Annotated in this window: 51 protein-coding genes, 4 tRNA genes, 1 rRNA gene and 1 pseudogene (1 of these 57 only partly in view); 34 read left to right on the top strand and 23 right to left on the bottom strand. The window is 59.2% G+C overall.

What is annotated here, in order from left to right; genetic code table 11:
- On the bottom strand, positions 1 to 175 hold the 5' end (the start) of the coding sequence (gene folB, locus G5195_RS08875; protein WP_270905374.1) for a dihydroneopterin aldolase. 197 nt of this gene lie to the left of the window's left edge; 175 of the gene's 372 nt are visible here — the first part of the coding sequence; it begins with the start codon at positions 173 to 175; the stop codon falls past the left edge of the window.
- A 157-nt stretch (positions 176 to 332) separates the two neighbouring features.
- Between folB and plsY the strand changes: the two genes are divergently transcribed.
- The 6 genes from plsY to G5195_RS08845 all read left to right on the top strand — a co-directional run bounded on the left by plsY (position 333) and on the right by G5195_RS08845 (position 2,688).
- The gene (gene plsY, locus G5195_RS08870) at positions 333 to 995 is read left to right on the top strand and encodes a glycerol-3-phosphate 1-O-acyltransferase PlsY (RefSeq protein WP_421223143.1); all 663 of its coding nucleotides are present in this window, start codon (positions 333 to 335) and stop codon (positions 993 to 995) included.
- A 47-nt stretch (positions 996 to 1,042) separates the two neighbouring features.
- A tRNA-Phe gene (locus G5195_RS08865) sits at positions 1,043 to 1,118 on the top strand.
- A gap of 52 nt (positions 1,119 to 1,170) precedes the next feature.
- A tRNA-Thr gene (locus tag G5195_RS08860) sits at positions 1,171 to 1,246 on the top strand.
- Between the two features lie 3 nt (positions 1,247 to 1,249).
- Positions 1,250 to 1,325, top strand: a tRNA-Phe gene (locus G5195_RS08855).
- A gap of 8 nt (positions 1,326 to 1,333) precedes the next feature.
- Positions 1,334 to 1,409, top strand: a tRNA-Asn gene (locus G5195_RS08850).
- Between the two features lie 106 nt (positions 1,410 to 1,515).
- Positions 1,516 to 2,688: a nucleoside recognition domain-containing protein gene (locus G5195_RS08845; protein ID WP_421223145.1), complete on the top strand. Its 1,173-nt coding sequence runs from the start codon at positions 1,516 to 1,518 to the stop codon at positions 2,686 to 2,688.
- Between the two features lie 76 nt (positions 2,689 to 2,764).
- Here the strand turns inward: G5195_RS08845 and G5195_RS08840 are convergent, their stop codons facing one another.
- Positions 2,765 to 3,457, bottom strand: a complete 693-nt coding sequence (locus tag G5195_RS08840; protein WP_158113363.1) for a B3/4 domain-containing protein — start codon at positions 3,455 to 3,457, stop codon at positions 2,765 to 2,767.
- A 442-nt stretch (positions 3,458 to 3,899) separates the two neighbouring features.
- Here G5195_RS08840 and G5195_RS08835 point away from each other — a divergent pair, with 442 nt between their 5' ends.
- On the top strand, positions 3,900 to 4,355 hold the full coding sequence (locus G5195_RS08835; RefSeq protein ID WP_103252344.1) for a hypothetical protein: 456 nt from the start codon (positions 3,900 to 3,902) through the stop codon (positions 4,353 to 4,355).
- Between the two features lie 434 nt (positions 4,356 to 4,789).
- Here the strand turns inward: G5195_RS08835 and argH are convergent, their stop codons facing one another.
- The 5 genes from argH to argC all read right to left on the bottom strand — a co-directional run bounded on the left by argH (position 4,790) and on the right by argC (position 10,437).
- Positions 4,790 to 6,175, bottom strand: coding sequence for an argininosuccinate lyase (gene argH, locus G5195_RS08830; RefSeq protein WP_103252246.1), 1,386 nt, complete (start codon positions 6,173 to 6,175; stop codon positions 4,790 to 4,792).
- A gap of 210 nt (positions 6,176 to 6,385) precedes the next feature.
- Positions 6,386 to 7,621 carry an argininosuccinate synthase gene (locus G5195_RS08825; RefSeq protein WP_042053571.1) on the bottom strand — a complete coding sequence of 412 codons (1,236 nt, stop codon included), beginning with the start codon at positions 7,619 to 7,621 and terminating at the stop codon, positions 6,386 to 6,388.
- Between the two features lie 68 nt (positions 7,622 to 7,689).
- Positions 7,690 to 8,601 (bottom strand): ornithine carbamoyltransferase, encoded by a 912-nt coding sequence (locus tag G5195_RS08820; protein ID WP_421236036.1) that lies wholly within the window; start codon positions 8,599 to 8,601, stop codon positions 7,690 to 7,692.
- Positions 8,602 to 8,626: 25 nt separating this feature from the next.
- The gene (argB, locus tag G5195_RS08815) at positions 8,627 to 9,406 is read right to left on the bottom strand and encodes an acetylglutamate kinase (RefSeq protein WP_421223148.1); all 780 of its coding nucleotides are present in this window, start codon (positions 9,404 to 9,406) and stop codon (positions 8,627 to 8,629) included.
- Between the two features lie 23 nt (positions 9,407 to 9,429).
- The gene (gene argC / locus G5195_RS08810) at positions 9,430 to 10,437 is read right to left on the bottom strand and encodes an N-acetyl-gamma-glutamyl-phosphate reductase (protein WP_421223149.1); all 1,008 of its coding nucleotides are present in this window, start codon (positions 10,435 to 10,437) and stop codon (positions 9,430 to 9,432) included.
- Between the two features lie 271 nt (positions 10,438 to 10,708).
- Between argC and argE the strand changes: the two genes are divergently transcribed.
- From argE to G5195_RS08780, 6 genes are all read left to right on the top strand, one after another.
- Positions 10,709 to 11,854 (top strand): acetylornithine deacetylase, encoded by a 1,146-nt coding sequence (gene argE, locus G5195_RS08805; protein ID WP_421223151.1) that lies wholly within the window; start codon positions 10,709 to 10,711, stop codon positions 11,852 to 11,854.
- Positions 11,855 to 12,085: 231 nt separating this feature from the next.
- Positions 12,086 to 14,719, top strand: a complete 2,634-nt coding sequence (gene ppc, locus G5195_RS08800; protein WP_115522987.1) for a phosphoenolpyruvate carboxylase — start codon at positions 12,086 to 12,088, stop codon at positions 14,717 to 14,719.
- A 351-nt stretch (positions 14,720 to 15,070) separates the two neighbouring features.
- Positions 15,071 to 15,535 (top strand): Cys-tRNA(Pro) deacylase, encoded by a 465-nt coding sequence (ybaK, locus tag G5195_RS08795; protein WP_139463594.1) that lies wholly within the window; start codon positions 15,071 to 15,073, stop codon positions 15,533 to 15,535.
- Positions 15,536 to 15,671: 136 nt separating this feature from the next.
- A complete protein-coding gene (locus G5195_RS08790; protein WP_421209416.1) occupies positions 15,672 to 16,565 on the top strand; it encodes a hypothetical protein in 894 nt (297 codons plus the stop codon).
- A 67-nt stretch (positions 16,566 to 16,632) separates the two neighbouring features.
- Positions 16,633 to 17,424 carry a substrate-binding periplasmic protein gene (locus G5195_RS08785; RefSeq protein ID WP_421172485.1) on the top strand — a complete coding sequence of 264 codons (792 nt, stop codon included), beginning with the start codon at positions 16,633 to 16,635 and terminating at the stop codon, positions 17,422 to 17,424.
- Between the two features lie 112 nt (positions 17,425 to 17,536).
- Entirely contained in the window at positions 17,537 to 18,421 is an 885-nt protein-coding gene (locus G5195_RS08780) for a hypothetical protein (RefSeq protein ID WP_421209414.1), read from the top strand.
- Here the strand turns inward: G5195_RS08780 and G5195_RS08775 are convergent.
- The gene (locus G5195_RS08775) at positions 18,415 to 19,299 is read right to left on the bottom strand and encodes a LysR family transcriptional regulator (protein ID WP_216952181.1); all 885 of its coding nucleotides are present in this window, start codon (positions 19,297 to 19,299) and stop codon (positions 18,415 to 18,417) included. The genes G5195_RS08780 and G5195_RS08775 overlap by 7 nt on opposite strands.
- A gap of 134 nt (positions 19,300 to 19,433) precedes the next feature.
- Here G5195_RS08775 and G5195_RS08770 point away from each other — a divergent pair, with 134 nt between their 5' ends.
- From G5195_RS08770 to dhaR, 5 genes and pseudogenes are all read left to right on the top strand, one after another.
- A complete protein-coding gene (locus G5195_RS08770; RefSeq protein ID WP_113740422.1) occupies positions 19,434 to 19,835 on the top strand; it encodes a CidA/LrgA family protein in 402 nt (133 codons plus the stop codon).
- On the top strand, positions 19,828 to 20,517 hold the full coding sequence (locus G5195_RS08765; protein WP_042081343.1) for an LrgB family protein: 690 nt from the start codon (positions 19,828 to 19,830) through the stop codon (positions 20,515 to 20,517). Before G5195_RS08770 ends, G5195_RS08765 begins: the two co-directional genes overlap by 8 nt.
- Positions 20,518 to 20,591: 74 nt before the next feature.
- Positions 20,592 to 21,491 (top strand): annotated as a pseudogene (locus G5195_RS08760) (hypothetical protein).
- 277 nt (positions 21,492 to 21,768) lie between these two features.
- Positions 21,769 to 22,629 carry a patatin-like phospholipase family protein gene (locus G5195_RS08755; RefSeq protein ID WP_421223156.1) on the top strand — a complete coding sequence of 287 codons (861 nt, stop codon included), beginning with the start codon at positions 21,769 to 21,771 and terminating at the stop codon, positions 22,627 to 22,629.
- A gap of 110 nt (positions 22,630 to 22,739) precedes the next feature.
- A complete protein-coding gene (dhaR, locus tag G5195_RS08750) occupies positions 22,740 to 24,641 on the top strand; it encodes a dihydroxyacetone kinase operon transcriptional regulator DhaR (RefSeq protein WP_421236035.1) in 1,902 nt (633 codons plus the stop codon).
- A 93-nt stretch (positions 24,642 to 24,734) separates the two neighbouring features.
- Here the strand turns inward: dhaR and G5195_RS08745 are convergent, their stop codons facing one another.
- The 8 genes from G5195_RS08745 to G5195_RS08710 form a co-directional block, all read right to left on the bottom strand.
- Positions 24,735 to 25,817: a glycerol dehydrogenase gene (locus G5195_RS08745; RefSeq protein ID WP_421236034.1), complete on the bottom strand. Its 1,083-nt coding sequence runs from the start codon at positions 25,815 to 25,817 to the stop codon at positions 24,735 to 24,737.
- 131 nt (positions 25,818 to 25,948) lie between these two features.
- Complete coding sequence (dhaM, locus tag G5195_RS08740) at positions 25,949 to 26,665, bottom strand: dihydroxyacetone kinase phosphoryl donor subunit DhaM (RefSeq protein WP_421209404.1); 717 nt, start codon at positions 26,663 to 26,665, stop codon at positions 25,949 to 25,951.
- A 1-nt stretch (position 26,666) separates the two neighbouring features.
- Positions 26,667 to 27,296 carry a dihydroxyacetone kinase subunit DhaL gene (gene dhaL / locus G5195_RS08735; RefSeq protein WP_021231630.1) on the bottom strand — a complete coding sequence of 210 codons (630 nt, stop codon included), beginning with the start codon at positions 27,294 to 27,296 and terminating at the stop codon, positions 26,667 to 26,669.
- 15 nt (positions 27,297 to 27,311) lie between these two features.
- A complete protein-coding gene (gene dhaK / locus G5195_RS08730; protein ID WP_043851621.1) occupies positions 27,312 to 28,382 on the bottom strand; it encodes a dihydroxyacetone kinase subunit DhaK in 1,071 nt (356 codons plus the stop codon).
- Between the two features lie 238 nt (positions 28,383 to 28,620).
- Complete coding sequence (locus tag G5195_RS08725) at positions 28,621 to 29,979, bottom strand: NCS2 family permease (RefSeq protein ID WP_005340164.1); 1,359 nt, start codon at positions 29,977 to 29,979, stop codon at positions 28,621 to 28,623.
- 305 nt (positions 29,980 to 30,284) lie between these two features.
- Positions 30,285 to 30,497, bottom strand: coding sequence for a transcription antiterminator/RNA stability regulator CspE (gene cspE, locus G5195_RS08720; RefSeq protein WP_005316548.1), 213 nt, complete (start codon positions 30,495 to 30,497; stop codon positions 30,285 to 30,287).
- 595 nt (positions 30,498 to 31,092) lie between these two features.
- The gene (gene yjbD, locus G5195_RS08715) at positions 31,093 to 31,377 is read right to left on the bottom strand and encodes a DUF3811 domain-containing protein (RefSeq protein WP_005340165.1); all 285 of its coding nucleotides are present in this window, start codon (positions 31,375 to 31,377) and stop codon (positions 31,093 to 31,095) included.
- A gap of 146 nt (positions 31,378 to 31,523) precedes the next feature.
- Entirely contained in the window at positions 31,524 to 32,426 is a 903-nt protein-coding gene (locus G5195_RS08710) for a cation diffusion facilitator family transporter (RefSeq protein WP_421236033.1), read from the bottom strand.
- Positions 32,427 to 32,889: 463 nt separating this feature from the next.
- Here G5195_RS08710 and G5195_RS08705 point away from each other — a divergent pair, with 463 nt between their 5' ends.
- The gene (locus G5195_RS08705) at positions 32,890 to 33,012 is read left to right on the top strand and encodes a hypothetical protein (RefSeq protein WP_005306071.1); all 123 of its coding nucleotides are present in this window, start codon (positions 32,890 to 32,892) and stop codon (positions 33,010 to 33,012) included.
- A gap of 72 nt (positions 33,013 to 33,084) precedes the next feature.
- On the opposite strand, the gene G5195_RS08700 is transcribed toward G5195_RS08705, so the two are convergent.
- On the bottom strand, positions 33,085 to 33,801 hold the full coding sequence (locus tag G5195_RS08700; RefSeq protein ID WP_421223182.1) for a substrate-binding periplasmic protein: 717 nt from the start codon (positions 33,799 to 33,801) through the stop codon (positions 33,085 to 33,087).
- A gap of 176 nt (positions 33,802 to 33,977) precedes the next feature.
- Positions 33,978 to 34,565 (bottom strand): single-stranded DNA-binding protein, encoded by a 588-nt coding sequence (locus G5195_RS08695; RefSeq protein ID WP_005340181.1) that lies wholly within the window; start codon positions 34,563 to 34,565, stop codon positions 33,978 to 33,980.
- 426 nt (positions 34,566 to 34,991) lie between these two features.
- Between G5195_RS08695 and G5195_RS08690 the strand changes: the two genes are divergently transcribed.
- From G5195_RS08690 to G5195_RS08650, 9 genes are all read left to right on the top strand, one after another.
- On the top strand, positions 34,992 to 35,639 hold the full coding sequence (locus G5195_RS08690) for a LuxR C-terminal-related transcriptional regulator (protein ID WP_158113813.1): 648 nt from the start codon (positions 34,992 to 34,994) through the stop codon (positions 35,637 to 35,639).
- The gene (locus G5195_RS08685; protein WP_201952785.1) at positions 35,639 to 36,082 is read left to right on the top strand and encodes a curli production assembly/transport protein CsgE; all 444 of its coding nucleotides are present in this window, start codon (positions 35,639 to 35,641) and stop codon (positions 36,080 to 36,082) included. Before G5195_RS08690 ends, G5195_RS08685 begins: the two co-directional genes overlap by 1 nt.
- A gap of 11 nt (positions 36,083 to 36,093) precedes the next feature.
- A complete protein-coding gene (locus tag G5195_RS08680; RefSeq protein WP_270905357.1) occupies positions 36,094 to 36,495 on the top strand; it encodes a curli assembly protein CsgF in 402 nt (133 codons plus the stop codon).
- Between the two features lie 7 nt (positions 36,496 to 36,502).
- Complete coding sequence (locus G5195_RS08675) at positions 36,503 to 37,342, top strand: CsgG/HfaB family protein (protein WP_005355003.1); 840 nt, start codon at positions 36,503 to 36,505, stop codon at positions 37,340 to 37,342.
- A 186-nt stretch (positions 37,343 to 37,528) separates the two neighbouring features.
- On the top strand, positions 37,529 to 38,050 hold the full coding sequence (locus tag G5195_RS08670) for a curlin (protein WP_201952781.1): 522 nt from the start codon (positions 37,529 to 37,531) through the stop codon (positions 38,048 to 38,050).
- 34 nt (positions 38,051 to 38,084) lie between these two features.
- A complete protein-coding gene (locus G5195_RS08665; RefSeq protein ID WP_421223168.1) occupies positions 38,085 to 39,536 on the top strand; it encodes a curlin in 1,452 nt (483 codons plus the stop codon).
- 110 nt (positions 39,537 to 39,646) lie between these two features.
- A complete protein-coding gene (gene csgH / locus G5195_RS08660; RefSeq protein WP_254204223.1) occupies positions 39,647 to 39,961 on the top strand; it encodes a curli-like amyloid fiber formation chaperone CsgH in 315 nt (104 codons plus the stop codon).
- Positions 39,962 to 40,050: 89 nt separating this feature from the next.
- Entirely contained in the window at positions 40,051 to 42,879 is a 2,829-nt protein-coding gene (gene uvrA, locus G5195_RS08655; RefSeq protein WP_270905354.1) for an excinuclease ABC subunit UvrA, read from the top strand.
- A gap of 121 nt (positions 42,880 to 43,000) precedes the next feature.
- On the top strand, positions 43,001 to 44,674 hold the full coding sequence (locus G5195_RS08650) for a diguanylate cyclase (RefSeq protein WP_421223171.1): 1,674 nt from the start codon (positions 43,001 to 43,003) through the stop codon (positions 44,672 to 44,674).
- Here G5195_RS08650 and G5195_RS08645 read toward each other — a convergent pair.
- A complete protein-coding gene (locus G5195_RS08645; RefSeq protein ID WP_421236032.1) occupies positions 44,671 to 44,802 on the bottom strand; it encodes a hypothetical protein in 132 nt (43 codons plus the stop codon). The two genes, G5195_RS08650 and G5195_RS08645, sit on opposite strands and share 4 nt — an antisense overlap.
- Positions 44,803 to 45,132: 330 nt before the next feature.
- Between G5195_RS08645 and G5195_RS08640 the strand changes: the two genes are divergently transcribed.
- The 3 genes from G5195_RS08640 to G5195_RS08630 all read left to right on the top strand — a co-directional run bounded on the left by G5195_RS08640 (position 45,133) and on the right by G5195_RS08630 (position 49,409).
- Entirely contained in the window at positions 45,133 to 45,729 is a 597-nt protein-coding gene (locus G5195_RS08640) for an OmpW family outer membrane protein (RefSeq protein WP_005340187.1), read from the top strand.
- A gap of 222 nt (positions 45,730 to 45,951) precedes the next feature.
- Positions 45,952 to 47,931 (top strand): HAMP domain-containing methyl-accepting chemotaxis protein, encoded by a 1,980-nt coding sequence (locus tag G5195_RS08635; RefSeq protein WP_421223173.1) that lies wholly within the window; start codon positions 45,952 to 45,954, stop codon positions 47,929 to 47,931.
- Positions 47,932 to 47,939: 8 nt separating this feature from the next.
- A complete protein-coding gene (locus tag G5195_RS08630) occupies positions 47,940 to 49,409 on the top strand; it encodes an ABC transporter substrate-binding protein (RefSeq protein ID WP_257688022.1) in 1,470 nt (489 codons plus the stop codon).
- A 72-nt stretch (positions 49,410 to 49,481) separates the two neighbouring features.
- Here the strand turns inward: G5195_RS08630 and G5195_RS08625 are convergent, their stop codons facing one another.
- The gene (locus G5195_RS08625) at positions 49,482 to 50,282 is read right to left on the bottom strand and encodes a GNAT family N-acetyltransferase (RefSeq protein ID WP_421223176.1); all 801 of its coding nucleotides are present in this window, start codon (positions 50,280 to 50,282) and stop codon (positions 49,482 to 49,484) included.
- 329 nt (positions 50,283 to 50,611) lie between these two features.
- On the opposite strand from G5195_RS08625, the gene metF reads away from it, so the two are divergent.
- Positions 50,612 to 51,502, top strand: a complete 891-nt coding sequence (gene metF / locus G5195_RS08620; protein WP_005340191.1) for a methylenetetrahydrofolate reductase — start codon at positions 50,612 to 50,614, stop codon at positions 51,500 to 51,502.
- Positions 51,503 to 51,571: 69 nt separating this feature from the next.
- Here the strand turns inward: metF and G5195_RS08615 are convergent, their stop codons facing one another.
- Both G5195_RS08615 and G5195_RS08610 read right to left on the bottom strand, forming a co-directional pair.
- The gene (locus tag G5195_RS08615) at positions 51,572 to 52,636 is read right to left on the bottom strand and encodes a DUF3103 family protein (protein WP_219295629.1); all 1,065 of its coding nucleotides are present in this window, start codon (positions 52,634 to 52,636) and stop codon (positions 51,572 to 51,574) included.
- Positions 52,637 to 52,758: 122 nt separating this feature from the next.
- Positions 52,759 to 53,934 (bottom strand): benzoate/H(+) symporter BenE family transporter, encoded by a 1,176-nt coding sequence (locus G5195_RS08610; protein WP_421223178.1) that lies wholly within the window; start codon positions 53,932 to 53,934, stop codon positions 52,759 to 52,761.
- Positions 53,935 to 54,053: 119 nt separating this feature from the next.
- Here G5195_RS08610 and G5195_RS08605 point away from each other — a divergent pair, with 119 nt between their 5' ends.
- On the top strand, positions 54,054 to 54,623 hold the full coding sequence (locus tag G5195_RS08605) for a helix-turn-helix domain-containing protein (RefSeq protein ID WP_043822550.1): 570 nt from the start codon (positions 54,054 to 54,056) through the stop codon (positions 54,621 to 54,623).
- A gap of 16 nt (positions 54,624 to 54,639) precedes the next feature.
- Here G5195_RS08605 and G5195_RS08600 read toward each other — a convergent pair whose 3' ends face one another.
- Complete coding sequence (locus G5195_RS08600) at positions 54,640 to 55,836, bottom strand: NnrS family protein (protein ID WP_219295632.1); 1,197 nt, start codon at positions 55,834 to 55,836, stop codon at positions 54,640 to 54,642.
- Between the two features lie 503 nt (positions 55,837 to 56,339).
- Between G5195_RS08600 and G5195_RS08595 the strand changes: the two genes are divergently transcribed.
- Positions 56,340 to 56,406 (top strand): 16S ribosomal RNA (locus G5195_RS08595); the annotation flags it as partial.

Here is a 56,406-nt window from a genome sequence, read left to right as displayed (position 1 = left end):
TGTTGGAGAGGTCGGCATAATCCAGTGCCAGATTAATGTCGTCGGTTGCTGCCGCGGGGCGGTTGTCGAACCCCATCTCGAGGTCAAAACGGAGCTTTTGGCGAATGCCCTTCTCCCACTCATATACACCTATGGTGGTCAAAACTTCGAGTCCGCGAATAAACACCTTGTCCATGACTGTACTTCTTCTTTACTCTTGATGGGCTGTGATGACAGCGCAGGGATGCTGGCCGGGCAACAGGCTTGCCGAGGCGCTCTGGGTGGGCATGGGCCCATGCCAGCGTATGTGGCCCGCATCATACCCCATTCATATCGTGGTAAAAACGACCAAGATGACGGCCCTGACGATTTTGATGATTATTCTGGCCTACCTGGGTGGTTCTCTATCCAGTGCAGTGCTGGTTTCCCGCATCACGGGTCTGCCGGATCCCCGTGACCACGGCTCCCACAATCCGGGAGCTACCAATGTGCTGCGCCTCGGCGGCCGGATGGCGGCACTGGTGGTGTTGCTGCTCGATGTGCTCAAAGGGACGGCTCCCGTCTATCTCGCCTGGTATCTGCAGATCAAACCCGTCTACCTCGGCTTTATCGGGGTCGCCGCCTGTCTCGGCCACATGTACCCCCTCTTCTTTCATTTTCGTGGCGGCAAGGGGGTGGCGACGGCGCTCGGTACCATGCTGCCCATCGGCTTTACCATGGGGGGCGCCGTGATTGGCACCTGGCTGCTGGTGCTGCTGGTGAGCGGCTACTCCTCGCTGGCCTCCATCATTACCGTTTTGCTGACGCCGCTCTTTACCTACCTGCTCAAACCCGAATATACCCTGCCAGTCTCGCTGCTCTCCTGCCTTATCCTGCTCCGCCATCACGAGAACATCTCCCGCCTGCTCAAGGGGGAAGAACCCAGAGTCTGGGGGCGAAAACGTGCGGCCTGTGCCGAGGAAGTGGCAGAAATGGACGATGCTGCGCAAAAAAGAGACGAACGAGACAAAAAGTGAAATTTCCCGTTGACCATCCGCCTTAAAATCCGTTTAATAGCGCCCACGCCCAGATAGCTCAGTCGGTAGAGCAGGGGATTGAAAATCCCCGTGTCGGCGGTTCGATTCCGTCTCTGGGCACCAAATTTTGGTGCCATGAAATAAAAATTTGTTCATGCACAATGGTTTAAAGTGTGCCGGCTTAGCTCAGTAGGTAGAGCAACTGACTTGTAATCAGTAGGTCACCAGTTCGATTCCGGTAGCCGGCACCATTTGCCCAGATAGCTCAGTCGGTAGAGCAGGGGATTGAAAATCCCCGTGTCGGCGGTTCGATTCCGTCTCTGGGCACCACGAATAATTCCTCCTTAGCTCAGTCGGTAGAGCGACGGACTGTTAATCCGCAGGTCGCTGGTTCGAGCCCAGCAGGAGGAGCCAAACCGAAAAGCCCTTGTCGCAAGACAAGGGCTTTTTTTCATTGGTTCAACACCGCTCTTTTACCATAACAACAATCACACACGCACAGAATGACGGCAGGATAGATATGGAAAATCAAGTAGTTATAGACTCAAAGGGGCGACTGGCCACCATCCGCGAGTGGCTTGAGCCCGTGCTGGTGCTTCTGATCCTGGGCAGCCTGTTTGGCTACCTCGGCAGCCAGATGGGCCTCTCCGCCATGGTCAACACCCTGTTCAATACCGCCCACCAGCTGCTGCTCAATACCGTGCTCTTTATCATGGGGATCACCGTACTTTCCGGCGCCCTCAGCCAGCTGCTGAGCGAATTCGGGGTGATCCGACTGCTGGAGGTGCTGCTGGCACCCCTGATGAAACCGGTGTTTCGTCTGCCCGGTCGCACCGCCCTGGCGGCGCTGATGACCTTCTTCTCCGACAACCCGGCGGTGATCAGCCTCGCCAAGGACAGCCGCTTTCGCAAGGGCTTCACCCCCTGGCAGCTAGTGTCGCTCACCAACTTCGGCACAGCCTTTGGCATGGGGCTGATCGTGGTGACCTTTATGGCCACCTTGCAGCTGCCGGGCGGTGAATCCACTGCAAGCGCGGCGCTCATCGGGTTGCTCGGCGCTCTGGTAGGCTCGGTGGTCTCTACCCGATTGATGCAACGGATGATCCGCCCGCTGGTGGGCGAGGTGCTGGACGATGAGCCGACTGATGCCAAGGGGCACAAGGTCGGGGTGACCAAAGAGGCGGCTCCCGGCTGGCTGCGGATCCTCAACTCTCTGCTCGATGGCGGCAAATCCGGTGTGGAGCTGGGGATGGCGGTGATCCCGGGTGTGCTCATCATCAGTACCTTCGTCATGCTGCTCACCTTCGGCCCCGGCGACAAGGGCTATACCGGCGAAGCCTTCCAGGGGGTAGCCCTGCTGCCGGTGCTGGCTGCCAAGGCTGGCTGGCTGTTTGACCTGCTGTTTGGCTTCCAGCAGCCGGAGCTGGTCGCTTTCCCCGCCACCTCGCTCGGTGCGGTCGGTGCCGCCATGTCGCTGGTGCCCCCCTTTATCGCCAAAGGGTGGATCACCGGTAACGAGGTCGCGGTGTTTACCGCCATGGGGATGTGCTGGAGTGGCTTCCTGAGCACCCACACCGCCATGCTGGATGCTCTCGGTTATCGCCACCTCACCTCCCGCGCCATCGTCGCCCACACCATCGGCGGCCTGTGCGCCGGGGTAGCCGCTCACCAGCTTTATATGCTGCTGGGCTGAGCAGGGTGAAAAGAGAGAGGGGCGCTGTGGCGCCCCTCTCTGTATCTATCGGTGACGAGTTGGCTCGTCCTTCGGTTTACTCAACATAGCCGAGCAGGCTCTGTGCGATCACCGCTTCCGGCATCATCTCCCGCAGCCCGGCGATCAGTTTTTCCCCCGCCTCATGCAGCGCAGCCAGCGGCATCTCGGTCAGGCTCTCCAGAATGAACCACATCTGGCCCGAATCGACACTGAGTCGGGTACGCACACCCTGCCGCCAGTTCCAGCGCCGACAGGTGACCCCCTTGTCATCCCGCCAGACCACCTCGCCGGGTTCCGGAGATTCGTGTGCGGGTTCGCCCCCCTTCATGGTATCGAACTGCTCGCTGCCATCGGCTACCACCAGTCGCGGTAGTCCCTCATAGGTGAGCAGGTTTTCGCCCCCCACCGGAATGGCGTAGCGGATACTGATGGCGTTGTAGAGATCGACTACGGGATCGATGGCGGGCAGGTTGCCATCGCGGGCGACCCGCTTTCTCAGAGCCTCGGCGGAACAGGGAGTCCGCTGCGGCTTGGCGCCAAATTTTCTGAACAGCTCGCCCCAGGCGGCGAGATGCGCCTCTGCCCACGGCACATCTGCGGTCAGCATGGCGGTGCAGGCTTCATCAAGGGCGCGCGCCCCCACGTTCGGGTCGACCACGGCGGCGGCCTGCACCGTGATGCTCAAAGCGCGAAAGCCGGGAGCCAGCTGGTTGACTTCGGGGGAGATATAGGGGGTGATCAGGGACATAGCGACTCCATAAACGAAAGAGGCTGGGAGAAGGCGGCTGCCGGCCAGCATAGCGGCAACGGCAAATCCGGTTTGAGAGCCATCATGCGCGAACATGTTAGATAAGAAAATTTACATGATCTTAATGCCCATAAGTTTAATGAATGAAAAATGACGTGATCAAGGGGATGGCGGGCATGTAGCGGTATATAGCGAAGAGGAGCCCTGCCGTCTCCGGTTTGCTGCGGTAATGCCCCTTTGCCGCCTGGAACTGCAGCGGCAGCCGCTGGCCGCCCGGCTCTCTTGTGATGACCTCAGTTGCAATGCCCAAGCACGAGGCGGTCACTCAAATTGCTAGGTTGTTCAATGAGTTGGCTATGGTTGGCGTTTTTTCATCGTTCTGGCCCCGCTTATGCATTCCTCTTGGCAACACCATCAAGGGTCGTTGTCGCGGAGAGATATCATGATCAGCAACCAGCTTCCCCTTGCCTCTATCGCCCTCAAGCTGGGCAGTCAGCTGCTCGGCAGCAGTGCCAAACCCGAGTCTGTGCAGCAAACAGTGCAGGAAGATCGCCTCGCCCCTACCGTCCAGAGCTTGTTCCAGCGGCTGGGAATCAAGGATGCCAATAGCGAGCAGAACCGCGCTGCCATCAACCACTTTATGGGGGAGCTGATGCAGACTCTGGGGCAGGAGAATGGCGGCCAATCCCTCCCTGCCGCCATCGATAGCGCCCGTAGCCAGTTGGCCAATGGTACCCAGAGCACCCGCCTCGATGCCCTGCAAAGCGAGCTCGATACCCTCAAGGATTCCCTCGGTGCCAGCCATCTCAACCTCGACCAGCTGCTCGGCACCTTTAAACAGACCCTGCCCAATGGCAAGGGGGAGGGGGTGGGCAAACTGCTCAATGCCAGTGCGTGAAATGCCTGAACAGTATCGACTTTAGTAGATGACGAGCCTGTCAATAAATAATCTGGTAGCGTATTCGTGTGGATGTGATGCAAAGCGTGACTATGGCTATTTCCTAGGAATAGCCCACCCGTTTCATATCCATAGAAGAGAGGAATTCATATCTTTCTATTCGTGGAGAATCAAAGATGTTTTCAATCAAATCAATGAAATGTAAGAAATGCAGTAACCACTTCAAAGGGTTCGTGCTGGGTTCTTTCAACGTAATGAGTGAATACACTGCAGCTTGCCCAGCTTGTGGATATATCGTGTCAGTTTATGGAAGTGGTGAATTCATTGATAAGGCAATACCTGCAAATGCCATTATGTTGAAAAGCGCTTAAAGCCAAGATAAAGCAAGAGGGGGAGCGATTGCTCCCCCTCTTATTTTCCAAATACATCAGAGATCAACCCGCCCGTTTGGCCAGCCACAGCTCTGCGGCAGTGAGGGCTGCCTCAACCTGCTCGCGGGCGACGCCGCCTTTGGCGACCCGCTTGGCCAGGGTCGCTTCCAGTTCCAGATTGGGGTAGACGTCGAACTCGATCACCGGGCTGAAACGCTGGAATTCACCGATGGAGAGCTCCTCCAGCGGTTTGCCCACGCTGATGGCAAAGACCACGGTTTCGCCGACGATATGGTGCGCTTCACGGAACGGAATCCCCTTGGCAACCAGATAGTCCGCCAGCTCGGTGGCGTTGGCGTAGCCGCCTTGCGCCGCCGCCATGGTGCGTTCGCCGTTGACCTTCAGATCGATCAGCACCAGCGCCGCCATATCGAGGCAGTCGTGCCAGGTGTCGAGGGCATCGAACAGCCCCTCCTTGTCTTCCTGCATGTCCTTGTTGTAGGCCAGCGGCAGCGCCTTGAGGCTCATCAGCATGCCCATCTGGGCGCCGACCACCCGGCCGGTCTTGCCACGGATCAGCTCCAGCGCATCCGGGTTCTTCTTCTGCGGCATCAGCGACGAGCCGGAAGTGACCGCATCGGAGAGCTCGACAAAGCCCGCCTCGCCGGTGTTGTAGAAGATAAGGTCTTCGGCAAAGCGCGACAGGTGGGTCATGGAGAGGGACGCCACGTGCATCAGCTCCACTACGTGATCCCGATCGGAGACCGAATCCAGACTGTTGCGGGTGGCGCCACCAAAGCCCATGTCGAGCGCCAGCGCTTCGCGGTCGATGGCATAGGCAGTGCCCGCCAGCGCGCCGCAGCCGAGCGGGCTGGTGTCGAGCCGCTTGAGGGCATCCTGTAGCCGGGAGTAGTCCCGCTCCAGCATCTCCACATAGGCCAGCGCCCAGTGAGCGAAGGTGACCGGTTGGGCCCGCTGCAGGTGGGTGTAACCGGGCAGCACCGCGGCCTGATTGGCACGGGCGGAGGCGACCAGTCCCTGCTGCAGGGCGGTGATGGAGCCGAGCAGCAGCTCACCCTGCGCCTTGCACCAGAGTTTCAGGTCGGTGGCGACCTGATCGTTGCGCGAGCGGCCGGTGTGCAGCTTCTTGCCAAGATCGCCGACGGCGGCAATCAGCTGGCTCTCGACCCAGGAGTGGATATCTTCGGCATCCGAATTGAGGATCTGCTGGGGATCCTGCTGCACCGAGGCGAGCAGTACCTCCATCGCCTGCTGCAGTTTGCCCTGCTCGTCACTGGTCAATACGCCCACCTTGACCAGCGCTTTGGCCCAGGCCATGGAGCCCTGAATATCCTGCTCCGCCAGCCGGTAATCGAACCGCAGCGAATCGTTGAACTGCTTGAACCGGCTATCGGCTCCCTGACTGAAGCGTCCACCCCAAAGTGCCATACTGCTCTCCTTGAATGCGTTGTCGACGGCGCCCTGGCCGCCGAGCTTGAAATCGTGCCCTGTTTTTCTGCGAGCCTGTTATCTCACAGAAGCGGCCGGGGCGCTGCCGCTCTTGTCACACCCGCCGATGATGGGTCAGGGGTTATGCCCTCTGCCTATAGAAGAGGGGGCCATGCCCCCTCAACGGAATCAACGGGTTATCGCGCTTGCTTAGCCGTGGGTGTGATCGCCACCGATAGCCTGATGTTGCTCCTTCATGGCGCGGATCCGGCTGGCCAGGGTGTAGAGACGGATAAAGCCTTCGGCATGGCTCTGGTCATACACTTCATCGGCGCCGAAGGTGGCGAAATCTTCGGAGTAGAGGCTGTTCGGCGACTTCTTCTGCACCGCGGTGACCTGACCCTTGTACATCTTCAGCACCACTTCACCGTCCAGATCTTCGGCGATGGCGTTGGCCGAGGCGAGGATCGCCTTGCACAGCGGGGTGAACCAGCGACCGTCATAGACCAGATGGGAGAACTCGGCACCCAGCTTCTCCCGCCAGGCGCGGGTCGGGCGATCCAGTACCAGCTCTTCCACCGCGCGCAGCGCGGCGACCATCACGGTACCGCCCGGGGTTTCGTAGCAGCCGCGGGACTTCATCCCCACCATCCGGTTTTCGGTGATGTCGATGCGGCCCACGCCGTGCTTGCCGGCACGCTCGTTCAGGGTCATCAGGATCTGGTGCGGGCTGAGCGGCTGGTCGTCAACGGCCACCACTTCACCCTGCGCCACGGTCAGCTTGACGTACTCCGGCTGGTCCGGTGCCTGCTCGGCCGGTACGGTCCACTGCCAGACCGCTTCGGAGGGCTCGTTCCAGGTGCTCTCCAGCTCGCCACCCTCGGTGGAGATGTGCCAGGCGTTGGCATCGCGGCTGTAGATCTTCTTCAGGGTCGCCTTGCAGGGGATGTTGCGGGTCTCCAGATAGGAGAGCAGATCTTCCCGGGAGCGCATGTCCCAGATCCGCCACGGGGCGATCACTTTCAGCTGGGGCGCCAGCGCGGCAACCGCACCTTCGAAACGCACCTGATCGTTACCCTTGCCGGTGCAGCCGTGGGAGATGGCATCGGCCCCTTCCGCCAGCGCCGCCTCGACCATCGCCTTGGCGATCACCGGACGGGCCATGGAGGTGCCCAGCAGATAGGTGCCCTCATAGACGGCGCCGGTCTTCAGGGTCGGATAGACGTACTCTTTGACGAACTCTTCCCGCAGATCCTTGATGATGCACTTGGTGGCACCGGAGGTGATGGCCTTCTGCTCGATCCCTTCCAGATCGTCGCGCTCCTGGCCCACGTCGGCCACGAAGGCGATGATTTCGGCGTCATAGTGCTCTTTGAGCCAGGGGATGATGGCCGAGGTATCCAGTCCACCCGAGTAAGCCAGTACGATCTTGTTGATTCCGCTCATGTTACTTCTCTCCGTGATGATTCGATGATGATTCAATAAAAGGGTCGTGATTCAGGTTGAGTGCCGCGTTACTTGCCACCCAGAAGGGTCAGCAACACGGCGTTCTGGATATGCATCCGGTTTTCGGCCTCGTCCATGATGAGGGAGGCGGGGCCATCCATCACCTGCGAGGTGATCTCCAGCTCCCGGTGCGCCGGTTGGCAGTGCAGCACATGCTGGATGCCGGTGCGGTCGAGCAGGGCCTGATTGATCTGGTAAGGCATAAAGAGGTCTTTGACCTGCTCCATCGGGGTGTTGTCGCCCATGGAGACCCAGGTATCGGTGTAGGCCACGTCGAACCCTTCGATATCTGCCACGTCATCGCTGATGTGGATGGTCGCCCCCGACTTGGCCGACAGAGCCTGCGCCTGCAGGAAGATCTGGGTATCCGGGCCGTGGCCTTTCGGGCAGATCAGGGTGACGTCGGTGCCCAGGGTCGCCCCCAGCAGCAGCAGAGAGTGGCTGACGTTGTTGCCATCACCGAGGTAGGCAAGCTTCACCTTCGACAGGTCGTCGTAGTGCTCGGCAATGGTCATAAAGTCGGCCAGCCCCTGACAGGGGTGGTAGAGGTTGCACAGGCTGTTCACCACCGGCACTGTGCCGTGCGCTGCCAGCTCGACCAGGGTCTGGTGATCGAACACCCGGGCGACGATGGCATCACACCAGCGCGACAGGTTGGCGGCGAAATCTTTCACCGACTCCCGCTTGCCCAGCGCGCCGTTCTGCTGATCCAGATAGACGCTGTGGCCGCCCAGTTTGGCGATGCCGATGTCGAAGGTGACCCGGGTGCGCAGGGAGGGCTTCTCGAACAGGGTGACCACGCTCTTGCCGGCCAGCGCCTGGCTGTACTTCTTCGGGTCGGCTTTCACTGCTTTGCCCAGCGCAATCAGCGCTTCAATCTGGGCTTTGTTCAGATCACTGTCTTTCAGAAGATGTTGCATCGGATGTTCCTTTTTCCGGCCAGGGTTAGAGGGTGACTTGAGTGCCGACCGCGCCGCCAGCCAGCAGCTTGAGCAGCTGATCCGGGTAACGCCAGCTGGCGACACAGACCGGCTTGCCGAGGGTCTGGGCGGCGTGCAGGGCCGCTTCTACCTTGACCGCCATGCCATCGCGGATCACCCCTTTCTCCATCAGATCCAGTGCGGTCAGCTTGTCGAGCTGGGGCACCAGCTTGCCCTTGCCATCGAGGATGCCGCTCACATCGGAGAGCATCACCAGATCGGCACCGAGCGCCTCGGCAATGGCGGTGGCCGCCTGATCCGCGTTGACGTTCATCAATTGCCCGTCGGCTGTGATGCCGATGGAGCTCACCACCGGCAGGAAGCCCTGACCGAGGATGCCTGCCACCAGTGCCGGATTGCCCGGCTTGCACTCGCCGACCGCGCCGAGATCCGGGTCGAGCTGGGTCACCTGACACAGGCCACCATCTGCCAGACAGAGCCCCACAGCCGGAATGCCGGTGGCGATTGCCTTGGCCATCATCTGTTTGTTGGCAGTGCCCGCCAGCGCGCCGGCGATGAAGGGGATCTGCTCGAACGGGGTCACCCGCAGGCCATTCTTCTTGGTAGAGGTGAGACCCAGCCCCTTGAGCAGGTCATCCACCAGACAGCCACCGCCGTGTACCAGCACCAGCGGGCGGTGCTGATCGTCGAGAAAGGTTTTGAGGGTGGCGAACAGGGCGGTCAGCGCCTCGTCGTTCTCGATAAGGGCACCGCCCAGCTTGATTACCAGAGTCTGCTTGTTCATCGTTGCAATCCTTCCTTGAGTCCTTAAATCAGGCCGGTGGCCGGTTCAAATCCGAATTTGATATTTATGCACTGCATGGCCTGGGAGGCGGCGCCCTTGAGCAGGTTGTCGATGGCGGATACCACCACCAGCATGTTGCCCTGCTGTTGCCAGGCGATATCGCAGTAAGGGGTGTTTGCCACACCGCGAATAGAGGGCATCTGGCCGGTGAGGCGCACCAGCGGCTTGCCTTCGTAAGCCTTGAGGAAGGCCTGATCCACCTGGGTCGGCGTCACGCCGTCCGCCAGCTGCACATAGATGGTGGCCAGAATGCCGCGCACATAGTTGCCAAGGTGGGGCTGGAACAGCACCTCCTTGCCGAGGTGGTGGCTGATCTCCGGCTGGTGTCTGTGGTTGAAGGTGCCGTAAGGGTTGAGGCTCACTTCGCAGAAGCTGGTGTTGATGGCCGCTTTGCGACCGGCGCCGGAAACCCCGGAGACGGCGTTGATGATGGGCTGCCACCCCTTGGCAATCAGGCCATCCTGCTGCAGCGGCTTGAGGGCGCACAGCGATGCTGTCGGGTAGCAACCGGGTACGGCTACCAGCTGGGCGCTGGCGATGGCATCGGCATTCCACTCGGCCAGACCGTAGGCGGCCTGATCCAGCCACTGTTCGCTGTCGTGGGTGAATCCGTAGAAGCTGTCGTAAAAGCCCTGATCCTTGACCCGGAAGGCGCCGGAGAGATCGAACACCGACAGCCCCTTGGCGAGAAACTTGGGGGCAAGCGTGGCGCTCACCTCGTGGGCGGTGGCCAGCAGCACCAGATCGGCCTGGGTCAGGATCCGGGTCATGCCGTCGTCGTCCAGCGGCAGCAGCGGCTGATCGAGGGCGCCGACCCACTGGGGATGCAGGGAAGAGAAGCGCTTGTGGGCATCCTGACTGCCGGCGGAGACATAGAGGCCGAACAGTTTGAGTTGTGGGTGGTTCTGTACCAGTGCGGCCAGTTCGGCTCCCGCGTAGCCACTGGCACCGACGATAACGGTGTTAAGCATGTTGAATATTCCAAGTCAGAGTTCGAGATTCACAGCATGGTGCTGCAGTGCACAAGGGGGTTCGATCGCCCCTTTGCACAAGTGCGGAGGGGCAATTCAGGCGGATGTGTGTCGTCGGTTATAGATCAGGTGACAGAACATTAACTTTCCCTTACAACTAGAAGCCTTTGTTGATGAGCCAGATATTCAGGTAAAATTACAGAATATTCATGCACTCACTTTGCATTTGTATTTTCTAACAGAAACATTCCGGGGACGCAAGGAGGAGCTGATGGCCAATCTGGATTTTTTTTCACTTTATAAGAATATTATTGCGATTCCCTCTATCAGCAGCACGGATCCCAAGTGGGATCAGAGCAATGAGGCGGTGATCCGGCTGCTGGCCGACTGGTTCGGTCAGCTCGGTTTTCAGTGCGAGGTGACGGCGCTCCCCGATCTGCCGGGCAAATTCAATCTGGTGGCGACGATGGGTCAGGGGGAGGGCGGTCTGCTGCTGGCGGGTCACACAGATACGGTGCCGTTCGATGAGGGGGGTTGGAGCAAGGATCCCTTCAAGGTGACCGAAGAGGGCAATCGTCTCTATGGCCTCGGCACCATCGACATGAAGGGCTTCTTCGCCTTTATCGTGGAGGCGCTCAAAGATATTGACCTCACCAAGCTGACCAAGCCGCTGCGCATTCTCGCCACTGCCGACGAAGAGACCACCATGGCGGGGGCCCGCGCCATCGCCGCGGCGGCCGAGCTCAAACCCGACTACGCCGTGATTGGCGAGCCGACCGGACTGGTGCCGGTGGTGGCCCACAAAGGGCACATGTCGGAGGCGATCCGCATTACCGGCAAGAGCGGTCACAGCTCGGATCCCGCCAACGGCGTCAACGCCATGGAGATCATGCACAAGGCGATGGGGCAGGTGCTGCGCTTGCAGCAGGATCTGAAAGATCGCTACGCCGACCACCGCTTTGCCGTGCCGCAGCCGACCCTGAACCTGGGTTACATTCAGGGGGGCGACAGCCCGAACCGCATCTGCGGCTGTTGCGAGCTGCATATCGACCTGCGACCCACCCCGCAGGTGGGGCCGGATGAGCTGATGGGGATGCTCAAAGAGGCACTGTCGCCCATCGAGATCCACCAGCCGGGCTGCCTGCATCTGCAACATCTGCACGAGCCCATTCCCGCCTACGCCTGCGCCGACGACTCTGTGCTGGTGCGCGAAGCAGAGAAGGCGAGCGGTCGCGCCGCCGAGTCGGTCAACTACTGCACCGAGGCGCCGTTTATCCAGCAGCTTGGCTGCCAGACCATCGTCATGGGCCCCGGCCATATCACCCAGGCGCACCAGCCTGATGAGTATCTCGACCTCTCCTTCGTCAAGCCGACCATCTCGGTGTTGCAACACCTGATCAGACGTTTTTGCCTGTAGCGGCAGCGGTGAAAGGGGCATAAAAACTGTAAGTAAGTTACATAACAAGCCGGTTGTGGAGTGGTGATGGAAATACATGTTCTGAATCGGCCTGTTATTTGACCTTGCGCAGACAATCTGGGTAGATTGTCACCCTAAGATGACGGAGCATATGTTGTAATCGCACAACAATAAGTGAGGTCGTCTAGCACCCCGGATGGGTGTCAGGCACCAACAAGATAAGGATGTGGAATGAACGAAAAGTACGCCGCACTACGCGCCAACGTAGGTATGCTGGGTCAGCTGCTGGGTAAATCCATCAAGGATCATCAGGGTCAGGCCTTTCTCGACAAGATCGAAACCATTCGCCAATTGGCCAAGTCCTCCCGCAAGGGCAATGAATCAGACCGGGAACGTCTGCTCGATACCCTGCGCACCCTGAGCGATGACGAACTGCTGCCGGTGGCTCGCGCCTTCAGCCAGTTCCTCAATCTGGCCAACGTGGCGGAACAGTTCCACACCATCTCCCGTCGCTGCGAAGAGCAGGTCTGCACCCCGGATCCGCTGGAGCAGATGTTCGACAAGCTGAAAGCATCCAACCTGTCGCAGGAAGCCATCATCCAGGCCGTGCGCGAGCTGGATATCGATCTGGTGCTGACCGCTCACCCCACCGAGGTGACCCGTCGCACCCTGATCCACAAGCACGTACAGCTCAACGACTGCCTCGAGGCGCTGGAGCTCTCCGACCTGCTGCCCCGCGAGCGGGACAAGATCCTCAATCGCATCGAGCAGCTCATCAATCAGGCGTGGCACACCAACGAGATCCGCGAACAGCGCCCGACACCGGTCGACGAGGCCAAGTGGGGCTTCGCCGTGGTGGAGAACAGCCTGTGGCCCGCCATTCCCGAATTCATGCGCAATCTGGACGAGCGTCTGCAACACCATCTGGGTGTGCGGCTGCCGCTGGATGCCGCGCCGGTCAAGTTCACCTCCTGGATGGGCGGTGACCGTGACGGCAACCCCTTCGTCACCGCCAAGGTGACTGCCGAAGTGCTGGAGCTGGGCCGCTGGATGGCGGTGAGCCTGTTCTACAAAGACATCAAGGAGCTCACCTCCGAGCTCTCCATGTCTGACTGTACCGACGCCGTGCGCGCTCGCGTTGGCGATCACCCCGAGCCCTACCGTGCGCTGGTGCGCGAGCTGCGTGAAGCGCTGCGCGAGACCAAGGAGCACCTCACCGCCAAGGTGCAGGGCCAGGCGAGCGAGAGCCAGGATCTGGTCAAGACCACCGCCCAGCTGCGCGAGCCGCTGGAGCTCTGCTACCACTCATTGCACGCCTGCGGCATGGGCAACATCGCCGATGGCATGCTGCTGGATGTGCTGCGCAAGGTCGCCTGTTTCGGCATCCATCTGGTCAAGCTCGATATCCGTCAGGATGGCGAGCGTCACGGGCTGGTCTTCTCCGAGCTGACCCGCTATCTGGGTCTGGGTGACTACGCCGAGTGGAGCGAAGATGACAAGCAGGCCTTCCTGCTCAACGAACTGAACTCCCGCCGCCCGCTCATTCCCCACGACTGGGAACCGAGCGCCGAGGTGCGCGAGACGCTGGATACCTGTCAGGTTATCGCCGAGCACGACCCCGATGCGTTCGGTATCTACATCATCTCCATGGCCGGTGCGCCGTCCGACGTGCTGTCGGTGCAACTGCTGCTCAAAGAGGCGGGCTGCAAGTTCCGCATGCCGGTCGCCCCGCTGTTTGAAACCCAGGATGACCTGATGGCAGGCACCGCCGTGATGGAGCGTCTGCTCTCGGTGGACTGGTATCGCGGCTACATTCAGGGCCGTCAGTACGTGATGATCGGCTACTCCGACTCTGCCAAGGATGCGGGCATGATGGCCGCCGGCTGGGCCCAGTACGCCGCCATGGAATCCCTTGTGGGTCTGGCCGAAGCCAACAATATCCGCCTCACCCTGTTCCATGGCCGTGGCGGTACCGTCGGTCGTGGTGGTGCCCCTGCCCATCAGGCCATCCTCTCCCAGCCGCCGGGATCCCTGCGCGGCGGTCTGCGTACCACCGAACAGGGGGAGATGATCCGCTTCAAGTTCGGTCTGCCGAAAGTGGCGATCAAGAGTCTGGAGCTCTACACCAGCGCCGTGCTGGAAGGGAACCTGCTGCCGCCGCCCAAGCCGAAAGAGTGCTGGCGCGAGGTGATGGAACAGCTGGCCGCCGACTCCTGCGATCACTACCGAAGCATTGTGCGCGGTCATCCGGACTTCGTCCCTTACTTCCGTGCCGCCACCCCGGAGATGGAGCTCGGCAAGCTGCCGCTCGGCTCCCGTCCCTCCAAGCGCAAGCCTAACGGCGGCGTCGAGAGCCTGCGCGCCATTCCGTGGATCTTCGCCTGGACCCAGAACCGCCTGATGCTGCCGGCTTGGCTCGGTGCCCACAAGGCGCTGCAGCAGGCCATCGACGGCGGCAAGCTGGCGGTGTTGGAAGAGATGAGCGCCCAGTGGCCCTTCTTCCGCACTCGCCTCGAGATGCTGGAGATGGTGTTCCTCAAGGCGGACGTCTGGCTTGCCGAATACTACGACACCCGTCTGGTGCCGCAGGAGCTGTGGGGCCTTGGCAAACAGCTGCGTCAGGAGCTCGCCGAATCCATCGAGGTGGTGCTGAAACTGAGCCCGCGCGGGGATCTGCTGGAGGATCAGCCCTGGATCAAGGAGTCCATCAAGCTGCGCAACCCCTACACAGACCCGCTCAACGTGCTGCAAGCCGAGCTGCTCAACCGCTCCCGCAACCACCCGGAGACCCTGCACCCCGAGCTGGACAAGGCGCTGATGGTCACCATCGCCGGTATTGCCGCAGGTATGCGCAACACCGGTTGATCGCCAGCCCAAGCCAGCAGGCTTCAGCAATATCCATCAAGCCAAAGGGCGCCGACACGACGCCCTTTGTTTTTTGTTGCCCAGCAGAATTCGGCTCGATGGGAACCCCACCCATGTTTTGGACTGTATTTTGTAGGGTGCAGCAAGCGCAGCGCATTGTACGGCTCGGAAATAATTTTATCCCTGACTCGTCCTGTGTTTAATTCGGCAAGCAGCACAATTCACCTTGTTCATTGCTCTCTACTCATTACCGGTGATGGGTACAGATTTCCCCTCCGGCTTGCATCCCTCGCCATGCAGGCGCAGACTGTTTGGCCTTGTTTTTATGCGATTCGATTCAAGGCAACCATCATGACTCCTGCCATCAACCTGCTGAAGAAGCTCAAGATTCCCCACAAGCTCTACCCCTACGAGTGCGACGCCCACGACGATTTCGGCAAGCATGCCGCGACCCAGCTCGGGTTGCCGGAGGCGCAGGTGTTCAAGACTCTGGTTGCCCATCACGACAAGCAGGCGGTGGTGGCCATCGTTCCCTCATCCGGCATGTGCAGTCTGAAACAGCTGGCCAAGGCGACCGGTCTCAAGAAGGTGGAGATGATGAAACCGGCGGAAGCGGAGAAGCTGACCGGCTACAAGGTGGGTGGCATCAGCCCGCTGGCCCAGAAGAAATTGTTGCCCACTGTGCTCGACGAGTCGGCGCTGCAGTTTGACGAGATCCTGGTGAGCGGCGGCAAGCGCGGCCTCTCGGTCGGCGTGGCGCCGCAGGATATGCTGACGCTGATGAAGTGGATCGCCGCACCTATCGGCGAAGAGTAGTGCCGGGCAAGGTGTGAACCCGCTATCCGGGCCTGTGGTGGCCCGGATTGCCCCACCTGTGAGCGGGCGCGAGCCCTGTGCTCAACGGGGTGCGTGTCAGTCTATACTGGGTGAACCCCGTTGTATGAGTTCAGCCATGATGTACCGACTTCTGTTGCTTTGTCTCTGTTTATCCTTCCCCTCTGCCTTGCTGGCTGCCACCCGTTTTACCCTGCTCAGTCCTGAAAACAGTCAGGACATGCGGATGCGTTATTACCGTGAGGTGATGCAGCTGGCGCTAGAGAAAACTCGCTCCGAATATGGTGACTACGAGTTGCTGGACTCCCTGCCGATGAACAAGGCGCGGATGCGGATCGAGGTGCAGGAGCAGGGCAAAAACGCCCTCTTTATTCTCGACAGCTGGCCTTATCAGGGGGAGGCGGTGGCGGATCAGGTGGCATTGATCCCGTTCCCGATCGATATGGGGATCCTCGGCTATCGGGTCTGTTTTGTCGGCTCGGATCGTGCTGCCGAGCTGGCGCGGGTGAACACCCTGGATCAGTTGCGCCACTTCACTCAAGGGGTGGGCACCGGCTGGCAGGATGCGGTGATCCTGCGCAACGGCGGGCTGACGGTACATGAGGTGGATAACTACGAGTCGCTGTTTCGTATGGTGGCACGAGGGCGCATCGATCTCTTCTGTCGTGGGGCCAACGAGATCCTGCCGGAGTGGCAATCTCATCAGGGCAAGGTGGCCGGTTTGACGGTCGATCGCCATCTGGCCCTTTTCTATCCGCTGATCCACGTGTTCTACAGCAATGCCCGCTACGTTCAGGAGCGCGAGCGCCTTGAGCGCGGTCTGCAACTGGCCTGGCAGGATGGTTCGCTCAAACGGCTCTGGCGCCATCACTTCCAACCCTCGCTGGTGTTTGCCAATCTGGGGGCTCGCCAGATTGTCCGGCTCGGCAATCCGCAGTTACCCAAGGACGGTTTTGACTATCGCCCCTACCTTTACAACCCGCTGACGGATGATTTCGGTTCACAACCCTGAGCCGGGTTATCAGGTGCGCAGCTCTGATAGAGTAAGGGAGAGATCATTGCCGCAAAGGAGATGGCCCATGCACGCATCTGCCCTCTCCTTGCTCTTCATCGCGTTGCTGCTGCCTGCCACCGGCGGTGCAGCCCCGGTCTTTACGCTGCGTACCTGCCTCGAAAACAGTGACTCCTACCCCTGGCTGCTGCAATCGGGGGAGGGGATTGTCCAGTATCACCTAAAGGCGGTTGCTACCGCCCTCAATGCCGAGATCGTGCTGACGCCGCTGCCGTGGAAGCGCTGCCTCTCTCGGGTGAGCAGTGGCCAGATGGATGCGGTCATCAAGATGAGCTATAGCGTCGAGCGGGCGACCAGGGTGGGGGTCTATCCCATGCGTGAGGGTAAACCTGACCCCGCCAAGCGGCTGCTGACCGAGAGTTACAGTCTCTACCAGCTCAAGGGTGGCAAAAGCCAGTGGGATGGCTCCACCCTCAGGGTCAAGGGCGTAGTGGCGGCCCAGTCCGGATTTTCCATCGTCGACTTGTTGCAGGCTGCGGGAGCCGAGGTGGATGACTCCAGCCGTGACCCGCTGATCATGTTGAAAAAGCTGGTGATGGATCGGGCGCAGGCGACCGCCATCCAGACCGAGGTGGCCGACAGTATTCTGGTGGCTCATCCCGAGTTGCAGGCCCGCATCGAGCGGCTGTCGCCGGTGCTGGTGGAGAAGCCCTACTATCTGGTCTTCTCTAACCGCTTCTATCAGGCCCATCCCCGACAAAGCCGGCAGGTGTGGGATGCTATCGAGCAGGTGCGCGACTCTGCTGCCTATCAGCGTTATGCAACATCGCTCAGAAGCACACCTCCGGTGGGGGAGTAGGCTGATGGATGCGACTGGCCGAAAAGGGGAGGAGAGCGCGGGGTGGTGGCAGGGCCGAGCAGCCACGCTCAGGGGCTACACTGAAAGTACCCCTTCAGCCAAGGCGCGGTTTATGTCACCCCTGCATCTGCTGGCTGCCGCTCTGCTCTGCGTGTTGTCGCTGACCGGACAGGCGGCCACCCGGTTTACCCATATCAGCCCGGAGAGCGAGCGGGATCCGCGTACCACTTATGATCGGGAGCTGCTGCGGCTCGCCCTCGACAAGACCCGCGACCAGTTTGGCGACTATTTGCTGGAGCCTGCGCCGCCCATGACCAAGGCGCGCGAGCGGCTCAGCATGCAGCTCGACAACTATCCCAACCTCTTTGTAATGGACAGCTACAGCAGCACCCGCGAGGATCTGGGGCTCGCCTATGTCCGTTTTCCCATCCATCTGGGCATCGTCAGCTACCGCATCTGTTTTGTCAGCCCGCAGCAAAAGGCGGCGGTGAGCAAAGTGACCGACCTCAAGGGGCTGCGCCAGTTCACCTTCGGTCAGGGCAAGGGGTGGCTGGATGTGGATATCCTGCGCTACGCCGGGATGGAGGTGGTGGAGGTGGAGGGGTACGAAAAGCTGTTCAAAATGGTGGCGCGGGGCCGCTTCGATCTCTTCTGCCGCGGGGTGAGCGAGCTGCGCAGCGAGCAGCTGACCCACAAGGAGATGACGGATCTGTTGGTGGACGATGCGCTGTTGATCTACTACCCGCTGCCTCGGGTCTTCTACACCAATCCCAACAATCGCGAGGCGCTGCAGCGGGTCGAACGGGGGTTGCAGCTGGCGTGGCAGGATGGCTCGCTACAGGCGCTGTGGCGCAAGAGCTTTGGCCCGGCCATCGCCTTTGCCAAGTTCTCCCAGCGCCGAATGTTGCGACTGGATAATCCCTTCCTCGACGGGATCAGCTTCGATTACCGCCCCTACTTCTACAATCCGCAGACCGATCGCTTCGGCGATTACTGAGGTGCCTGCCGCTGGCGGCAGAGGGCCAACCAAGCCTCGGCGGTGCGCGACAGATAGCGCTCGCTCGGCCAGATCACCCCGAGTCGCCAGCTCAATTCGGGCTCCAGCGGCCGCAGCACCAGACCATCCGGGGTCAGCCGGTGGCAGACCGGCTCCGGCAAGAAGGCGACCCCCATGCCGCTGCGTACCATGGCGGTGAGAAAATCCCACTGGCTGCTGCGCGCCGCCACCTGCGGCACAAAGCCCGCCTCCTGACATGCCTGCTCCAACCGCTCGCTCAGGGTAAACGCCTGGGTATAGAGCAGGAAGGGCTCCTCCTGCAGGGACTCCAGCCGCAGCGGCGTCTCGCCATGCCAGCGGGGTTGATCAGGCAGCACTACCCGGATCGGGTATTGATCCAGCTCCAGCGCGCTGAGGGCGCCTCCCTCTTTGGTCGGCAGCATGGTGATGGCGAGATCCAGCTCCCCCTCCAGCACCGCCTGTTCGATGCGACGGCCGCCGTACTCCACCAGGGTCAGCTCCACCTTGGGATAGCGGGTGCGGTAGGCGCGGATCAGATCCGCATAGACGTGACCCACCATGGGGGGAATGCCGAGGGTGAGGCGACCATGTTGCAGGCTCTGCAGATCCGCCAGTTCGGCCTCCAGCTGCTGCATCTCAGCCAAGATGGTCTGGGCACGGTTGAACAGCACCTGGCCGCTGTCGGTCAGGGTGAAGCGGCGCCCTTCCCGGTTGAGCAGGGGTTGGCCCAGCTCCTCCTCGATATTGCGGATCATCTTGCTGATGGTGGGCTGGGTGACGAACAGCTTTTCAGAGGCGCGGGTGAAGCTTTTTTCCCGTACCAGTTCGACAAAATAGCGCAGGGCGCGAATATCCATGGACTCTCTCGACTCGTGTTGGCGGTTACAGGATTAAGTATGCCTATGTGGCATGAATTCGATAATTTTAATTCATTTCTGGCAGGTTTTGCTCAACTCTATACTGTGAGCCGGTTCACAGAAAGACGATGATCATGAAAGCCCTCTGCTTGCGCTGGTTACAGACTCCCTTCCAGATTGTGTTGCTGGCAGCCATCTGGCTGCTGGCCGATACCGCGGTGCGTACCCTCCATCTGCCGCTGCCTGCCAACCTCACCGGCATGCTGTTGCTGCTGGTCTGCATCCTGCTCGGGGTGGTCAAGGCCGAGTGGTTCAGCGCGGGGGCTCGCTGGCTGCTGGCCGAGATGCTGCTCTTCTTCGTGCCCGCCGTGGTGGCGGTGGTCAACTATCAGGATCTGCTGCTGCAAGAGGGGTGGCGCATCATGGTGGTGCTGCTGGTGAGCACCACGCTAGTGCTCGGCACCACGGCGCTGGTGGTGGACCGGGTCTACCGCCTCGAACTGAAACTGGCCCGCCGGAGTCGCCGTCATGTCTGATACCCTGCTCGGGCTGATCTGCTTCGCTCTTACCCTGCTCTTCTACTACGCCAGCAAATGGCTCTACGGCAAAAAGCGCATCCTGCCGCTGATGCCGCTGCTGCTGGCGCCGACCCTGCTGGTGGCCGTGGTGCTGCTGTTCCACATCCCCTATCAGGATTACATGGCGGAATCCCACTGGCTGCTCTGGCTGCTGGGCCCAGCCACCGTTGCCTTCGCCGTGCCGGTCTACGAGAACCGCCAGCTCATTCGCCGCCACTGGCTATCGCTGTCGGTGGGGGTGGTCGCCTCGGTCATCATGGCGGTGGGGAGTACCGTGCTGCTGGCCCGCTGGCTGGATCTCTCTGACATGTTGCAACGCAGTCTGGCGATGCGTTCCATCACCACGCCATTTGCGGTGGAGGCGACCCGCGCCATCGGCGGTCAGAGCGATCTCACCGCGCTGTTTGTGGTGCTGACCGGGGTGATTGGTATGGCGGTGGGGGAGAGCGTGCTGACCGTGCTGGCCATTCGCAGTCGCCTCGGCAAGGGGGCGGGTTTTGGCGCCTCGGCCCACGGTGCCGGTACTGCCAGGGCTTATCAGATGGGTAATGAGGAGGGAGTGGTCTCCAGTATGGTGATGATGATCGCCGGCATGGTGACCGTGCTGCTGGCGCCCCTGCTGGGCCAGCTGTTCTGGTAGGCCGGACTTCCCTTTAGAAGGCGGCCCATCCCGGCGCTACACTCTAGTGAGCGTGTATTTCCGGGATGAGCAGTATGACCTTTCATCGCCTCGCTTCCTGCTTGCTGCTGTGCAGTCTTTCCCTCCTTGCCAGTCCCCTACGGGCGAGCGACGTCATCACTCATATCAGCCCCGAGAGCGATCGGGACTTGCGTACCCTCTATTTTCGCGATCTGTTGCAGCTGGCGCTGGAGAAGACCCGCGACAGCTTCGGTGACTACGAGCTGCGGACCGCGCCGCCGATGAACCGTATCCGAATGCGACAGATTGTGCAGACTCAGCAATACCCCAATCTGTTTGTGGCCGACAGTCTGCGTCCGGCCGCAGAGAGCGGAGCGCTGGATTAAGTCCGTTTTCCGGTGGAGCTGGGCATCCTCGGTTATCGCATCTGTTTTGTCAGCCCGCAGCAGGCCGACGCGGTGGCAAAGGTCAATACCCTGGCCGAGCTGCAGCAGTTTTTGCACGGGCAGGGGCGTGGCTGGCAGGATGCGGAGATCCTGCGTCATGGGGGATTCAAGGTGCAGGAGATCGACGGTTACGAGCGGCTGTTCAAGCTGGTGGCTCGTGGCCGCATCGATCTCTTCTGCCGCGGGGCCAACGAGCTCTTTATCGAGCAGGAGCAGCACAGTGATCTGCCCGGCCTCACCGTGGATCGGCGAGTGGCGCTGCACTATCCCTTCCTCCACCTCTTCTACACCCACAAGGATAATCAGGCCGCCATCCGCCGCCTCTCGGTCGGCCTCAAGCTGGCGTGGCGGGATGGTTCGCTGCAACAGCTCTGGCTGCGCCACTTCAAACCTTCCCTCGAGCAGGCGCAGCTCCCCAGGCGCCTGTTGTTCGAGTTGGCCAATCCGCGCCTTGATAAGGTGGACTTTGACTATCGGGCCTATCACTACAACCCCGTCGACGGGACGTTCGGGCCCGGGCTGCCTTGATCCTGATGGTGCTGTTACCGGATAAAGGGCCGTCTCTTCTGACGTGCTAAATCATGTCAAAAAGGCATGTTTTTTATTATTTAAATTCATTTTTTGAAGGTTGGTGCGCTGCATATACTGGGGGTCGCTTCACGGTTCAGGTTTGCTCCTGCCCGCCTCTGGCTTGCGCGAGTGAGCCTGAATCGTCCTGCTGCGGCGTCTTGATGTTCTGCATGAAGGCGTCCATCACTGGGCCGGGATTGATCCCGGCAGGTATTACAGCTGACGGAGCCTTGTTATGTTTAATCCCCACTCTTGCGCCCTGATTGTCGAAGGGGGCGCGATGCGCGGCATCTTTGCCAGCGGCGTGCTCGATGCATTTGCTGAAAGCCACCACTACCCGTTCGATTTCGTCATGGGCGTCTCGGCCGGTGCCACCAATCTGGTCTCCTATCTGAGCGAGCAGCCGCGCCGCAGCCACCACATCATCACCGAGCTGGCTTGCAGCTCCCGGTTTCTCGATCCCCTGCGTTTCGTCAAAGGGGGCGATCTGGTGGACATCGGCTGGCTGTGGCAGGCCAGTCGCCATCGCTTCCCGCTTGATCTCGACACTTTCTCCGCCCGCGACATTCCCTTCTACGCGGTGGCGACCGATGTGGCGAGCGGCAAGGCCATCTATCTGCCGGTGCGGCCCGACAATATGGATGAGGTGCTGACCGCCACCTGCGCTCTGCCGGTGGTGCAGCACGATACCCCCTGCGTCGATGGTCGTCCCATGGCTGATGGCGGCATCAGCGACTCCATTCCGGTGATCGAGGCCTATCGGCGCGGGGCGCGGCGGATGACGGTGGTGCTTTCGGAACCCTGGGGCTATCGCAAGAAGCCGGCCCGTTTCTGCTGGATGGTCAAAGCCTTGCTGAAAACCCAGCCTGCACTGGCGCAAGCCATGCTGGAGCGGGATCTCGCCTACAACCGGGCACTCGATTTCATTGCCAATCCCCCTGCCGATTGCGAGATCGAAGTGATCGCGCCACCGACCGATTTCATGGTCTCCCGTTTTACCCAGGATCCGGTCAAGCTGGAGTCTGGCTATCTGCAGGGTTACTGGCAGGGGCGCCAGAGCCTGCTGCGGGCAGTCAGGACTGTACGTGCCGCTTAGCGGCAACCTGGTGTCTTTAAACGTTGCCACCCTCTGAGGCAGGTCACTGAATCGGGGGCGCTGGCGTGGTTAAATGGTCGGCTCACATCTTGCCGGATATTGCTGTGACCATGCCATCTGACCTTCAGCCATTGCAGCCCTGGCCTGACTATCTGCAGGCATCCTGGCTGCGCTGCGCCCACCAGACCAGTGCCACCCTCTGGCATCCACCCCACAGCGCCAAGGGGCAGACCTTGCAGAGCCTGCGCCAGCGCAAGCGCGACTTGCTCACCACCGGCGAGATGGCCCTCGAAGATCTCTACGAATTTATGGAGGGGCGCCCCTGCGCCCTGCTGCTCACCGACGAGAGCGGCTGCCTGCTGGCCCGGACCGGCCACCCCGACACCCTGCGCGAGCTGGCGGCGCTGGGGTTTGGCCCCGGCGCCTTCTTTAGCGAGGGGCGCATCGGCACCAATGCCATCAATCTGGCGGCGCTGGAGGGGGTGCCGCTCTGCGTCAGCGGTGCCCAGCACTTCAATCAGACCCTCCACCCGTGGCACAGCTGCGCCAGCCCGGTCTACAACAACAATGGCCGTCAGGTCGCCATCATCGCTCTGATCTGCAAGGTGGAGGAGGCGAGTGCCGGCGATCTGGCGCTCACCGTCAGTGCCGGACGCGAGCTGGCCCATCTGCTGCAGATGGAGACCCTGATGCAGGAGTCCCAGCACCACCTGAGCGAACTTTACGCCCTGCTCGACGGCATGGATGACGGCGTGCTGGCCTGGGATCCGCAGGGGCGGCTGCGCTACCTCAACGCGCTGGCAGCCCACCGGCTACGGCTCGATCCCGCACTCTGTCTCGGCCAGCCGCTGGAGCAGCACCTGTTGTTGCCCCAGCGGTTGCAGCTGGCCATCAGGGGGCAAACGCCACTGAGTCATGTGGAGGTGACGCTGGAGCGGCTCGGCGCGCAGGAGGGGGAGTTTATCAATGCGCTGGTGAGCCTCAAGCCGCTACCGGGGCCGGAAGGGGTCAGCTTTATCGCCCTGCTGCACCCGGTCGATCGGCTGCGGGCCATCCATCAGCTGCGCCAGACGGTGCCCGAGCTGTCGGCGCTGGTGGGGGAGTCGAGCGCCATGCGCAAGCTGCTGCGCTACGCCCGGCAGGCGGCCCAGAGTCAGGGGCCGATCCTGCTGCGCGGCGAGGAGGAGGTGGGCAAGGCCCAGCTGGCGGAGGCGATCCACTTTGGCAGCGAACGGGCCGCCGGGCCGCTCATTACCCTCAACTGTAAGGCGCTGCCGAGCGAGCGGATGGCGCTGGAGCTGATGGGCTCCGACGAGGCGGGGCAGGAGCGGGCGGGCAAGTTCGAGCTGGCCCACGGCGGCACGTTGGTACTGGAGCAGGTGGAGTGTCTCTCTGCCCCCATGCAGGCGGCGCTGCTGCAACTGCTCAAGACCGGCCGCATCCAGCGCTTCGATTCGGCCCGAATCCTGCCGCTTAAGGTGCGGATCATCGCTACCAGCAGCGCCCCGCTGGAGCAGCTGGTACAGGAGGGGCTGTTTGGCCGCCAGCTGCTCTATGCCTTGCAGGCGTGCGAGCTGTGGCTGCCGGGGCTGCGGGAGCGCGCGGCAGATCTGCCGGGCCTTATCAGCCAGCAGCTAGGGGCGCAGGGTCGCGAGCCGGTACGGCAGTTCAGTCCGGCGGCCCTCGACTGTCTGCTCGCCTATCCCTGGCCCGGCAATCTGGGGGAGCTGCGCAGCGCCGTCGAGCATGCGCTGCTTCATGCCGGTCAGGGGCCGATCCCGCCCGAGGCGCTGCCCGCCGCCATTCGGCACGGCTATCAACGGGTGGCCGACGAGGTTGTGGGGCAACCGCTGCTCACGCTGGCGGAGCTGGAGCGGCAGGCCATCCTGCGCTGCACCCATGCCTGCAAGGGGCAGGTGAGCCAGATGGCCCAGCATCTTGGCATCAGCCGCACCACCCTCTGGCGGCGGCTCAAGCTGCTCGAGATCGATCCCGCCGACTATCACGGCTGATGGTTATTCAAGTCGTTGCGAACCGGCCCGCAGAAAACGAAACGGCCCCGCAGATGCGGGGCCTTGTTATATGGCAGGTCAGTGGTAGCGTGGTTACAGCCCCAGCTGGTGGGCGGTGACGATGGCCGCGAGCACATCCTCGGCGGTGACCTTGAACGGCATGTTGTGGATGGTTTCGCCCTCGGCAGTGGAGGCTTTGGCTACCTCCATCAGGCGCGCCATATCCAGCGCCTTGACCCCCATCATATGCAGGTTGGTCGGCAGGCCCACCGAGCGGCAGAAGGCCAGCACGGTTTCGATCTCCGCCATCGGCGCGTTCTCCAGCACCAGCTGCACCAGGGTACCGAACGCCACTTTTTCACCGTGGTAGAGGTGGTGACACTCAGCCAGCTGGGTCAGACCGTTGTGGATGGCGTGGGCGGCGGCCAGCCCGCTGCTCTCGAAGCCGATACCGCTCAGATAGGTGTTGGCCTCGATGATGTTCTCCACCGCCTTGGTGCAGAGCCCCTGCTCCACCGCCAGCTTGGCCTTGTAGCCATCGGCCAGCAGGGTCTTGTAGCAGAGCTCGGCAATGGCCTGCGCCGCCAGCGTAGAAGCTCCACCGGCCATGGTCTGGCAACCGGAGACCTTGTTGGCGCGGGCCTCGAAGTAGGTGGAGAGCGCATCCCCCATGCCGGAGACCAAGAGCCGCACCGGGGCGCGGGAGACCACGCCGGTATCCATGATGACCATGTTGGGGTTGGTCGGGATCATCAGGTATTCGCTGAACTGCCCTTCCGGGGTGTAGATGACCGCCAGCGCGCTGGTGGGGGCATCGGTGGAGGCGATGGTGGGTACTATGACCACCGGCACCTTCTGGTAGAAGGCGACCGACTTGGCAGTATCCAGCGTCTTGCCGCCGCCGATGCCGATGATGACGTCAAACGGGGTCTGCTGGCAGTGGGCCAGCAGGCGGTCGATCTCGGGGCGGGAGCACTCGCCGTTGAAGCAGTCGAACTCCGGCTTGATACCGGCGCCGTGGAAGCTGGTAGCTACGGTATCGCCCACCAGCTTGGTGACGAAGGCGTCGGCCAGGATCAGCGGCTTGCTACCGAGCGCTTTGACGTAGTTGCCGATATTGGCTAGGGCCCCGTTGCCTTGTACGTATTTGCTGGGGCTGATGATGATGCGGTCCATATTTTATCCCTCTCTCTTTATGAATTAAGAATCGGGGCGAAGGGGCGGCTGTGCCGGGGACTCCTTCGTCTTGAATGAAGCTGCACAAGCTCAGCGAGCGAGTGCAGCCCTTGAAACAGTGGTGTGCGGCGTCAGTCGCCGAAGCGCTCGGCTGCCAGTTGCCGGAAGCTGGCCAGGGCGGCGCTGGCATCCTCGCCGCGCGCCAGCAGGATGAGCTGGTCGCCCTGCCGCACGTTGAGCATGGCGAGCCGGGTCAGGCTGCGGGGATTGGCCTCTTTATCCCCCTTTTGCAGCTTGAGTTCGGCGGCAAAGGGCTTGAGGGCGGCCACCAGTCGGGCGGCGGGGCGCACATGCAGGCCGTGGGGGTTATCCACCACCACCTCGCAGCGCAGCCAGCCGTCGTCAGCAACGGGGGCCGTCTCGGTGGCGGCCTGCGCCGGGCTGGCAGGCAGCATCGCCTGTTTTGGGCCCAGCGCGCCGAGCGCCTCGGCGGCCACCTCATCCAGCGTCAGGCCGGAACCGGCCGCCACCACGGCGGCCAGGGTACCCTCGACCAGCGGGGCGGGGCAGAGCCGCACCCTCGCGCTCAGCTCCGGGGGCAGCAGTTCGAGGGCGGTCTCGGCACTCAAGAGGGCGCTGCCCAAGTCCATCAGCACCAGCACGCCGCTGCCGTCATCCGCCTCTTCAATCGCACTCATCACCGCGATGGCATCGGTGCCGATGGGGTGGTCGGGGTCATCGACCCCGGCCGCCAGCAGCAATCGGGCCGGGCTGCCGAGCTGGTCGGCCAGCGCTTTCAAACCGGCCGCCAGCATGGCGCTGTGAGAGACCACTACGATTCCGATCATGTCACAACCTCGCTCTGTCACGTAGGGCAGTCAGCAGCAGCAGGGTCGAGGTGGCCCCGGCATCCTGATGGCCGATGCTGCGCTCGCCAAGATAGCTGGCGCGCCCCTTGCGAGCCTGCATCTGGATGGTCGCCTCGGTACCGGCTGCGGCGGCTGCCACCGCCTTGTCCAGCGCCTCGTTGAGCGGCAACTCTTGCTGCTGCGCCTGTTGCAGGGCGGCCAGTGCCGGCCACCAGGCGTCACACATGGTCTTGTCGCCCGGCTCGGCACGGCCGCGAGAAACAATGCCCTCGACCCCGTCACTCAGCATCTTGCACAGCTGACTGAGGCTCAGGCTCTGGCAGGCGTCGCTGCTGGCCGCGGCTCGAATAAAGAAGGTGCCGTAGAGCGGGCCGCTGGCACCGCCGACCGAGGAGAGCAACGTCATGCCGGTGGTTTTCAGCACCTGACCGATATCCTTGTCTGCTACCGCGGGCAGCTTCTCGGCCACCTTGGCGAAGCCGCGCTGCATGTTGAGGCCGTGATCGCCGTCGCCGATATCGGTATCCAGCGCGGTGAGGTAGTCACGCTGCTCGGTAAAGATGTGTTCGCAGTCGAGCAGCCAGTTGACGATGTGGTGTTTGCTTAGCATGGCTATCGGCACTCCTTAGCAGCCGCGACGTAGGGCGGGGGTGTGAACGGGGGCATCCCACAGGGTCATCAGCTCATCATCCACCTTGAGCAGGGTGATGGAGATGCCGGTCATGTCGAGGGAGGTGCAGTAGGGGCCGATCAGGTTGCGCACCAGATGGATGCCCGCCTCCTCGCACAGGGTCGCGAGGCGACCATAGACACCGTAGAGCTCTGAAATCGGGGTGCCGCCGAGGCTGTTGACCAGCGCGATGACCCGATCACCCTTGTTGAGCGGTTCGATAAAGGTGTGCTCCTCCTGCCAGCTGCCGCTGGTGCGATCCCAGTGGCGCAGGGTGCGGCCATAGGGGGTGTTGTCAGTAAGCTCGCTGAACATATCGTCCACCAGGGTATTGAGGTCGGTGAAGGGGCGACGCTCGATGCCCGGCTCGCCGTGAATACCGACGCCGAACTCCAGCTCGTTGTCCGCCAGAGTGAAGGAGGGCTTGCCAGCAGCAGGCACAGTGCAGGCATGCATGGCCACGCCTATGGTGCGGCTCTGGTTGTTGATACGACGGGCCAGCGCCTCGCAGCGCGCCAGATCGTAGCCCGCCTCGGCGGCGGCACCGACCAGCTTCTCGCACAGCACGGTCGTAGCAACGCCACGGCGACCGGCGGTGTAGAGGCTGTCTTTGACCGCGACATCGTCATCGATGAGGGCGAAACCCACCTTGACGCCGTCGCCGTGCAGCAGCTCGACCGCGGTCTCGAAGTTGAGTACGTCGCCGGTGTAGTTCTTCACCAGAAACAGCACGCCCGCGCCGCCATCAACGGCCTGACCGCACTCGTACATCTGATCCGGGGTCGGGGAGGTAAAGATCTCGCCGGGGCAGGCGCCATCCAGCATCCCCTTGCCCACCAGACCGCCGTGCATCGGCTCGTGGCCGCTGCCACCGCCGGAGACCAGCGCCACCTTGCCCATCACGGGGGAGTCGGCGCGAGTGATGTAGTGGGGTTCGATACGTACCTTGAGCTCGGGGTGGGCGGCTGCCATCCCCATCAGTTGTTCACGGACCACGGCATCGACGGCATTGATCAGTTTCTTCATGGCTCACTCCTTGGCTTGCCACCGCTCGGGTGGGCAAATGGTTGATGGAGCCAGTCTAACGACAGAAAAAGGGATAAAAATGACGGGCGATTTGGTTCGGATTTGAAACAGCAGAAGGGGGATGAATGTTTCAATCTGAAACGGCGCAGGGCAAACGGGCGGGAAACTGTTAGCTGACTCACAGCCATGAAAAAGGGCCCCGCAGGGCCCTTCGCTATAACCGGAATATGCGGACGGATTAGATGGCCCAGCCACCGGCGTAGAAGATCACCAGCGCCAGGGCGATGATGACGGTGCCGACGTTCAGCTTCTTCCACTCGGCAGCGAAGATGCGGCCAACGACCAGCGCCACGAAGCCCAGCATGATGCCGGTGACTATGTTGCAGGTCAGTACGATAAAGACGGCGCACAGCATGCCGGAGAGGGCATCGACCGAGTCGCTGAAGTCCAGCTTGGTGACGTTGCCCAGCATCAGCAGACCGACGTACATCAGGGCCGGTGCGGTGGCGTAAGCCGGTACCAGATAGCTCAGCGGGGAGAGGAAGATCATCAGCAGGAACAGCACGCCGACCAGCGCGGCGGTCAGACCGGTCTTGCCACCGGCCGCGGTGCCTGCGGCGGATTCGATGTAGACGGCAGCCGGAGCACCACCTACGGCGCCTGCCACCATGCTGCTGACGGAGTCGGCAGTCAGGGCCTTGCCGCCGCTGATGATGTGGCCACGCTCGTTGATGAGGCCAGCCTGACCGGCCACGGCACGGATGGTGCCGGTGGCGTCAAACACGGCGGTCATCACCAGCGCCAACACGGTCGGAATGACTACCGGATTGAGGGCGCCCAGCAGATCCATGCTACCTACCAGAGAGCCCTTCTCTCCAGTCAGGCTCGGCATGGCGAAGAAGCCCTGCCAGGTCACTTTCGGGTCGAAGATAAGGCCGAGGATGGAGATGGCGATGATCACCATCAGGATGCCGCCCGGCACCTTGCGACGCTCGAGACCGAAGATGGCAGCCAGACCCAGCACCGTCATGATGACCGGGAAGGCGGTCACTTCACCCAGTTGAACCGGCAGACCGGCCCCTTCGTTCTTGATCACCATGCCAACGCCGTTGGTGGCGATTAGCAGCAGGAACAGACCGATACCGATACCGGTGCCGTGGGCGATGCCGGAGGGGAGGTTGTCCAGGATCCACTGGCGTACGCCAGTGACGCTGATCAGGGTAAACAGCACACCCATCAGGAAGATGGCGCCCAGCGCGACCGGAATGCTCAGCCCCTGACCCAGCACCAAGCTGAATGCGGTAAAGGCGGTGAGAGAGATGGCGCAACCGATAGCCATCGGGAGCTTGGCCCACAGCCCCATCAGCAGGGAGCCGAAGGCGGCGATCAAACAGGTGGCCACAAACACCGGGCCCTGCTCAAAGCCGGCGGCACCCAGCATGTTCGGCACCACTATGATGCTGTAGACCATCGCCAGGAAGGTGGTCAGCCCCGCGACCAGCTCCTGACGCACGCTGCTGCCGCGCGCAGAAATGGAAAAATAAGAGTCCAGAAAGCCGCCAGTCCCTGTTTGGGCGGCCATATCTTGCTTTGCCATAACTAATCCTGAAAGTGTGAAGGAAATCGTTTGCGTTGGTGGCGCGCAAAATAGCAAGAATTCGCGGCAAATACAGCGTATAACCTGACTTTTTCGTCACTATTTTACATTTTGAGTCCATTCGGAGCTCATTCTAAGACTCAAGCGGTGAGAGCGTGTAAGGGAGGGATCAAGTGGTCGGGGGAGGGGAGATCAGTGAGGAAAAAGCGGGGAAAAACAAAAAACCCGCCGAAGCGGGTTTTTTTAAATTCTTGCAGAGCTGTCAGCAGTTGGCATAAGCCATCAGCAGCATGCTCCGGCTTGAATTACAGACCAACTACGTTGGCAGCAGCCGGGCCTTTCTGGCCTTGCTCGATGGTGAACTCAACGCGCTGACCTTCGTCCAGGGTTTTGAAGCTGGTGGACTGGATAGCGGAGAAGTGTACGAACACGTCTTTGCTGCCGTCAGCCGGGGAGATGAAACCAAAACCTTTCTCAGCGTTGAAGAACTTAACGGTACCAGTCATTTTGTTAGACATAATAATTTCCTTAAATAGTGTTGAATGCCACCTAAATGGCAATTTTTGATTTTTCGTCAGCAATACGTATGGGGAGCACTAAAGAAGGAGAATTATTTGATAAGAATTATCCGAGGATAACGCTTATGCTAATCACTGCTTTACTAAAATGACTGCCTAACATAATCAGGTCTGAACTGCCGAACCATCGAGAAAGATTAAAACACGCTCTCATTTTTAAAGCAAACTTTATCTCGATATTAATGTTTTGTAACAGCCAAAAATATCATTTTTTATAGTAAACATGATGCATTTCAACGGCATAGAAAAATAAGTGCAGACTCATATCACCCTGTGGCAAGTCAGATTCGGCTTTTTTGTCCTGACTATGTAGCCAGTTCTGACAAAAAATATGAGAAAAAATGAAAAAGGTGGCGATAGATGGGGATTGTCAGTTGGCGTTCTCTCTAAGTCACAATGTAAATCACTTCTTTGCTGCTGCGATTAGCTTCTGGGCTGCAAATCAATGGCAGCGCCAAATCTGGCTCATCGAGCATCGCCCAGACATGCAAACGCCCGCAGGCACAAGTGCCAGCGGGCGTTTTGCAAGAAGGGATCAGCGCTTGCTGCGAAACTTGTTGCTGACCGAATCAATCCAGCTGAAGGTTTCCGGCAGTACCTGGTTCTTGGCGCGCTCTTTGGCTTTCTCGCGAGCCAGCTTGGAGGCAGCCTTGGCCGCTTCGGCGCGGTCGGCCACAATTTTCAGGCGACCCTCTTCGCGGATCTTGTTCCGCTCTCCGTTGGTCAGCTGGTGGTCTGCATTGGCTTGTGCCTTTTGCAATAACAAGGCTATCTCGGCTTTTTCGGCCTCGGTCAGATCTTTCATTTCCAGCTTTTTCACGGCGCGCTCCTGCGGCAGGGTGGTTAGACACCCTAACACAGTTGTGCCGATCACTTCTTATGCAATCGGCTTTCCGGCAGTAAAAATGCGGGTTTGTGCCAACTTTCCGTTATTTCGCTGCCACTTTCCCGCCTGTTTGCCACATTTCAATTTATGGCGAGCGGTGAAGGCATCTCTTGCTCCTCCGGCTCGACGTGGATCAGCACGATGGCGTGGGGCAACTGCGCCATGATGGCGTGTTCGATGCGATCACAGATATCGTGGGCTTCGCCGATGCTCATCTCCGGGGGCAGGGTGAGGTGGAAGTCGATATGGCGGCGGCGTCCGGCACGACGGCTGCGCAGATCGTGGAAACCGCTGGCGGCAGGGCAGCATTCGGTGATGATGCGGCTGGTCATCGCCAGCTCTTCTGGGCTCATGCTCTGGTCGATCAGCGGCTGGAAGGCCTCGTTGAGCATGCTGATGGCCTCTCTGACAATAAAGATGGCGACCGCAATGGCGACCAGCGGGTCGAGGATGGCGAGTGAATGGCCGAACAGACCGGCCAGCCAGATCCCGCCAAGACCGACGGCGACCCCGGCGGAGGTGAGCACATCCGCCTTGAGATGAAGCGCATCGGCAGCCAGCGCGACCGACTCCTCCTCTCGGGCCACCTTGTAGAGGTAGGCAGAGACGCCGCTGTTGACCAGCGCCGAGATCACCATCACCAGTACGCCCCAGCCAATGCTCTCGATGGAGCTGGGGGTGATCAGCTTGTCGACGGCTTCGAAGATGATCCAGCCCGCGGCCAGCAAGATAAGCAGTGCTTCGATGACGCCGGAGACATTTTCAATCTTGTCGTGACCATAGGGGTGCCGTTCATCGGGCGGGAGATCGGACTTTTTCACCGCGAACAGGGCGATCAGGGCCGCCACCAGATCCATGGCGGAGTGGATCGCCTCCGAGATGATACTGACCGAGCCGCTGGCGAACCCGGCCACCATTTTCATGATGATCAGACTGATATTGGAGCAGACCGACACCATGGCGGCTCTGGTTTTTCTGTTCATGTACAGCTTCCTGAATAAAAACGGATATTTCGGTGCGGCACGCATTATATCCGGCTGACCGGAAATAACCTATTCGGTGTTGTAACCTGATGTTTCCGATGGTATTGCGAATGCTTATTAAAATGGTGACCTCTTGCGTGGCAATAAATAATGAGAGGGATTTATATTTACCCGTGAAAATATCCAGGTAACGATAGCTTAATATAAGCGTGACAACATTTAATAATGCGAATTACTCTTTTTTGGTCTTTCCTGTCGAGGTCGTTTGGCCTCCCCGCTCAAGGGGCTGCGCGCGACATTTTTTGGACGAGAATGAGGCTGGATCCGGATGCCGCTGGAGGGTATGCTGGGTCTGGTGATGGTCTTGCACCATCCCACCAAGCGTACTGAAGTTGATGATTCGGATGGCATGCTGGCTCCCATGAGGAACCAACTGTCTGGGTAACATTTTTGGAGTTTGATGATGAGTAACAAAGAACATCACAACGGCAAAGATGCCAAGAAAAAACCGCAGATGTCACTGAAAGAGAAACGCGAAGCCAAACGTCAGAAAGCAGAACTGAAAAACGGCAGCGCAATGAAGTAACGCTCCCCTACTGCTGTTCCTTCGGAGCCAGTACAAAGCCAGCCCTTACCGGCTGGCTTTTATGTTTGTGGCTCACGGCGTGGCGCCGTAAGCCGCGAAAATCTGGTGATAACGACCATCCTGACGCATCGCCTCAAGGCGCTTATCAAACAGATTGCGGGCATCGGCCGTTCGGAAGGCAAAGTGATAGACGGTGGGCGGGAAGAGGTCTGCTTGCCTGACCTGATTGCGCTCGTAGTGCTCGCCTGCCTGGGCGGTGGTAATCAGCTGGTCGAGGTAGTAGTAGAACACCCGCTCCTCCAGTACGACTGCATCCACCCTGCCGCGCATCAGCTGATGTACCTGCACCTGCTGCTTGGCTACCTCCTCATAGTGGGGATTCTGGTTGGCCATGGTGGCGAACGCGCCCCCCAGAATGATCCTTGCCCGTTGAAAGGCGGTGACCCGTTTTGAATGCAGGTCGTCCAGAGTACTGATGTGGGTGCTGCGCAGGGTGAAGATCCGGTTATGGAAGGTGATAACGGGCTGGGTCAGAACGTGAGGATCAACCATACCGGGTCTGACGTTGATGATGGCATCCAGCTTTCCTGACTCGAACAGGCGGAAGGTGCGCTCCAGTGGCAGAAATTCAAAGCTGGGTTCATAGCCGCTGCCAGCGAACGCCTCTTTCAGCAGATCCAGCTCAATGCCGCGATTCTCGCCTTCGATGACATAAGGGGGGATGGCAAAGCTGACCCCGACCTTGAGTGGCGTTGCCTGCAACTGGCCGGAGAGCAAGCTGGTCAGCATTAGCAATAAAGGGGTTAGCAGTTTCATTGCACTTTTCACAAAGCGCTCCTGTGGAGAATATCCATCACTGTAGGGGAGGCAACCAAAAAGCGTTATATCCCTTTCGGGCTGAGAGGTTCAGCCTGAGTGCATAAAAAAAGACCCTGAGTTATCAGGGCCTTTTCAATATTCTGTTCTTAGAACGGGATATCGTCGTCGAAATCCATCGGCGGCTCGTTATATACCGGCGGCGCAGATTGCGGCTGCTGGGCAGGACGGCCATAACCGCCTTGCGGCTGCATGTTCTGCTGCGGAGCCGGTGCCGGGCGCTGCTGATTCATCGGCTGCTGGGCAGGCATGCTCTGCTGCGGCTGACCCCAGTTACCCTGGGATTGGCCACCCATGTTCTGGCCCATGCCCTGACCGCCTTGCGGACGACCACCCAGCATCTGCATCACGCCAGTGAAGCTGTCGACCAGCACTTCAGTGGTGTAGCGCTCCTGGCCGCTCTGATCCTGCCATTTACGGGTTTGCAGTTTGCCTTCCACATAGACCTGGGAGCCTTTCTTCAGGTACTCGCCAGCCACTTCGGCCAACTTGCCCATGAAGACGACGCGATGCCATTCGGTACGCTCTTTCTGCTCACCGGTCTGCTTGTCGCGCCAGGTTTCGGAGGTAGCCAGAGTAATGTTGGTCACAGCACCGCCACTCGGCATGTAGCGTACTTCCGGGTCTTGCCCGAGGTTACCGATCAGAATGACTTTATTGATGCCTCGACTGGCCATAATCTCTCTTCCACCTTATTTACCGGCCAGGTCGAAACCTGGTCCAACACGACTAGATACCTGATTAGTTGCTGTGTGCGGGGCGCAATGTCCCGCAGACGCATGTGACGGTCATAGTAACAGTTGCGAAGCGGATTGGCAGCATCCTTAACCGGCTTGATGTGCCAAAGGCAACTGTTGGCTCCTGCCGCAGTGATGGGCGGGTTGCAGCTGTTTCCGGCGCGTCCGGCATCACATTTCTGCCATATATTCCTGTTATGCTGGCTGATTGGCGAATTGTAATCGGTTTTTAAATCGACTAAAAACATATGGTTACGATATTTATGAGATCCATTCTCATACTTTTTTAATATTGTGCTCCCATACCTCCTTGGTAGACTCAGTCGGCCAGATTAGGTGGTTTACAGGTTCAAGGAAGAGCACACAATGAAAGCCGCATGCCCGATCGCACTGGTCACTGAAAATAATGTGCAGGCCAGCACATTTGCTGCATATCTCATCTCTCATTTGAGCCGTCCCGTCCAGCTAATCCACGAGATTAATCAGCTAGATAACCAGTGTGACGGCACGCTGTTTCTCATCGATCTCGACTATATCCGCTCCGGCCAGTCACTGGGCTGGAACCGGGCGATCTCTGAACGCTTTGGCATGGCGGCCACAGTGCTGCTCAATGCTCCCACTGCGACGGATCGCGACCTGCTGCTGATGTGGCCGCAGATCTGCGGTCTGTTTTTCCGTCAGGATCCGCTCGACCGACTGGTTGCCGGGTTGCAGAAAATCCTGTTGGGCGAGTACTGGATGCCGCGCCACCTGCTGTGCGAGCTGGTCGAATACTATCGCCAGGGCAATAGCTACCTGCTGCGTAACGACACCCTGCTGACAGCCAGAGAGCAGGAGATCATCCGTTATCTGATGACGGGCGCCTCCAATGTCGAGATCGCCGACAGCCTGTTTGTCAGCGAGCACACCGTCAAATCCCACCTCTATAACGTTTTTAAAAAGCTGAACGTGAAGAACCGGATCCAGGCGGTGAGCTGGGCCAAAGAGTATCTCGATGCTCCGGACTCCCACTGATGAAAGCGTTCTCTCTGGCGTGTTGCCTTGTGCTGCTCTGGGGCTTCACGACCGTTGTGGCGGCCGAGGCCGATGCTCCGCTGGAGTCGGTACAGCCGGAGCAGGAGAGTGATCGGCTGGATGTGGATGGTTTGGTGCTGGACCGCACTTTTACCCGCTTCGGTCAGGGCTTTTATAACGAATTTACCCGGTTGCGCAGTGATGAAGACCCGAATGCCAGAGAAAATCTGACGATTCATGAGCGCCCGACTGCTCGCTGGGGCAGCCTGATCTGGATCACCCATAACCGGAAGGTGATTTTTAAAACCGCGCTCTCTCCCGGCCGCAATCAGCAGGAGCAGAGCGCCAAACTGGCTTGGTCACAGGTCAGGCAGACCCTCGAACAGCAGAAGATCGCGACCCTGTTCATGGATACCTTCGATTTGGAACATGATGAACTATAAGGATATTTCTCATGCGTGCCCGGTTATTGCTAGTTGCAGCACTGATAGCGCCAGCGCTCCATGCGTCGGAGCTTGTCTATCGCCCCGTCAACCCCAGCTTTGGGGGTAACCCTCTCAACAGCAGTCATCTGCTTGGCACCGCCAATGCGCAGAATGATTACAAGGATCCCGCCAGTGGCAGCGGTAGCAGCGGTACCTCGGCGCTGGATCGCCTGACCTCCAACCTGCAATCCCGCTTGATCAGCCAGCTGCTGGCCGATATCGGCAAGGATGGCAGCCAGAGTGGCAGTCTGGTGACCGATGATTTTGCCATCAATGTGGTGGATGAAGATGGCACTCTGGTGGTTTCGATCACCGACCGGGTGACCAACCAGACCACCATGATCGAAGTGAATGGCCTGATTGCCGACTGAGGGCGCGATGAAACGACAACTGTTATTGATAGTGCCCCTGCTTGCGCTGGCTGGCTGTGCGACCCATATCGGCTCGCCCGTTGCCGATGAGAAGGCAACCCTGATGCCGCGATCCGTCTCTTACAAGGAGCTGATCAGTCTGCCCAAGCCAAAAGGGAAAATTGTCGCGGCCGTCTACGATTTTCGCGATCAGACCGGTCAGTATCTGCCAGCACCGGCATCCAACTTCTCCACGGCGGTCACCCAGGGCGGGGTCGCCATGCTGAGCACGGCTTTGTGGGATTCCCAATGGTTTGTGCCGCTGGAGCGGGAGGGGCTGCAGAACCTGCTGACCGAACGCAAGATTGTGCGGGCGGCCCAGAACAAGCCCAACGTTCCCGGCAACAATGCCAATCAACTGCCCTCGCTGGTCGCCGCCAACATCCTGATCGAGGGGGGGATCGTCGCCTATGACAGCAATGTGCGCACCGGCGGGGCGGGGGCCAAGTATTTTGGCATCGGTGCCAGCGGGGAGTACCGGGTCGATCAGGTGACGGTCAATCTGCGAGCCGTCGATATCCGTTCAGGCCGGATCCTGAACAGTGTCACCACCTCCAAGACAGTGCTGTCGCAACAGGTGCAGGCAGGGGTATTCCGCTTCGTCGAGTACAAGCGCCTGCTGGAGGCCGAGGCCGGTTTCAGCACCAATGAGCCGGTACAGATGTGTGTCATGTCGGCTATCGAGTCCGGGGTGATCCGGCTGATTGCCAATGGCGTGCGGGACAATCTGTGGCAACTGGCCGACCAGCGGGATATCGACAATCCGATCCTGCAGGAGTACCTGCAAGACAACGCCCCGCTGCTTTGAGTTTTCCCGCTCTCGCAATGCCCTCCCTGGTGGAGGGCATTTTTTTGGCCTCTATCGAATACGACTTAAGACTTTCTGCTCAACGACAGGGCGGCGCTTTTCATCCTCGAATCAGCGGAGTGCCTGATAGGCCGCCTCTTGTCTGACAGGGATACTGTGGGCGTTTTCCAACAAGGCGATGGCGCGATGAAACATCTGTTGAGTGCTCTCTTTTTTCTGCTGATATCGGGCGCCCCGCAACTCGCCGCAGAGCCTGCCGTCTTTGATGAGCTGGCGATGGCAAGCGAGCTGGATTCCGGTTTGCAGAACGACGGGAATCAGGCGCTGTTGTGGCAACTCGGTAGCGAGCAGCAACTGCACCTCACCCAGCAAGGGGAGCTGAATCAGGCGCGCCTGCTGCAACAGGGTTGGGCCAATGAGTTGGCGCTCTCCCAGGTAGGAGATGAGAACTGGGTCAATGGTGCGCAACTGGGTGAGGGCAATAGCGCCGAACTCTATCAGGCGGGCATCAATAACCGGATTTGGCTGCTGCAACAAGGCAGCGGCAATGAAGCCTGGATCAGTCAGCAAGGGGCAGACAATCAGGCCCGGGCGATCCAGCTGGGTGATGGCAATCAGGCCAGCATCGAGCAGAACGGAATCGGATTAACGGCCACCGTCATCCAGATGGGGGCCAATCAGCAAGTAAATGTCGTTCAAACCAACTGAGCCTAGGCTCAACCATTAGCACGAGAGGGAAATCATGTTTAAACGTACCATCATTGCCTCGGCAGTTCTTCTGGCGACCAGCACCGCTTGGGCGGCATCTACTGGCAACCAGGCTACGGTGAACCAGGCCCAGAGCGGCAATATCGCCACCATTAACCAGGTGGTGGGAAGCGTCGATAACAAGGCTAACATCGATCAAGCTGGTAACAACAACACAGCTGTTACCACTCAAAAGAATACCGGCCAGTCAGATGCCGATACTCGGCAGGTAGGTGACAGTAACGAGGGTTACATCTTGCAACAAGGTGACACTAACCTCTCCAAAGCCTCCATCGATACAAAGGGGAACGACAACTTTGCTGATGTGATTCAGCAATTTGAGAATGGCGGTGCGGTTGCCGGGGTTGTGCAGGATGGGGATCGCAACGACGCCAAGATCAAGCAAGATAATGGTGACTTAGCTGACTCCAGGATCACTCAAATCTCGGATGGTAATCGGACTGTCATTAATAACCAGATATCCGATTTCGCTCGGGCGAGTGTACAGCAGCTAGAAGGGGGGGCTCACCAGGCTGACGTGACCCAGACAGCGGCTGATGGAGCCAACGCCGAAGTGGTACAACGTGGAGAGAGCAATATCACCAAGGTGCTGCAGGCAACCGGTAACTATGACTATGCACCGGCGGAAGGAACATCTGCAGTGGTGACTCAGAGTGGTTCTTTGAACAATGCAGACGTCACTCAATACGATAGTGCCAACGTAGCGACTGTTGAGCAAAGTGGAACCCGCGGTGAAGTGGTGACTCTGCAGCAAGGGTCTGATGCCGGGAATGGCAACGGCCTGTTGGCCAAACAGTCTGGAACCGGGGAGTTTGCTGACCTGACACAGGATGGTAATCGCAACCGGATTGAGACCGACCAGCAAGGTACTGGCAATGATGCCTTGGTCAACCAGACAGGTGATGACAACAAGGCCGTGGTCAACCAGTTAGCCAGCAGTACCGATGGTGCGGTCACCATTGATCAGGTAGGTAATGACAACTATGCCAATGCAGTGCAACAAGCAGGCAGCGGCAATACCATCGATATCGACCAGAACGGAACTGGCAACCAGGTTGCCTCTGCTCGTGATGGTGAAGGCAAAGGCGCCTGGACCTGGGGCTCGGACAACGAGCTGGTCGTTGCTCAGAAAGGCACTGACAACTGGGCCTATGCCGATGCGTCTCACTCTGAGTCTGTGGTCAAAGTGACCCAGGATGGTGAGTTGAACAATGCCAAGGTTGAGTCCTACTTGGGTAGCGAGAACAAGCTCACCGTGACCCAGAACGGCGCTGAGCACGAGGCCAATGTCTACGTCAATGCTGGGGTTGGTGGGGGGCGCAACACCGTTGATGTGGTGCAAAACGAAAGCTTTAATACTGCCAATGTGACCGTATTGGGCAGCGATAACCATGCCTATGTCTATCAAGGGGCTGGTAGCAACTGATGGTCATCTCCGGATTCAGGGGCCTGCGGGCCCCTCTTTTATTGGTGCTGCTCTGTGGGTTGATGCTGGTTCATCGCGTCGCTTCCCCAGCAAGCGCTAGGGGAAACGAGATGGAGCCCGATCCGTCGATCCGCTTGTCCCTCAATATTGCGCAGAACGAGCAGGGGCTGTCACTTGCGCCAACGCTGCTCAGCAAGCGCGACTTGACGGTGAGTGTCAGCTTGCTGGTGCATGGCGAAGGGGCGGCCGGGAGCACGACTCAGCGCCAGAGCCGTAATCTGTCGCTGCAGGCTGGAGTGGTCATGGCGGTTGGCAAAATAGGGCTGGGTTTGCGTTGTCCCTATCGGGTCGAGGTCACCGCTCTGATATGGCAAAACGAGCGGCTGCTGGTGGAGAAAAAAGAGCAGATGGCGTGCGCCGGATGATGCGCATTTCATCTCATGACTGTCTATTCATCCAGTAGTCTCTATGCCATACTGACTCGCTCAGGTTTCTGTATCGAGCGTGCAACAAGATGGAAAAGATCGTGGTCCGGGGTGCTCGCACCCACAACCTCAAGAACATCAATCTGACCCTGCCCCGCGACAAGCTGATCGTGGTCACCGGCCTCTCCGGCTCGGGCAAATCCTCTCTGGCGTTCGATACCCTCTATGCCGAGGGGCAGCGCCGCTATGTGGAGTCCCTCTCCGCCTATGCTCGCCAGTTCCTCTCCCTGATGGAGAAGCCGGACGTCGACCATATCGAGGGGCTTTCGCCCGCCATTTCCATCGAGCAGAAGTCCACTTCCCATAACCCGCGCTCGACCGTCGGCACCATCACCGAAATCTACGACTACCTGCGTCTGCTGTTCGCCCGGGTCGGTGAGCCGCGCTGCCCGACCCATGCCATTCCGCTTGCCGCCCAGACCATCAGCCAGATGGTGGATCAGGTACTGGCCCAGCCGGAGGGGAGCAAGCTGATGCTGCTGGCCCCGGTGGTGCGTGACCGCAAGGGGGAACACACCAAGCTGCTGGAGAATCTGGCGGCGCAGGGTTATATCCGTGCCCGTATCGACGGCGAGGTGTGCGATCTATCCGACCCTCCCGCGCTGGAGCTGCACAAGAAGCACACCATCGAGGTGGTGGTGGACCGCTTCAAGGTGCGCGATGACCTTGCCTTGCGTCTGGCCGAGTCGTTCGAGACGGCGCTGACCCTATCCGGTGGTATCGTGTTGGTGGTGCCGATGGACGGGGAGGAGGGGGTTGCTCCCATGACCTTCTCCGCCAACTTCGCCTGCCCGGAGTGCGGCTACTCCATGTCGGAGCTGGAGCCGCGCATCTTCTCTTTCAACAACCCGGCCGGTGCCTGTCCCACCTGTGATGGTTTGGGCGTGCAGCAATATTTCGACCCGGCCAAGGTGATCGGCGATCCGGCCATCAGCCTGGCCAACGGCGCCATCCGTGGCTGGGACAAGCGCAGCTTCTACTACTTCCAGATGCTCAAATCTCTCTCCGAGCACTACAAATTCGATCTGGAGACGCCGTGGGAGGATCTGCCGCTCAAGACCCAGGAGGTGATCCTGCGTGGCTCCGGTCGCACCGAGATCGAGTTCCGCTACATGAACGACCGCGGCGACGTGGTGGTGCGCAAGCACCCGTTCGAGGGGATCCTACACAACATGGAGCGGCGCTACCGGGAAACCGAGTCCAATTCGGTGCGTGAAGAGCTCTCCAAATACATCGCCAACAAGTCTTGCTCAAGCTGCGATGGCAGCCGGCTGCGGGAGGAGGCGCGCCACGTCTTCGTCGACAACCGCAACCTGCCGGCCATCGCCGAGCAGTCCATTGGCGATGCGCTCGCCTTCTTTGAGGGGCTGAATCTGACCGGCCAGCGCGCCCAGATCGCCGAGAAGATCCTGAAAGAGATCGTCGAGCGGCTCGGCTTCCTGGTAAACGTTGGCCTTAACTACCTGAGCCTGTCGCGCAGTGCCGAGACCCTCTCGGGCGGCGAAGCGCAGCGCATTCGACTGGCCAGCCAGATCGGTGCAGGTCTGGTAGGTGTCATGTATGTGCTGGACGAGCCGTCCATCGGTTTGCATCAGCGCGACAACGAGCGTCTGCTCAAGACACTCACTCATCTGCGTGATCTCGGCAACACTGTGATCGTGGTGGAGCACGACGAGGACGCTATCCGCCTCGCCGACCATGTGCTCGACATCGGCCCGGGAGCCGGGGTACACGGCGGGGCCATCGTCGCGCAGGGTACGCCGGAGGAGATCATTGCCAATCCCGAGTCACTCACCGGTGACTACCTCTCCGGTCGCAAGCAGATCGCCATTCCTGCCGAGCGTACCCCGCTCACCGGCAAGTGGTTGAAGCTCAAGGGGGCGAGCGGCAACAACCTGCGCAACGTCAACCTGGATCTGCCGATCGGAGTGATGACCTGCGTCACCGGCGTCTCCGGCTCCGGCAAGTCGACCCTGATTAACGATACCCTGTTCCGCATTGCTCACCGCGAGTTGAACAAGGCCACCGAATCCACCCCGGCACCCTATCGCAGTGTCGAGGGGCTGGAGCATCTGGACAAGGTGGTGGATATCGACCAGAGCCCCATCGGCCGCACCCCGCGCTCCAACCCGGCCACCTACACCGGCCTGTTCACCCCGATCCGCGAGCTGCTCTCCGGCACTCAGGAGGCGCGTTCCCGAGGCTACCAGCCGGGCCGCTTCTCCTTCAACGTGAAAGGGGGCCGCTGCGAGGCGTGCCAAGGGGATGGAGTCATCAAGGTGGAGATGCACTTCCTGCCGGACGTCTACGTACCGTGCGACGTCTGCAAGGGCAAGCGCTACAACCGCGAGACGCTGGAGGTGAAGTACAAGGGCAAGAACATCCACGAAATCCTCGAGATGACGGTGGAAGATGCCCGCGAGTTCTTCGATCCGGTACCGGCAGTGGCGCGCAAGCTGCAGACCCTGATGGACGTGGGCCTCTCCTATATCCGCCTCGGCCAGTCGGCCACAACCTTGTCTGGCGGTGAGGCACAGCGGGTCAAGCTGGCGCGGGAGCTCTCCAAGCGGGATACCGGTCAGACTCTCTACATTCTGGACGAGCCGACCACAGGGCTGCACTTCCACGATATCCAGCAGCTACTCAAGGTGCTGCACCAGCTGCGGGATCGTGGCAACACCATCGTCATCATCGAGCACAATCTGGATGTCATCAAAACTGCCGACTGGATCGTCGATCTGGGTCCGGAGGGGGGCGCCGGTGGTGGCCGCATTCTGGTGACGGGGACGCCGGAAGAGATTTGCACCAATAAAGAGTCTCATACAGCTCGTTTTTTGCGGCCACTATTGGCGCGATAAGCCGTTATAATCGAGGGGCCTTTGGCCCCTTTTTGTTATAAAAATCGGGAGCATAGGGGGAAGCTCGTCAAGTGTGGGCAGGCTTGGCATCTCAGCATCATGGTAATGGATATATCGGGTTATGGCTCAGGCTCCGCGTACGATTGATCATCAGTTGGCTTACTCCATGTTCCCCATCTGGCTGGGGGCGATCCTGCTATTGCTGGTCCTGCTGGCGTGGGCCCAAATCCCGGCTGCCAGCCGGATTGAAGAGCAGCGAATGAAGGAGCATCTGCTGCGCGTGACCAAGGCGGTGCAGGCGGATGTGGCCGCTCTGGATGCATTCAGTCGGGATTGGGGCATCTGGGATGACAGTCACCGTTTTATGGACAACAAAAGCAGGGCGTACATCGAATCCAACCTGTTCAGTGATATGCCGATGCGGGATTTTAGTCTCAACCTGATGAGCTTCATGGATCTCACCGGCTACGAAATCTGGACGCGCACCCTGCTACCCGATGCGCCGGGGATCAATCCGGACCAGTTTCCCTACTTCCTTGATGAATTGAAAAAGCAGTTGAGAGAACGCTCGGTGGCACAAGGGGGCATCAATCTGCACGGGATCCGCGCTTCCCAGTGGGGGCCGCTAATGTACTCGTGGCAGCCGATCAGAAACAGTGACGAGTCGGCACCGTTCAACGGTTTCTTGCTGGTTGTTCGTTGGCTCGACAAGGCCTACCTCGAGCAAGTATCGGAGCGTACCGCGCTGCCACTGGCGATCTCCCACGCCAATCTGGATGTCACAGCTACCTTCAAACCACTGAAACCGCAAATAACGTATCGCCTGATCGACCTTGGGCTGACCCGGCTCAGGGGAGAAGTGCGACTGCTCAACAGCGATAACCAGCCGGTACTGACCCTGGTGATTGAGGAGGAGAGAAAGATCTTGAGTGGCGTCATGGAGGGGGCGCTCTGGACCTTTATCGGCATGCTGTTTATCAGTTTTATCTGCGTCATGATCGCCATGTACCGGCTCAACAGCATTGTGCTTACCCCGTTGCAGCAGCTGGTGTCGGCGCTGCAACGCTTTGGCGATCGGCCAGATGCCACCTTGATCCCCTATATCGACAGCAGCGCCGAGATGGCGACCCTGAGCGGCAAGTTCAAGGAGATGGCCAGCAAGGTTAGTCAGCAACACGATGATTTGTTGGAAAAATCCAGCCAGATGGAGATGGCTGCATTCACCGATCCCTTGACCCGTTGCTTCAATCGTCGCTATCTCGATGGTTGGTTGCAGGCCAACCGGGCCAAACCTTGTCTGTTATTGCTGCTGGATCTGGATCATTTCAAGCGGATCAATGACCGCCTTGGCCATGACATCGGGGATCTGGTGCTGAAACAGCTGGCGGGTCTGCTGCGCAAGGTGGTGACAGGAGAGCGCGAGCCTATCATCCGGCTGGGCGGGGAGGAGTTCTTGTTGCTGCTACAAGTGGATGACGAGCAAGAGTTGGCGTTGCGAGTCGAATATCTGCGCCAGCGTGTCGCTCAGCACCGCTTTGGCAGAGAGGATGCGCCACTCTGGTTGACGGTGTCGCTGGGGTTCTGCCGCTATCCGTTGCACCCGGAGTGTCCGGATTCATTCTGGAGTCACAGCTTCAAACTGGCGGACATGGCGCTGTATCAGGCCAAAGTCGGCGGGCGAAATCGGTGGTGTGGCTACGCAGGTAGCCTCTCTGCGGAGGGAATGGGCCAGACTCCGGAACAGCTTGCCGAAGGGGGGCATATCACCCTGCTGCACTCTGTCAATCCGGATTAACCCTGCCGTACCAATACCAGATAGGCCAGGGCGACAATAAAACCGAGCAGGATAAAGAGAAAGGATCCGATTCCCCACACGGCCGCGAGAAAGGCCCCCATCTTTTGCCATTTCGACTCATTTTTCATAAATAAACCATTACTTCCCAGTAACTTGCATGGCGCAAAAAATACGCTGATTTGCCCACATTAACAACAATTAATAGCCACTCTGCCGCGCAATAAGATGTGGTTTGTTTGCTCCTTTTGGCGCTGGATACGGGTAGTTACAACCTGTCGAAACAGGTATTTCAGCTTGTTGTCTGGGGGCTCAACGAGATTGAGATGGCGTGCAAAGATGTCACACCAATCGATTTATTTCTGTGCAACCTTTGCTCCAAGTCAATAACTTTGCATTTACAAGGGCATATAGTCAGCGGGCTTACAGCATCAAATGAAAACAAAAAAAGGGATTACGTGATGAAAAAATTACTTCCTCTGATGATTGCCGCAGCAGTGACCTCTCCTTTCGCCATGGCCCATCAGGCTGGCGACATTCTGGTTCGTGGTGGTTTGGCATTTGTATCGCCGCAGGAAAGCAGCACGCCTGTAGAGCTGGAAATTAATGACAACATGCAATTGGGATTGACTCTCTCTTACATGATTACTGATAACTGGGGTGTCGAATTGCTGGCTGCAACCCCCTTCTCTCATTCAGTCAAACTGGGTGGCGCTGAAGTTGCCAAGATCAAGCATCTGCCGCCGACTCTGATGGGTCAGTACTATTTTGGCGATGCTCAAAGCAAGGTTCGCCCGTATGTCGGTATTGGCGTGAACTACACCACCTTCTTTGATGAAGAGGGTCGTGGTGCACTGTCAGGAACCGATGTCAAAGTCGATGACTCCTGGGGTGTTGCCGGACAAGTTGGTATCGATATGGCGATCACTGACCGCTGGTTTGTCAACGGTTCAGCCTGGATCATGGATATCGATACCGATGTGCATACAGCGATTGGCACCATTAATACCAAGGTCGACCCGATGGCCTTTATGGTGGGTGTTGGCTACCGCTTCTAATGATTCTGGCTGCGGTTCTGAACGGACCGCGGAAGATAGCAAAGTACGTCTCTTTCAGCCCGGCTTGTGCCGGGCTTTTTTCGTATGGCTGATTTTGTCTGTACTGTGATCCAACCCGATACAAATCAATTAAATACCTACCGCTTTATTTCAGTTATTCGCCACCCCTGCCGATAGTGACTATGTTCACTTTACCTTCCCCCAATGAGTGAGGATGTCTCCATGGGTTTATCTATCGTGCAGCGGATCATCGCCGGATTCGTGTTGATGCTGCTGTTGCTGATCCTGCTTGGTGTGATCAGTACCTTTAAAATCAAGGGTATAAATGACGGCCTCTCTGCCGTATCTGACCGGGCAACCCCGCTGGTGGTGGCTGTCGCAGGTCTCAAGGGGGCACTGCAGGATAGTAACCGCTGGGTGCTGGTCTATCGCACCAGTGAAGATGCGGCCCAGTTGCCGCAGCTGGCAAATCAGTTCAAGGAGCAGCAGAACCGCTTCGTTCAGCTGAGTCAGGAGATGGGTAAATTTACCGACGTAGCGGATGCTCGTGCCCGCTTCCAGCAGGTCGAGAGTGCTACCACCCAATTTTATGGCTTGGCGGATCAGGTGTTGGCCCAGCATCGGCAGTGGGTCAGTGCACTGGAGCGGCGCCACAAGCTGGAGATGGAATTTATCCGCCTTGAGGATACTTACCAGTGGGCGGCGGATCTGCTGCTGCAACAGACCGCCAGCAAACGCTCCATGCGCAACAAGGCGGAGCTTATTACCTCGGGTATCGCCCGCGACCTGAAGAATATCCGCCGTGCCGATGCCAAAACCGACCTGAACGAGCTGGAAAAGGTACTCAGCAAGGATATCGAGATGGCCCGCAAGCGGTTGGAGCGGGTGCTGGTGCCCGATGATGTGAAAGCGCGCTTTGTCTCCAATCTGGATCGGATGCAGGAGCTGGCGCTCGGCGCTCAGGGCTTGTTGGCGACCATGCGTCAGGCTCAGCAACTGGCGCTGTCGCTGGCCACGCAAAATCAGCAGCTGGATGCCAGTCTGGTCAACAGCCTCAATTTGCTCGATGAGATGGGCAAGTCTGCCGGAGCCATCGCCAGCGATAGCCGGATCAATGCCGATGCAGCGGTCAGTAGCGCCAGCTTCTGGATTCTGGTGGTTGCCGCGATGTCGGCCGCTGCGGCGCTGGTGATCGGTTATACCACTGCGCGCAGCATTCAGCGCCCGTTGCAGATGATCAACAAGGAGCTCGATTACATGGCGGCCGGCGACATGACCCGCCGCATCAACTACCGCAGCAGTTGCGAATTTGGCAGCCTTTCCCGCTCTATCGATACGCTGGCGGGCAAGACCGGCGAGCTGCTATCTCAAATCAATGCGGGCTCTCGCCATCTGGTGGATGAAGCGAGCCGCGCCGCCGAGATCAGCGAACGGGCCATGTCCCGGGTACAAGAGCAGAAGAGCCAGACCGATCAGGTGGCCGCCGCCATTACCGAGCTGGAAGTGAGCGCCACCGAGGTGGCCCGCTCTACCGATGGCACCAAGCGGGAAGTGGATCTGGCCGATGACGAGGCACGCAGTGGCCGCCAGAAAGTGGCCACCACTCGCCGGATCACCGAGCAGCTGGCTGGCGCCATGGAAGAGGCGGTCGGGATCACCTACAAACTTGGGGAATTCAGTAACAACATCGGTAGCATTCTCGATGTGATCCGCAGCATTGCCGAGCAGACCAACCTGCTGGCGTTGAACGCCGCCATCGAAGCGGCTCGTGCTGGCGATGCCGGTCGCGGTTTTGCGGTGGTGGCCGATGAGGTACGGGCGCTGGCCAATCGCACCCAGACCTCGACCGAAGAGATCCAGGGGATGATTGAGAACCTGCAGAGCTCCAGCAAGCATGTGGTTGAAGTGATGGGGCGCAGCCAGGAGCAGACCCAGAGCTGTGTCGAGCAGACTCGCGAGATGGATGTGGCGCTGCAATCCATTGCCGATCGGATGGGGGCCATCAAGTCGATGGCGGATCAGGTGGCTCATGCCGCTCAGGAGCAGATCTCCGTCAGTCAGGGAGTCGCTCGTCATATCGCCAGTATTGCCGATGTGGCATACGAGACTGAGCGGGAGGCGCGCGAGTCCGCCAGCAGCAGCGAAGTGCTGGCCGACCTGGTCGCCAAACAGCAGCAATTGATCGCACATTTCAAGGTCTAGGAGGGCTTATGTCTAAAAAGTGGATTGGAGCCCTGAGTCTCCTGTTGTGTGGCCAGCTGATGGCCAGCGAGCTGGTGATTGAGAGCTGGCGAACCGATGACAAGGCGTTGTGGGAGCAGAAGATTATCCCGGCGTTTGAAGCGGCGCATCCCGGCATCAAGGTGAGTTTTCATCCGGTGCAGAACGTCAACTACATGCCCACTCTGTGGGAGAGCCTGAAAGGCGGTAAGGCGGGAGATCTCATTACCTGTCGTCCGTTTGATGACTCGCTCGCCCTGTTCAAGGCGGGCCATCTGGCCGAGCTGACCGAAATGGCAGGGATGGAGAACTTCCCGAGTTTTGCCCAGTCACCCTGGCAGACTGACTCCGGTGCCCAGACCTTCTGCGTACCCATGGCCTCGGTGATTCATGGCTTCTTCTATAACAAGAAGATCTTCAGTGAGTTGGGGCTCACCTTGCCGCAAACCCGCGATCAGTTCTTTGCCGTGCTGGACAAGATCAAGGCCGACGGTCGCTATGTGCCGCTGGCCATGAGTGGTTCCGAGAGCTGGGTTGCCTCCGAACTGGGGTTCCAGAACATTGGCCCCAACTACTGGAAAGGGGAAGATGGTCGTCTGGCTTTGATTGGCGGGCAGGAGCGGTTGGACAACCCCCAATATGTGAAGGTGTTCGACGAGCTGGCCCGCTGGCGTTCCTACCTCGGTGAAGGTGGCGAGAGCCGCGATTATGCGACCAGTAACGAGCTGTTCACTTCGGGCAAGGCCGCCTTCTACGTGGCGGGCTCCTGGGAGATTGCTCCCTTTACCGGCAAGGTCGATTTTGGCGTCATGCGCCCGCCGGTGGCCAAACAGGGTGATGGCTGTTTCTTTACCGACCACACCGATATCGGTATGGGGATGAATCCGGCCAGCAAGAATAAAGAGGGTGCAATGGCTTTCCTGCAGTGGCTGACGACGCCGCAATTTGCCGAGCTCTATACCAACTCGCTGCCGGGATTCTTCTCCCTCTCCAACCACTTCTTCGATGTCACCAATCCGGCGGCCAAAGAGATGATGGAGTGGCGCGATCAGTGTGACTCGACCATTCGGGTGGCGACCCAGATCCTCTCCCGTGGTACGCCCAAGTTGGGGGATGAACTGGCCGAGGTGAGTCAGGCAGTGCTGCTTGGCAAGATGGAGCCCAAAGCTGCCGCAGATCGACTGGAAGGTGGCTTGAAGGGCTGGTATGCCCCCCATCAGGGCAACAAGGCCAAGAGCGCGGATTGTCAGTGTGATGCGGTTGCCCCTGCTCCTGTTTCAGCGCCGACGACTGAGGTGTCCGCAGCTCCCGCGACCAGTGAAACATCGGCCGTGGTGTCACCTGCTGTGACTCCCGCAGAACCCGCATCAGCCGCCGCTGCACCATTACCGGCACCGTCTGATGAGGTGGAACAGGCGCTCTCCAACGAGCTGGAGGCGCCACAGCAGCCACAGCAATAGGTCATCTGCATCAATAAGAGCGGGAGGCATCAGCCTCCCGTTTTTTATGGCTCGCGGCCAGCAGGTATCGCTTTATTGTGCTTCGTGGGGCCAGCGGCAGAGGCTGCCGATGCGGGCAACCGGTGCGAACCCCAGAGAGCGGTAAATGCGCTGGGCATGGTAGTGCTCGTCAGCCACTATGATCAGCTGTTTGGCGCGGGACAATCCTGCGCGAGCCACTTGACTCAGCAACTGGCGGCATAACCCTTGGTTGCGCCACGCATGGTGCGTGCGTACCAACTGGAAGCGCCCAAGTGTGCCGCAGAAGAAGAGGCCACAGCTGGCGACCAGTTGTCCCTCTTCCCAGATCCCCCACCAGTCCCCGAGACCATCGGCAATCATGGCCTGATAGAGCGCCTGGCGGGATTGCAGATAGGGGAGATAGCTCTGTTCCGAGTGTCCCTCATCCCGTTCATTGAGTTCGAAGTCGAGCCACTCAGGCCAATCAGCAGTGGTGAAAGTACGAGCGCCAACCTTGTCCATGTCACTGTGAGGAGGTGGGCAGCTCTGCTCATCCAGCGCCAGCACCACGCACTCCATATATTGGTATCCGGTTGCGACAAAACCGGCGATCCGGCTGTTTTGTCCGGCCGCCAGTGGCCATTGGAAGGTGCGGTGGCGCACTCGAGGATCCTGGCCGATCAGCTGATCAAATGTGGCTTCCAGCCAGCCTTTGTCATGGTCGCTGGGTGGGGTGGGGAGCAGCAGGTAGTTGCCGAAGTAATAGTCGGGAGCATCCGGCGTGCGAACCGCCCAGAACTGATCGTGCTGAACAACCTCGCCCTGATAGCGATCGAACAGCAAGTCGGTGGCAAAGCCGGGGTGGGTATCCATGATGGTGCTCCTGCAAAGACTCATTCTGTTATCGGCAGGAGTGGGAAATAGATGAAAAGGGGCCGGAGAAACCTCCGGCCAAACAATCACACGCAGATTCAGAACGTCCAGGACGATCTGCCCCCATCATAACTCGACTGGGGCAATTTTGGGATGGGCACTTTTCGGTTACGTACCGTTAATTTTGTAAATATGAAGTTCGTCAGATCGGATGTGAGGTAAATCTCTGTTGACTTTGTGTCGTTTTGCTCATAAATATAAAGACGTTTAGACGTCCAAACATCCGTTTTGACGTAGACAGATGGATTGCAGGACAGGGAGAAGAGCAGATGGGATTTCACAGTGCACGTCAGGTTGAGGCGCTCAACCAGAGCTTGGCAGATTTGAATGGCGATATATCGGTCAGTTTCGAGTTTTTTCCGCCCAACAGTGAAGGGATGGAGAATACCCTCTGGCAGTCCATCGAACGGCTGAAAGTGCTGGAACCCAAGTTCGTCTCTGTTACTTATGGCGCCAACTCCGGTACCCGTGATCGCACCCACAAGGTGATCAAGGACATCAAGGAGCGGACAGGCCTGATTGCGGCGCCGCACCTGACCTGTATCGATGCCAGCCGCGACGAATTGCGCACCATCGCCCGCGACTACTGGAATAGCGGTATTCGTCATATCGTGGCTCTGCGCGGTGATTTGCCGCAGGGGTTGGAGAAGCCGGATATGTATGCCACCGATCTGGTTGCCCTGCTCAAGTCAGAGGCGGACTTCGATATCTCGGTTGCCGCCTATCCGGAAGGGCACCCGGAGGCCAAGAGTGCGCAATCCGACCTGCTCAACCTCAAGCGCAAGATTGATGCCGGTGCCAACCGCGCCATCACTCAGTTCTTCTTCGATGTGGAAACGTATTTGCGCTTTCGGGATCGCTGCGCCGCCATCGGTATTGATGCTGAAATCGTGCCGGGGATCCTGCCGGTCTCCAACTATCAGACCCTGGCCAAGTTTGCCGGTTTTACCAACGTGAAGATCCCGCGTTGGATGCATCAGCGTTTCGAGGGGTTGGATAACGATCAGATGACTCGCAATCTGGTGGGGGCGAGCATCGCCATCGATCAGGTGCGCGTGCTGAGTCAGGAAGGGGTGAAGGATTTCCACTTCTATACCCTGAACCGCTCCGAGCTGACTTATGCCATCTGCCATACTCTGGGGGTTCGTCCCAAGGGTTGACCGGTGGTCACCGCGATAAAAGCAAAAAGCCAATGAGTTGCTCATTGGCTTTTTCGTTATGGCCGATTATCAAGGTCTGGTCGGGGCGATCTCTTTTGGCTCAAGATCGATAACCGCATTACCGGCAGCCCCCGGATACTGGCGATAGACCTGATCCTGCTCCAGTGTGTAGAAGGTATCCAGATAGTCGTCGTTGTTGGTCATCCAGGAGTCGGGCAGTGCCTTGACGATGCGACCGCCGAGATCGAGGAAGGGCAGGGCTTCCGGCACGCCACCCGCAGTAAAGCCGAGTTTGAGAGCTTCAATCAGCAGGGCGCTCAGCTCCTTATAGTTGACGTTGTCATCCTGCTCCATCATCACCACATCGACGGCACCCCAGCGATAGCGATCCCAGTAAACCAGGATCTGGTTGGGGGTGTAGTCTGTGTTGTCATAGTCGAGGTAGGGCATGTCGACAATATCGACCACTGGTTCATCCCGGCTGGGATTAACCCCTGCGACCACAGCATACACTTCGGCTGCGCCGAGCAGCCAGGGCTCCTGATCATCCTTCAGCCTGATCTTTTTCAGGATACTGGTCTTGAGTGGCACTGTGCTGGCCGTTACTCGCGGGGCGCTTTGCAGGTCCGCATCGGCCAGCGCCTTGCGCATCACCTTCAAGCCTGCGTTTTTGGCTTTGACGGGATCGGCTTCGACTACCAGAACCGGCCGGGCCGGAGCCTTGTCCACATCCAGATAGACGGGATTGCCAGCACTATCGAACGCTTCAATGGCGCTCCAGCTCTTCTCATCCCCACTTGGAACATAGGCGACCAGCGGTTCGACGCCCTGCTGCAGTGCTGTGGCCTGATCGGTGTTGGCCAGCCTCAACTGCATCAGTTGCTTGACCTCGCCATCCAGTCCTTGCCGGCTGATGGCTGCCTGGTTGGCATCGCTCGCCTGCCGTTTAAGGCGCGGGCTGGCCTTCTGCAGCAGGTTGGGAAGCGGGCTCTGGTATTGCTGATTGCTCAGCAGGGGCAGCAGGTTTTTCTGCTGAAGTGCGAGCTGGCGAGCCAGCTCTCGATCCGTATCGGCAGCCTGGACGCTCGTAGCACCCAGTATGGCCAGTAGTAACAAGACAGCCTGATTTTTCATTTTTATACTCCGTTGCATGGAACCTGACAGGGCACCATGTCCGGGAAGATTGGTGCCCTGACGCCACTAGAAGGAAATTAGTTTCACTTGTGAATCATTTTATCTGGATAGTGTGCAGAGGTTCACGGTTTGAGGTTCAATTGATTCCTTTGTCGATATAATTGGAACTGATAGATAGCCAGACCAATCAGCAGACCCCAGCAGGCTGCCGCGATGCCGAGCAGGCTGATCCCGGACGCGGTAATGATAAAGGTGAGCAGCGCAGCTTCTCGCGCTTCATCCTCTTGCAAGGCCGAGTGCAGGCTGCTGCCGATGGTGCCGAGCAGGGCTAGCCCTGCGACACAGGTCACCAGTATCGCCGGGAAGGCCGTGAACAGCGCCGCCACCGTGGCCCCGAAACAGCCGGTCAGCAGATAGAAGCAGCCAGCCCACACTGCCGCGGGCCAGCGCCGGTTGGCATCCGGATCCACCTCTTTCCCCATGCAGATGGCCGCAGTGATGGCCGCCAGGTTGAAGGCGTAACCGCCGAATGGAGCCAGCAGCAGACCGGTGAGGCCAGTCCAGCTGATCAGCGAGGAGGTGGAAGGCTGATAGCCGTGGGCCCGCAAGATGGCAATTCCCGGCATGTTTTGCGATGTCATGGTGACAATGAACAGCGGCAGCGCGATACCAAACAGAGCATCAAGGGAGAAGGCTGGCCATGTCCAGACCGGGCTGGCGAGTTGCCAGTGAAGGGTGCCCATTTGCAAATCCCCCCGCACGCTGCAGATCAGCATCCCCACTCCCAGTACTAGCACCATGGTATAGCGGGGCCAGAGATGACGACCCAGCAGGAAGGCCGGCAGCAGGGTGCCAAGCAGCAAGGGATCTTGCGGGGCGACCTTGAATAGATCCAATCCGAATCTGAGCAGCACGCCAGCGAGCATGGCGGCGGCCAGTGGAGCCGGAATATGTTTCATCAAACGGTCGAACCAGCCGCTGATGCCACACAGAGTGATCAGCAGGGACGAGATCACAAAGGCGCCGATGGCTTCCGCCAGAGTGAAGTTGCCCAGCGTGGTGATCAGCAGTGCCGCACCCGGTGTGGACCAGGCGGTTAGTATGGGTATGCGGTAATAGAGAGAGAGGCCGATGCAGCTCACCCCCATGCCGATCCCCAGCGTCCAGAGCCAGGAGGCGACTTGAGCTGTATCTGCACCCGCCGCTGTGGCGGCCTGGATGATCAGGATGACGGAGCTGGTGTAGCCGACCATCACGGCGATAAATCCTGCGACCAGATGGGGGATGGCGAAGGGCATGACTCTTCCTCTTGGCGTTGTGACGCGCTGTGCGTTATTACGTACAATACAGCTTTGACTATATCGCCGTGCGCTATAGCGCACAATGCGCATCGTGCAAGAGTAATAAAGAGGCAGTTATGCAAGAGATGAGTCAGCATCTGGCTGCTCGACTGAAGGGGCTGCGCAGCGAGCGCGGCTGGAGCCTGGATGCCGCCGCGCGCGAAACGGGTGTCAGCAAGGCGATGCTGGGGCAGATTGAGCGGGGAGAGTCCAGCCCGACAGTGGCGACGCTGTGGAAGATCGCCACCGGTTTTCGAGTCTCATTTTCCAGTTTCATCGAGCCCACACCCGCCACGCCGGAAGAGGTGCTCTATCGCACCGCCGATGCTATTCGCCAGCAGCCTGCGGGTGAGGGCATGCAAGTGGCACCGCTCTTCCCTTATGAAAACCGGTTTGGTTTCGAGTTGCTTGAGCTGACCCTGTTACCGGGTTACCAGCGTGAATCCGAGCCCCATGAGCCGGGAGTGACCGAGCATGTCATCGTCATCAGCGGCATGATGGAGGTGCTGGTGGAAGGGGAGTGGCGCTCATTTGAGCAAGGGGAGGCGGTGCGTTTTGCTGCCGACCGTCCCCACGGTTATCGCAATCTCGGCATAGCCCCGGCTATTTTTCACAACTTGATCCACTATCCGGTGGCAACACCCTGAACATGTTACGCAGTCATCAACCCGGACGACCATCTGCTCTGGGGCGGATCAGTATCGGGGTATAGACCCAGACAAACAGACCATAGGCAGCGATCCAGGCAAGCGCGCTGAGGTTCCAGCCATGCAGGGTAAAAGTGGGCCAGAACAGCGGAATTACCACCCGCATTGTGGCGGCAGCGATAACCAGGGCGAATGCGCCAGTGATCCTGCGTCCTACCTGCAAGGCTCGACCGCTATGGCCGAGGGAGACTCGCGCAATCATGCCCAGGATCATGGTCCCCATGCAGCCTGCGCTGAGCAGGTGGCTGGCCATCGACAACGTGATGGGCAGATCCGCGCTATGTGCCGCAAGGGCGAACAGGCCAAGAGGGATAAACAGATAAGCGAGATGGAGTGACCACAGCAGGGGATGCGTAAGGGTCGATGGCAGATGCCAACGCAGTTGTCGCCACAGATGCAAACTCGCCGCCACTATATAGAGAGGCACTATATATATGCTGGTGACCCATTGGGTGGGGAGTAACAGCCAGCAGAGCAAGATAAGCCACTGTGTCGCGAGCGCAGTCCGTTCCAGCCAGAGTAGAGGTGCAGCTTTCTCCTGACCGGTTGCTCGGGCGGTGAAGAACGGAATCACCCTTCCACCCATCACGGCGATCAGGGTGGTAAACAACAGCACAGTGGTGATCAATAGGTGCTCAACGGTGGTCCAATCGGCCTGCCATAACCAGCTGGCGCCATTGAGCAGGGTCAGTATCAGCAACAGGGGCACGAAGAAGAGGTTGCGCCATTGCCGGGTTATCAAGATAGGCTTGGCAAGGAACCAGGCGCACAGCGGCAGCCAGAGCAGGTCTGCTACCATCAGGAGCGTATTCTCTTCACCCAGCCAGGGTAACAAGGTCCTTGGCAACATCCACAACCCCACCACCATTGCCAATGGCCAGCTCCGAACCCCGGGATGGGCCGTCCAGTTCTGCACCGCGGTGAGCAGAAAACCCGCGACGATGGCAGCCCCGAAACCAAACAGCATCTCATGACCATGCCACCAGGTCGGGTTGGCAATCCCTGGCAAGGTAAGCCAACCGTTGAGCTGCCCCAACCAGAGCAACATGCCGACGGCAGCAAACAGAGCACCGAACAAGAAGAAGGGTCGGAACCCCAGGCGGAACAGCGGGACGATTTGCTCTTCCTTATGGCTATCGAGGATTTGATGCATGAGGGTATTCCAATTAAACATTTGAGATGGCAATTATAAATTGGCTTTTCAAATGTTCAATTTAAATCCGGCAATAGCCAGGATTGATGTCATTTTGAGCAAAAAAAGAGGTGGTTGCTTGATATCTGAGCGAACTAACTTTTTTGCTGAAAAAGCCCTTGCCATCCAGGCGCGGCTCCCTATAATGCGCCCCTACCAGCACGGCGGAACACGCCGGACTGATGAGCCAGCTTCCTGGTGAAGCCGGCGCCGAAAGAAAAGCGAAAACAATCGCTTGACTTTCGAAGTGAGAAGCGTAATATGCGCCTCCTCAACGCGACAAGCGTGACGCTCTTTAACAATTTGAATCAAGCAATCTGTGTGGGCACTCACAGCATCGAGCATCAAAAACAATTTTTGATTTTCAATGTCTGGTGAAGTGACCAAGACGATTTCTTAGCAATAAGAAGTCGAACAGTTTATTTCAGCAATTCATTGAGCCGCTTTTCGAAGCAACCAAACTTAAATTGAAGAGTTTGATCATGGCTCAGATTGAACGCTGGCGGCAGGCCTAACACATGCAAGTCGAGC

The sequence above is a fragment of the Aeromonas sp. 601039 genome (genome assembly GCF_049174415.1).
Lineage (GTDB): Bacteria > Pseudomonadota > Gammaproteobacteria > Enterobacterales > Aeromonadaceae > Aeromonas > Aeromonas veronii_A.
Note: the sequence above shows the minus strand (reverse complement) of the source record. Positions and strands in the feature narration are given on the sequence as shown.

Bases quoted from the DNA above. Each gene is read 5' to 3' on its own strand.
- plsY (WP_421223143.1), top strand. From the start codon at position 333: ATGACGGCCCTGACGATTTTGATGATTATTCTGGCCTACCTGGGTGGT.
- G5195_RS08845 (WP_421223145.1), top strand. From the start codon at position 1,516: ATGGAAAATCAAGTAGTTATAGACTCAAAGGGGCGACTGGCCACCATC.
- G5195_RS08840 (WP_158113363.1), bottom strand. From the start codon at position 3,457: ATGTCCCTGATCACCCCCTATATCTCCCCCGAAGTCAACCAGCTGGCT.
- G5195_RS08835 (WP_103252344.1), top strand. From the start codon at position 3,900: ATGATCAGCAACCAGCTTCCCCTTGCCTCTATCGCCCTCAAGCTGGGC.
- argH (WP_103252246.1), bottom strand. From the start codon at position 6,175: ATGGCACTTTGGGGTGGACGCTTCAGTCAGGGAGCCGATAGCCGGTTC.
- G5195_RS08825 (WP_042053571.1), bottom strand. From the start codon at position 7,621: ATGAGCGGAATCAACAAGATCGTACTGGCTTACTCGGGTGGACTGGAT.
- G5195_RS08820 (WP_421236036.1), bottom strand. From the start codon at position 8,601: ATGCAACATCTTCTGAAAGACAGTGATCTGAACAAAGCCCAGATTGAA.
- argB (WP_421223148.1), bottom strand. From the start codon at position 9,406: ATGAACAAGCAGACTCTGGTAATCAAGCTGGGCGGTGCCCTTATCGAG.
- argC (WP_421223149.1), bottom strand. From the start codon at position 10,437: ATGCTTAACACCGTTATCGTCGGTGCCAGTGGCTACGCGGGAGCCGAA.
- argE (WP_421223151.1), top strand. From the start codon at position 10,709: ATGGCCAATCTGGATTTTTTTTCACTTTATAAGAATATTATTGCGATT.
- ppc (WP_115522987.1), top strand. From the start codon at position 12,086: ATGAACGAAAAGTACGCCGCACTACGCGCCAACGTAGGTATGCTGGGT.
- ybaK (WP_139463594.1), top strand. From the start codon at position 15,071: ATGACTCCTGCCATCAACCTGCTGAAGAAGCTCAAGATTCCCCACAAG.
- G5195_RS08790 (WP_421209416.1), top strand. From the start codon at position 15,672: ATGATGTACCGACTTCTGTTGCTTTGTCTCTGTTTATCCTTCCCCTCT.
- G5195_RS08785 (WP_421172485.1), top strand. From the start codon at position 16,633: ATGCACGCATCTGCCCTCTCCTTGCTCTTCATCGCGTTGCTGCTGCCT.
- G5195_RS08780 (WP_421209414.1), top strand. From the start codon at position 17,537: ATGTCACCCCTGCATCTGCTGGCTGCCGCTCTGCTCTGCGTGTTGTCG.
- G5195_RS08775 (WP_216952181.1), bottom strand. From the start codon at position 19,299: ATGGATATTCGCGCCCTGCGCTATTTTGTCGAACTGGTACGGGAAAAA.
- G5195_RS08770 (WP_113740422.1), top strand. From the start codon at position 19,434: ATGAAAGCCCTCTGCTTGCGCTGGTTACAGACTCCCTTCCAGATTGTG.
- G5195_RS08765 (WP_042081343.1), top strand. From the start codon at position 19,828: ATGTCTGATACCCTGCTCGGGCTGATCTGCTTCGCTCTTACCCTGCTC.
- G5195_RS08755 (WP_421223156.1), top strand. From the start codon at position 21,769: ATGTTTAATCCCCACTCTTGCGCCCTGATTGTCGAAGGGGGCGCGATG.
- dhaR (WP_421236035.1), top strand. From the start codon at position 22,740: ATGCCATCTGACCTTCAGCCATTGCAGCCCTGGCCTGACTATCTGCAG.
- G5195_RS08745 (WP_421236034.1), bottom strand. From the start codon at position 25,817: ATGGACCGCATCATCATCAGCCCCAGCAAATACGTACAAGGCAACGGG.
- dhaM (WP_421209404.1), bottom strand. From the start codon at position 26,665: ATGATCGGAATCGTAGTGGTCTCTCACAGCGCCATGCTGGCGGCCGGT.
- dhaL (WP_021231630.1), bottom strand. From the start codon at position 27,296: ATGCTAAGCAAACACCACATCGTCAACTGGCTGCTCGACTGCGAACAC.
- dhaK (WP_043851621.1), bottom strand. From the start codon at position 28,382: ATGAAGAAACTGATCAATGCCGTCGATGCCGTGGTCCGTGAACAACTG.
- G5195_RS08725 (WP_005340164.1), bottom strand. From the start codon at position 29,979: ATGGCAAAGCAAGATATGGCCGCCCAAACAGGGACTGGCGGCTTTCTG.
- cspE (WP_005316548.1), bottom strand. From the start codon at position 30,497: ATGTCTAACAAAATGACTGGTACCGTTAAGTTCTTCAACGCTGAGAAA.
- G5195_RS08710 (WP_421236033.1), bottom strand. From the start codon at position 32,426: ATGAACAGAAAAACCAGAGCCGCCATGGTGTCGGTCTGCTCCAATATC.
- G5195_RS08705 (WP_005306071.1), top strand. From the start codon at position 32,890: ATGAGTAACAAAGAACATCACAACGGCAAAGATGCCAAGAAAAAACCG.
- G5195_RS08700 (WP_421223182.1), bottom strand. From the start codon at position 33,801: ATGCTGACCAGCTTGCTCTCCGGCCAGTTGCAGGCAACGCCACTCAAG.
- G5195_RS08695 (WP_005340181.1), bottom strand. From the start codon at position 34,565: ATGGCCAGTCGAGGCATCAATAAAGTCATTCTGATCGGTAACCTCGGG.
- G5195_RS08690 (WP_158113813.1), top strand. From the start codon at position 34,992: ATGAAAGCCGCATGCCCGATCGCACTGGTCACTGAAAATAATGTGCAG.
- G5195_RS08685 (WP_201952785.1), top strand. From the start codon at position 35,639: ATGAAAGCGTTCTCTCTGGCGTGTTGCCTTGTGCTGCTCTGGGGCTTC.
- G5195_RS08680 (WP_270905357.1), top strand. From the start codon at position 36,094: ATGCGTGCCCGGTTATTGCTAGTTGCAGCACTGATAGCGCCAGCGCTC.
- G5195_RS08675 (WP_005355003.1), top strand. From the start codon at position 36,503: ATGAAACGACAACTGTTATTGATAGTGCCCCTGCTTGCGCTGGCTGGC.
- G5195_RS08670 (WP_201952781.1), top strand. From the start codon at position 37,529: ATGAAACATCTGTTGAGTGCTCTCTTTTTTCTGCTGATATCGGGCGCC.
- G5195_RS08665 (WP_421223168.1), top strand. From the start codon at position 38,085: ATGTTTAAACGTACCATCATTGCCTCGGCAGTTCTTCTGGCGACCAGC.
- csgH (WP_254204223.1), top strand. From the start codon at position 39,647: ATGGAGCCCGATCCGTCGATCCGCTTGTCCCTCAATATTGCGCAGAAC.
- uvrA (WP_270905354.1), top strand. From the start codon at position 40,051: ATGGAAAAGATCGTGGTCCGGGGTGCTCGCACCCACAACCTCAAGAAC.
- G5195_RS08650 (WP_421223171.1), top strand. From the start codon at position 43,001: ATGGCTCAGGCTCCGCGTACGATTGATCATCAGTTGGCTTACTCCATG.
- G5195_RS08645 (WP_421236032.1), bottom strand. From the start codon at position 44,802: ATGAAAAATGAGTCGAAATGGCAAAAGATGGGGGCCTTTCTCGCGGCC.
- G5195_RS08640 (WP_005340187.1), top strand. From the start codon at position 45,133: ATGAAAAAATTACTTCCTCTGATGATTGCCGCAGCAGTGACCTCTCCT.
- G5195_RS08635 (WP_421223173.1), top strand. From the start codon at position 45,952: ATGGGTTTATCTATCGTGCAGCGGATCATCGCCGGATTCGTGTTGATG.
- G5195_RS08630 (WP_257688022.1), top strand. From the start codon at position 47,940: ATGTCTAAAAAGTGGATTGGAGCCCTGAGTCTCCTGTTGTGTGGCCAG.
- G5195_RS08625 (WP_421223176.1), bottom strand. From the start codon at position 50,282: ATGGATACCCACCCCGGCTTTGCCACCGACTTGCTGTTCGATCGCTAT.
- metF (WP_005340191.1), top strand. From the start codon at position 50,612: ATGGGATTTCACAGTGCACGTCAGGTTGAGGCGCTCAACCAGAGCTTG.
- G5195_RS08615 (WP_219295629.1), bottom strand. From the start codon at position 52,636: ATGAAAAATCAGGCTGTCTTGTTACTACTGGCCATACTGGGTGCTACG.
- G5195_RS08610 (WP_421223178.1), bottom strand. From the start codon at position 53,934: ATGCCCTTCGCCATCCCCCATCTGGTCGCAGGATTTATCGCCGTGATG.
- G5195_RS08605 (WP_043822550.1), top strand. From the start codon at position 54,054: ATGCAAGAGATGAGTCAGCATCTGGCTGCTCGACTGAAGGGGCTGCGC.
- G5195_RS08600 (WP_219295632.1), bottom strand. From the start codon at position 55,836: ATGCATCAAATCCTCGATAGCCATAAGGAAGAGCAAATCGTCCCGCTG.